The 57,671-nt window shown below is 50.1% G+C and carries 54 protein-coding genes, 3 tRNA genes, 2 rRNA genes and 1 other annotated feature (2 of these 60 only partly in view); of the genes, 1 reads left to right on the top strand and 58 read right to left on the bottom strand.

Going from position 1 to position 57,671, the window contains the following annotated elements:
• The 47 genes from lysS to NYR52_RS00605 form a co-directional block, all read right to left on the bottom strand.
• Positions 1 to 92, bottom strand: partial view of a lysine--tRNA ligase gene (lysS, locus tag NYR52_RS00835; protein WP_259436115.1) — the 5' portion only. It extends 1,396 nt beyond the left edge of the window; the window shows 92 of its 1,488 coding nt (coding positions 1-92); its start codon is at positions 90 to 92; its stop codon lies beyond the left edge, outside the window.
• 50 nt (positions 93 to 142) lie between these two features.
• Complete coding sequence (dusB, locus tag NYR52_RS00830; protein WP_132223103.1) at positions 143 to 1,159, bottom strand: tRNA dihydrouridine synthase DusB; 1,017 nt, start codon at positions 1,157 to 1,159, stop codon at positions 143 to 145.
• Between the two features lie 107 nt (positions 1,160 to 1,266).
• Positions 1,267 to 1,785 (bottom strand): 2-amino-4-hydroxy-6-hydroxymethyldihydropteridine diphosphokinase, encoded by a 519-nt coding sequence (folK, locus tag NYR52_RS00825; RefSeq protein WP_035952921.1) that lies wholly within the window; start codon positions 1,783 to 1,785, stop codon positions 1,267 to 1,269.
• An 8-nt stretch (positions 1,786 to 1,793) separates the two neighbouring features.
• Positions 1,794 to 2,153, bottom strand: coding sequence for a dihydroneopterin aldolase (gene folB, locus NYR52_RS00820; protein WP_132223101.1), 360 nt, complete (start codon positions 2,151 to 2,153; stop codon positions 1,794 to 1,796).
• Positions 2,153 to 2,995 carry a dihydropteroate synthase gene (gene folP / locus NYR52_RS00815; RefSeq protein WP_132223099.1) on the bottom strand — a complete coding sequence of 281 codons (843 nt, stop codon included), beginning with the start codon at positions 2,993 to 2,995 and terminating at the stop codon, positions 2,153 to 2,155. The genes folB and folP overlap by 1 nt, the downstream gene beginning before the upstream one ends.
• 5 nt (positions 2,996 to 3,000) lie before the next feature.
• Complete coding sequence (locus NYR52_RS00810) at positions 3,001 to 3,867, bottom strand: aminotransferase class IV (RefSeq protein WP_246026963.1); 867 nt, start codon at positions 3,865 to 3,867, stop codon at positions 3,001 to 3,003.
• Positions 3,868 to 3,891: 24 nt separating this feature from the next.
• The gene (locus NYR52_RS00805; protein WP_259436114.1) at positions 3,892 to 4,476 is read right to left on the bottom strand and encodes an anthranilate synthase component II; all 585 of its coding nucleotides are present in this window, start codon (positions 4,474 to 4,476) and stop codon (positions 3,892 to 3,894) included.
• A gap of 163 nt (positions 4,477 to 4,639) precedes the next feature.
• Positions 4,640 to 5,563 carry a cysteine synthase A gene (cysK, locus tag NYR52_RS00800; protein ID WP_102991269.1) on the bottom strand — a complete coding sequence of 308 codons (924 nt, stop codon included), beginning with the start codon at positions 5,561 to 5,563 and terminating at the stop codon, positions 4,640 to 4,642.
• A 73-nt stretch (positions 5,564 to 5,636) separates the two neighbouring features.
• The gene (hslO, locus tag NYR52_RS00795; RefSeq protein ID WP_310795326.1) at positions 5,637 to 6,518 is read right to left on the bottom strand and encodes an Hsp33 family molecular chaperone HslO; all 882 of its coding nucleotides are present in this window, start codon (positions 6,516 to 6,518) and stop codon (positions 5,637 to 5,639) included.
• A gap of 185 nt (positions 6,519 to 6,703) precedes the next feature.
• Positions 6,704 to 7,492 carry a type III pantothenate kinase gene (locus NYR52_RS00790; RefSeq protein ID WP_132223093.1) on the bottom strand — a complete coding sequence of 263 codons (789 nt, stop codon included), beginning with the start codon at positions 7,490 to 7,492 and terminating at the stop codon, positions 6,704 to 6,706.
• A gap of 92 nt (positions 7,493 to 7,584) precedes the next feature.
• Entirely contained in the window at positions 7,585 to 9,603 is a 2,019-nt protein-coding gene (gene ftsH / locus NYR52_RS00785; RefSeq protein ID WP_132223091.1) for an ATP-dependent zinc metalloprotease FtsH, read from the bottom strand.
• Between the two features lie 76 nt (positions 9,604 to 9,679).
• On the bottom strand, positions 9,680 to 10,216 hold the full coding sequence (gene hpt / locus NYR52_RS00780; protein ID WP_022738755.1) for a hypoxanthine phosphoribosyltransferase: 537 nt from the start codon (positions 10,214 to 10,216) through the stop codon (positions 9,680 to 9,682).
• Between the two features lie 28 nt (positions 10,217 to 10,244).
• Positions 10,245 to 11,648 carry a tRNA lysidine(34) synthetase TilS gene (gene tilS / locus NYR52_RS00775; RefSeq protein ID WP_259436113.1) on the bottom strand — a complete coding sequence of 468 codons (1,404 nt, stop codon included), beginning with the start codon at positions 11,646 to 11,648 and terminating at the stop codon, positions 10,245 to 10,247.
• A 103-nt stretch (positions 11,649 to 11,751) separates the two neighbouring features.
• Entirely contained in the window at positions 11,752 to 14,214 is a 2,463-nt protein-coding gene (gene spoIIE / locus NYR52_RS00770; protein ID WP_259436112.1) for a stage II sporulation protein E, read from the bottom strand.
• Positions 14,215 to 14,508: 294 nt separating this feature from the next.
• Entirely contained in the window at positions 14,509 to 14,994 is a 486-nt protein-coding gene (locus NYR52_RS00765; RefSeq protein ID WP_054095522.1) for a ribonuclease FAU-1 family protein, read from the bottom strand.
• A gap of 102 nt (positions 14,995 to 15,096) precedes the next feature.
• Positions 15,097 to 15,173: transfer RNA gene (locus NYR52_RS00760), tRNA-Met, on the bottom strand.
• 7 nt (positions 15,174 to 15,180) lie between these two features.
• A tRNA-Met gene (locus tag NYR52_RS00755) sits at positions 15,181 to 15,257 on the bottom strand.
• An 89-nt stretch (positions 15,258 to 15,346) separates the two neighbouring features.
• Positions 15,347 to 16,636, bottom strand: coding sequence for an exo-beta-N-acetylmuramidase NamZ family protein (locus tag NYR52_RS00750; protein WP_375163188.1), 1,290 nt, complete (start codon positions 16,634 to 16,636; stop codon positions 15,347 to 15,349).
• A gap of 235 nt (positions 16,637 to 16,871) precedes the next feature.
• On the bottom strand, positions 16,872 to 17,243 hold the full coding sequence (locus NYR52_RS00745; protein ID WP_132223081.1) for an FtsB family cell division protein: 372 nt from the start codon (positions 17,241 to 17,243) through the stop codon (positions 16,872 to 16,874).
• A 1-nt stretch (position 17,244) separates the two neighbouring features.
• Positions 17,245 to 17,820 (bottom strand): spore cortex biosynthesis protein YabQ, encoded by a 576-nt coding sequence (yabQ, locus tag NYR52_RS00740; protein ID WP_259436111.1) that lies wholly within the window; start codon positions 17,818 to 17,820, stop codon positions 17,245 to 17,247.
• The gene (gene yabP, locus NYR52_RS00735) at positions 17,817 to 18,107 is read right to left on the bottom strand and encodes a sporulation protein YabP (RefSeq protein ID WP_022738746.1); all 291 of its coding nucleotides are present in this window, start codon (positions 18,105 to 18,107) and stop codon (positions 17,817 to 17,819) included. Before yabP ends, yabQ begins: the two co-directional genes overlap by 4 nt.
• 48 nt (positions 18,108 to 18,155) lie before the next feature.
• Positions 18,156 to 18,437, bottom strand: coding sequence for an RNA-binding S4 domain-containing protein (locus NYR52_RS00730; protein ID WP_022738745.1), 282 nt, complete (start codon positions 18,435 to 18,437; stop codon positions 18,156 to 18,158).
• 82 nt (positions 18,438 to 18,519) lie between these two features.
• Positions 18,520 to 19,992 carry a bifunctional methyltransferase/pyrophosphohydrolase YabN gene (gene yabN / locus NYR52_RS00725; RefSeq protein WP_259436110.1) on the bottom strand — a complete coding sequence of 491 codons (1,473 nt, stop codon included), beginning with the start codon at positions 19,990 to 19,992 and terminating at the stop codon, positions 18,520 to 18,522.
• 48 nt (positions 19,993 to 20,040) lie between these two features.
• Positions 20,041 to 21,663, bottom strand: a complete 1,623-nt coding sequence (locus NYR52_RS00720) for a putative polysaccharide biosynthesis protein (protein ID WP_259436109.1) — start codon at positions 21,661 to 21,663, stop codon at positions 20,041 to 20,043.
• A 101-nt stretch (positions 21,664 to 21,764) separates the two neighbouring features.
• Entirely contained in the window at positions 21,765 to 22,307 is a 543-nt protein-coding gene (gene spoVT, locus NYR52_RS00715; RefSeq protein ID WP_022738741.1) for a stage V sporulation protein T, read from the bottom strand.
• Positions 22,308 to 22,719: 412 nt separating this feature from the next.
• Entirely contained in the window at positions 22,720 to 23,715 is a 996-nt protein-coding gene (locus NYR52_RS00710; RefSeq protein WP_132223073.1) for a peptidylprolyl isomerase, read from the bottom strand.
• Positions 23,705 to 27,244: a transcription-repair coupling factor gene (mfd, locus tag NYR52_RS00705; RefSeq protein ID WP_259436108.1), complete on the bottom strand. Its 3,540-nt coding sequence runs from the start codon at positions 27,242 to 27,244 to the stop codon at positions 23,705 to 23,707. The genes NYR52_RS00710 and mfd overlap by 11 nt, the downstream gene beginning before the upstream one ends.
• 128 nt (positions 27,245 to 27,372) lie before the next feature.
• The gene (locus NYR52_RS00700) at positions 27,373 to 27,603 is read right to left on the bottom strand and encodes an anti-sigma-F factor Fin (protein WP_132223069.1); all 231 of its coding nucleotides are present in this window, start codon (positions 27,601 to 27,603) and stop codon (positions 27,373 to 27,375) included.
• Positions 27,604 to 27,712: 109 nt separating this feature from the next.
• Positions 27,713 to 28,285 (bottom strand): aminoacyl-tRNA hydrolase, encoded by a 573-nt coding sequence (pth, locus tag NYR52_RS00695; protein WP_132223068.1) that lies wholly within the window; start codon positions 28,283 to 28,285, stop codon positions 27,713 to 27,715.
• A 77-nt stretch (positions 28,286 to 28,362) separates the two neighbouring features.
• Entirely contained in the window at positions 28,363 to 28,947 is a 585-nt protein-coding gene (locus NYR52_RS00690; RefSeq protein ID WP_029072133.1) for a 50S ribosomal protein L25, read from the bottom strand.
• Positions 28,948 to 29,083: 136 nt separating this feature from the next.
• Entirely contained in the window at positions 29,084 to 30,031 is a 948-nt protein-coding gene (locus tag NYR52_RS00685; protein ID WP_022738733.1) for a ribose-phosphate diphosphokinase, read from the bottom strand.
• Positions 30,032 to 30,049: 18 nt separating this feature from the next.
• Positions 30,050 to 31,435, bottom strand: a complete 1,386-nt coding sequence (glmU, locus tag NYR52_RS00680; RefSeq protein WP_022738732.1) for a bifunctional UDP-N-acetylglucosamine diphosphorylase/glucosamine-1-phosphate N-acetyltransferase GlmU — start codon at positions 31,433 to 31,435, stop codon at positions 30,050 to 30,052.
• Between the two features lie 197 nt (positions 31,436 to 31,632).
• The gene (spoVG, locus tag NYR52_RS00675) at positions 31,633 to 31,938 is read right to left on the bottom strand and encodes a septation regulator SpoVG (RefSeq protein WP_022738731.1); all 306 of its coding nucleotides are present in this window, start codon (positions 31,936 to 31,938) and stop codon (positions 31,633 to 31,635) included.
• A gap of 99 nt (positions 31,939 to 32,037) precedes the next feature.
• On the bottom strand, positions 32,038 to 32,415 hold the full coding sequence (locus NYR52_RS00670) for a RidA family protein (protein ID WP_132223060.1): 378 nt from the start codon (positions 32,413 to 32,415) through the stop codon (positions 32,038 to 32,040).
• A gap of 16 nt (positions 32,416 to 32,431) precedes the next feature.
• On the bottom strand, positions 32,432 to 33,247 hold the full coding sequence (purR, locus tag NYR52_RS00665; RefSeq protein WP_132223058.1) for a pur operon repressor: 816 nt from the start codon (positions 33,245 to 33,247) through the stop codon (positions 32,432 to 32,434).
• A 39-nt stretch (positions 33,248 to 33,286) separates the two neighbouring features.
• Positions 33,287 to 34,177, bottom strand: a complete 891-nt coding sequence (gene ispE / locus NYR52_RS00660; RefSeq protein WP_132223056.1) for a 4-(cytidine 5'-diphospho)-2-C-methyl-D-erythritol kinase — start codon at positions 34,175 to 34,177, stop codon at positions 33,287 to 33,289.
• Between the two features lie 176 nt (positions 34,178 to 34,353).
• Positions 34,354 to 34,533, bottom strand: coding sequence for a small, acid-soluble spore protein, alpha/beta type (locus NYR52_RS00655; protein ID WP_022738725.1), 180 nt, complete (start codon positions 34,531 to 34,533; stop codon positions 34,354 to 34,356).
• A gap of 124 nt (positions 34,534 to 34,657) precedes the next feature.
• Complete coding sequence (locus tag NYR52_RS00650) at positions 34,658 to 34,939, bottom strand: Veg family protein (RefSeq protein WP_022738724.1); 282 nt, start codon at positions 34,937 to 34,939, stop codon at positions 34,658 to 34,660.
• A gap of 120 nt (positions 34,940 to 35,059) precedes the next feature.
• Positions 35,060 to 35,533, bottom strand: coding sequence for a ribonuclease H-like YkuK family protein (locus NYR52_RS00645; RefSeq protein ID WP_022738723.1), 474 nt, complete (start codon positions 35,531 to 35,533; stop codon positions 35,060 to 35,062).
• Positions 35,534 to 35,575: 42 nt separating this feature from the next.
• Positions 35,576 to 36,466: a 16S rRNA (adenine(1518)-N(6)/adenine(1519)-N(6))-dimethyltransferase RsmA gene (gene rsmA, locus NYR52_RS00640; RefSeq protein ID WP_132223054.1), complete on the bottom strand. Its 891-nt coding sequence runs from the start codon at positions 36,464 to 36,466 to the stop codon at positions 35,576 to 35,578.
• Positions 36,447 to 37,019: a ribonuclease M5 gene (gene rnmV, locus NYR52_RS00635; protein WP_211341938.1), complete on the bottom strand. Its 573-nt coding sequence runs from the start codon at positions 37,017 to 37,019 to the stop codon at positions 36,447 to 36,449. Before rnmV ends, rsmA begins: the two co-directional genes overlap by 20 nt.
• Positions 37,020 to 37,036: 17 nt before the next feature.
• Positions 37,037 to 37,810: a TatD family hydrolase gene (locus NYR52_RS00630; protein WP_132223052.1), complete on the bottom strand. Its 774-nt coding sequence runs from the start codon at positions 37,808 to 37,810 to the stop codon at positions 37,037 to 37,039.
• 167 nt (positions 37,811 to 37,977) lie between these two features.
• Positions 37,978 to 38,568 (bottom strand): signal peptidase I, encoded by a 591-nt coding sequence (gene lepB / locus NYR52_RS00625; protein WP_022738718.1) that lies wholly within the window; start codon positions 38,566 to 38,568, stop codon positions 37,978 to 37,980.
• Between the two features lie 50 nt (positions 38,569 to 38,618).
• Entirely contained in the window at positions 38,619 to 39,170 is a 552-nt protein-coding gene (gene lepB / locus NYR52_RS00620) for a signal peptidase I (protein ID WP_132223051.1), read from the bottom strand.
• A 181-nt stretch (positions 39,171 to 39,351) separates the two neighbouring features.
• Positions 39,352 to 41,331, bottom strand: coding sequence for a methionine--tRNA ligase (gene metG, locus NYR52_RS00615; protein WP_259436107.1), 1,980 nt, complete (start codon positions 41,329 to 41,331; stop codon positions 39,352 to 39,354).
• Positions 41,332 to 41,377: 46 nt separating this feature from the next.
• Positions 41,378 to 41,613 (bottom strand) — a binding site (T-box leader).
• Positions 41,614 to 41,758: 145 nt separating this feature from the next.
• Positions 41,759 to 43,597 (bottom strand): ATP-binding protein, encoded by a 1,839-nt coding sequence (locus NYR52_RS00610; protein WP_259436106.1) that lies wholly within the window; start codon positions 43,595 to 43,597, stop codon positions 41,759 to 41,761.
• Between the two features lie 18 nt (positions 43,598 to 43,615).
• Positions 43,616 to 44,566 carry a DNA double-strand break repair nuclease NurA gene (locus tag NYR52_RS00605; RefSeq protein ID WP_259436105.1) on the bottom strand — a complete coding sequence of 317 codons (951 nt, stop codon included), beginning with the start codon at positions 44,564 to 44,566 and terminating at the stop codon, positions 43,616 to 43,618.
• 320 nt (positions 44,567 to 44,886) lie between these two features.
• On the opposite strand from NYR52_RS00605, the gene NYR52_RS00600 reads away from it, so the two are divergent.
• Entirely contained in the window at positions 44,887 to 45,159 is a 273-nt protein-coding gene (locus tag NYR52_RS00600; RefSeq protein ID WP_022738711.1) for an AbrB/MazE/SpoVT family DNA-binding domain-containing protein, read from the top strand.
• A gap of 340 nt (positions 45,160 to 45,499) precedes the next feature.
• Here the strand turns inward: NYR52_RS00600 and nagE are convergent, their stop codons facing one another.
• From nagE to NYR52_RS00550, 11 genes are all read right to left on the bottom strand, one after another.
• Positions 45,500 to 46,954, bottom strand: a complete 1,455-nt coding sequence (gene nagE, locus NYR52_RS00595; RefSeq protein WP_259436104.1) for an N-acetylglucosamine-specific PTS transporter subunit IIBC — start codon at positions 46,952 to 46,954, stop codon at positions 45,500 to 45,502.
• Between the two features lie 398 nt (positions 46,955 to 47,352).
• Positions 47,353 to 48,228 carry a 16S rRNA (cytidine(1402)-2'-O)-methyltransferase gene (gene rsmI, locus NYR52_RS00590; protein WP_259436103.1) on the bottom strand — a complete coding sequence of 292 codons (876 nt, stop codon included), beginning with the start codon at positions 48,226 to 48,228 and terminating at the stop codon, positions 47,353 to 47,355.
• A gap of 47 nt (positions 48,229 to 48,275) precedes the next feature.
• Positions 48,276 to 48,557, bottom strand: coding sequence for a GIY-YIG nuclease family protein (locus tag NYR52_RS00585; RefSeq protein WP_132223041.1), 282 nt, complete (start codon positions 48,555 to 48,557; stop codon positions 48,276 to 48,278).
• 136 nt (positions 48,558 to 48,693) lie between these two features.
• Positions 48,694 to 49,068, bottom strand: coding sequence for an initiation-control protein YabA (locus NYR52_RS00580; RefSeq protein WP_132223039.1), 375 nt, complete (start codon positions 49,066 to 49,068; stop codon positions 48,694 to 48,696).
• Positions 49,069 to 49,121: 53 nt separating this feature from the next.
• Entirely contained in the window at positions 49,122 to 49,946 is an 825-nt protein-coding gene (locus NYR52_RS00575) for a PSP1 domain-containing protein (protein ID WP_022738705.1), read from the bottom strand.
• Between the two features lie 326 nt (positions 49,947 to 50,272).
• On the bottom strand, positions 50,273 to 50,908 hold the full coding sequence (tmk, locus tag NYR52_RS00570) for a dTMP kinase (RefSeq protein WP_022738702.1): 636 nt from the start codon (positions 50,906 to 50,908) through the stop codon (positions 50,273 to 50,275).
• Between the two features lie 22 nt (positions 50,909 to 50,930).
• Complete coding sequence (locus NYR52_RS00565; RefSeq protein ID WP_259436102.1) at positions 50,931 to 52,367, bottom strand: aminotransferase class I/II-fold pyridoxal phosphate-dependent enzyme; 1,437 nt, start codon at positions 52,365 to 52,367, stop codon at positions 50,931 to 50,933.
• Between the two features lie 178 nt (positions 52,368 to 52,545).
• The gene (locus NYR52_RS16680) at positions 52,546 to 52,728 is read right to left on the bottom strand and encodes a sigma factor G inhibitor Gin (RefSeq protein ID WP_211341936.1); all 183 of its coding nucleotides are present in this window, start codon (positions 52,726 to 52,728) and stop codon (positions 52,546 to 52,548) included.
• Positions 52,729 to 54,379: 1,651 nt separating this feature from the next.
• Positions 54,380 to 54,494: ribosomal RNA gene (gene rrf / locus NYR52_RS00560) — 5S ribosomal RNA — on the bottom strand.
• Between the two features lie 82 nt (positions 54,495 to 54,576).
• Positions 54,577 to 57,509: ribosomal RNA gene (locus NYR52_RS00555) — 23S ribosomal RNA — on the bottom strand.
• A 148-nt stretch (positions 57,510 to 57,657) separates the two neighbouring features.
• Positions 57,658 to 57,671 (bottom strand) — tRNA-Ala (locus tag NYR52_RS00550) (it continues 62 nt past the right edge of the window).

Here is a 57,671-nt window from a genome sequence, read left to right as displayed (position 1 = left end):
TTGGCTCCGAACGGGTCGATCCCTTGTTCGCGCAAAGTTTCCAATTTGTCGCGGCGCACCTGAAACAGATCGCTGTGCTCTTCATGTGTCATCCCAATGCACTCCTTCATTCATAGGTAAATATAATCTCAATCCGCTGGTGTCATGCGGTCTCCTGTTTTAAATTGGCTTGTTCGGCCGCTTGCTCCCGCTCCAATTCGCGGACAAATGTTAGCAGCACGTCTGCCATCCCTTCACGCGTTTCTTGTTGCGTGACCACATCTTTGATCTTGGATGCTCCAGGCAATCCTTTCAAATACCATGTAGCATGTTTGCGCATTTCACGCACCGCAATCCGTTCGCCGCGCAGGTTGATCAAGCGATCCATGTGCAACAAGGCGATACGGATCTTTTCAGACGGCGACGGTTCCGGCAAAAGCTCACCATGTTCCAGGTAATGAACGGTACGATATAGCATCCATGGATTCCCCAAAGCAGCACGCCCGATCATCACCCCGTCGCAACCGGTCGTCTCCAGCATGCGCTTGGCGTCTTCTGGGGTGAACACATCTCCGTTACCGATAACCGGGATGGATACCGCTTGCTTAGCCAAGCGGATGTACTCCCAATTTGCATGGCCGCGGTACATCTGTTGCCGCGTGCGACCGTGTACGGCAACGGCCTTCCCACCCGCACTTTCCACAGCTTTGGCATTATCCTCCACATAGATATGGTCTTCATCCCAACCGATCCGCATCTTCACGGTAACCGGCTTTTTGACCACTTTGACTACGGCGGAAACCATCTCTTCAATTTTTTTCGGCTCCAACAGCCAGCGGGCGCCCGCATCACACTTCACTACTTTCGGCACCGGGCACCCCATATTGATATCGATAATGTCAGCGTTGGTCTGTTCGTCCACCACTCTGGCCGCTTCTACCAACGTTTCCTTGTCGCCGCCGAAAATCTGCAAGCTGAGCGGCTTCTCCCGTTCATCAACATATAGCATTTCTTGCGTACGTTTATTTCCATGCAGGATCGCTTTATCGCTGACCATCTCTGCGCAAACCAAACCCACGCCGAACTCCTTGGCGATCAATCGGAATGCTGGGTTGCACACACCGGCCATCGGTGCCAACACAACCCGGTTTTTCATTTCTATGTCTCCAATTTTAAGCAATGGTTTTCCCTCCTTCCACTCATTCCACTCACTCATTTTATTCATTTAACGAAACAGGGCTTCCTTGGTATGTCGTAGCGGATTCCTACCGTCCCACACCAAAAACATCAACTTCCGTTTCTTTCCAATACCGAGAAAAGCTCATCGTCAAGCTTGGTTATCTCTTGTTCGGCGGGCAATTGGGCGATATATTGACTTAGCCTAGTACCCGTCCCTGGAATGGCAATATCCCCCGCGATCTCCATAAGCGGTACCAACACAAAAGCACGCTCATGCATTCGTGGATGCGGGATTTCCAATTCCTCGCGTTGAATTATCCGATCATCGTATAACAAAAGATCAATATCAATAGTTCGCGGGCCCCACCGCTTGTGGCGGACACGGTGTAATTTCTTCTCGATGGCCAGTGCAACCCGCAACAGCTCAGCAGGAGTCAGAGTGGTTTGAATCTCCACCACCAAATTGTAGAAGTGCGGTTGCTCCAACAGGCCCACTGGAGCTGTTTCATATATGGAGGAGATGCGGTTGACCGAGATGCCCTGGGTCAAATCCAAAAGCTTAACTGCTTGGCTCAACAAAGACAGGCGGTCGCCCATGTTGCCGCCAAGCCCCAGATAAGCTCTCATCTTACGGCTCATGATCGCTTGCGCACAATCTCCACGCCCACCGACTCATAATGGCCTGGAATCGGCGGATTGGGTTTGGTCACACGCAACCGCACTTCTGCAACCGGAAACTCACGAAGAATCCGTCCCGCGATCCGTTCCGCCAATGTCTCCAACAACTTCACTTTGGTTTGGGTCATCTCCTGCTCAATCAGTTCATACACCTGTCCATAATTGACCGTCAAAGATAAATCATCGGCCAAGGCCGCCGGTTGGAGATTTAATGTCATTTCCAAGTCCACATAAAAATGTTGCCCTAACCGGTTTTCCTCCGGATAGGCACCATGATAGGCGTAAAAACACATGCGGTTGAGGAAAATTTTATCCATCATCTCTCCTCCCCCACTGTCCGGCCGTAAACCAATGCATCCATCATGCGGGACACCCGGACCATCTCCTTCACATCATGCACACGCATGAGTTGGCATCCTTTGGTGATGCCATAGGCCACAGTGGCTGCCGTCCCTTCTACCCGTTCATTCGGGGGCAAGTCTAACGTCTTGCCGATAAAAGATTTACGCGAGGTTCCCAACAATACAGGATAACCGAGCGCCACAATCCGGTCCAGATGGCGCATCACTTCAAAGTTGTCTTCAACTGTTTTGGCAAAGCCGATGCCTGGGTCTAAGATAATGTTCTCTTCCCGCACACCCGCCTGTCTAACCAAGTCAACCGAAGCGAGCAAGTCAGCACAAACATCATCGATCAAGGAATCATACCGGGCTTCTTCCCGGTTGTGCATCAGGATGATCGGCACATCTAGCTCTGCCGCCACTTCGGCCATCCGCGGGTCTCGCTTCGCTCCCCAGATATCGTTGATGATGTGAGCACCCGCCAACACCGCCTGCTTGGCCACTTCCGCCTTATAGGTGTCAACCGAAATAGGACAATCCAATTCTTTGGCCAACAATTGGACTGCGGGAATCACCCGAGCCAGTTCCTCCTCAAGCGAAACAGGCTCAGCCCCAGGACGGGTCGATTCCCCACCGATATCGATGATGTCAGCCCCGTCTTCCACCAATTGCTTGGCATGTTCCAACGCAAGCTGGGCGGAGGCATACTTGCCCCCGTCGGAAAAAGAATCAGGCGTGACATTGACAATCCCCATCACCAGTGTTCGGTTGCCATATGATAACGAATAAGGACCCGCTTTTATACTGTGTGATTTCATGCGTGCTACATCCTCCTGCTTAACTCTCCAGCGCTGGTTAATAAGGTTGTCCATGAGCGATACGCCCCATACAATGCATCGGTGATTGGGTGTTCCTCGAGGTGCCGCCCCCGCCAAATGCGAATGGGAACCAGCTCCTGAATGGAGTTGGTGATAAAAATCTCTTCGGCTTCATCCAACGCAGCAAGCGGATACTTCCCTTCTTGCACCTCGATTCCCAGCGATTGCGCCAGCGCGATCACCCACTTGCGGGTCACCCCGTCCAAAATACCCAAATCCAATGACGGCGTGTATAATTTGCCGTCACGCACAAAGAAAATATTGCTCACGATCCCTTCTGCTAAGAATCCGTCCAGCGTCAACATCAACCCTTCGACTTCTGGAAAGCGCTGAACTTGTTGGCGCGCCAACACGCTGTTAAGGTAGTTATTGCTCTTGATGTCGGCCGCTCCGCCAGGTGATTGCCGCGGAATGGAAACTACCTCCAACTCCTTTCCTTTGGCAAACCATTCTCCGTCATCAAAGGGAAGCGGTCGAATAAACATCAAGGTGTGGGGCTGTTGATACTCGCTCGCACTTAGCCCCAAGCCCTCTTCACCACCCGTCACCATGATGCGCAAAGATGCGTTCTGCAACCCTGAAAGCCGCAACAACTCCTCAATTTGCGCCAGCCATTCCTCTCGCTGCCAGGGAAAGCGAATGCGCTGCCGGGACAAGCCCCGCTCCAACCGCGCAAGATGATCATCTATGAGAAAAGGAAATCCTTGGTATATTCTTATCGTTTCAAAAGCCCCGACGCCATATAGCAAACCATGATCCATGATGGGCAGCTTTGCTGAGGCCTCTTCCGTCGGCTGTCCATCCAACATCATCCAAGCCACGTATCAATCCCCCTGTCACCGGGAATCCCATTTTCCATAAAAGCAAATGAAATTGGCCAACAGCGCCTTGCCATTCTCGCTCAAAATCGATTCAGGATGAAATTGCACACCTTCAATCGGCAAAGAACGGTGGCGCAAAGCCATGATCTCCCCTTCATCGGTTTCGGCACTGATGACTAGCTCAGCGGGCAACGTCTCCCGGTCTACCAACAAAGAATGGTAGCGCGTCACCGTTAAAGGCGTGGGCATCCCCATAAAAATTGTCTGTCCATCATGATTGATTGGCGATGTTTTTCCATGCATGAGGCGCTTTGCACAGATCACATTCCCACCAAACGCCTGGGCGATCGTCTGGTGCCCAAGACAAACGCCCAAGATGGGAATCTGTCCGGCATAACGCCGCACAACTTCTAGACAAATCCCCGCATCTTCCGGGCGGCCTGGCCCAGGCGACAAAACGATCACTTCCGGATTCCGCTTCTTTATCTCGTCAACATCTATTTCATCATTGCGGACAACTTCAAGTTCCTTCCCCAATTCACCCAAATACTGAACGAGGTTATAAGTAAAGGAATCATAGTTGTCAATCATTAAAATCATCAGCTATTCTCCCCTCATCTCTTCTAAGCTCTTCTAATCAACTTATTTTAACACATGCCGATCAATTCTTCATCTTAAATTCCAACTGGGCGCGCCACACAAGCCAAGAAGAGCATACAAAAAGGCTATCCCATGTTCACAGGATAGCCAAAGTTGATTTGCATCAATCAAATTGGAATAACGGCGTGGTCAAATATCTTTCACCGTTACTTGGAGCGACAGCCACAACTTTTTTGCCGAGTCCCAGGCGGCGAGCCACTTTAATGGCCGCTGCCGTCGCCGCGCCGGAGGAAATCCCAACCAAGAGGCCTTCTTCACGAGCCAGACGCCGCGCCCACTCAAACGCTTCTTCATTTTCGATTTGAATGACTTCATCATACACATTGGTGTCCAAGATGTCAGGGATAAATCCGGCACCAATGCCTTGGATTTTATGAAGTCCAGGGCTTCCGCCGGACAACACCGGAGAAGTCGTCGGCTCCACCGCGATGACGCGCACGTGCGGGAATTTCTCTTTCAACACGCGACCCACACCCGTGATGGTGCCTCCTGTGCCCACACCGGCTACAAAAGCATCAATGTCGCCACCGGTTTGTTCAACGATTTCCAAAGCCGTTGTTTCCAAGTGGATTTTCACATTGTCTGGGTTGCTGAACTGTTGCGGCATAAAGTAATCCGGATGTTCCGCTTTGATCGCTTCCGCCTTGTTAATGGCGCCGCGCATCCCTTCCGGTCCGGGGGTCAGCACCAATTCCGCACCGTAGGCTTTAAGCAGATTGCGCCGTTCCAAACTCATTGTTTCGGGCATGACCAGAATAGCGCGGTATCCTTTTGCCGCAGCGACCATGGCCAAACCGATGCCAGTGTTCCCGCTGGTCGGCTCCACAATCGTCGATCCCGGTTTCAGCTCACCACGCTTTTCCGCCTCTTCGATCATGCTGAGGGCGATACGGTCTTTCACACTGCCACCAGGGTTAAAAAACTCCAACTTTAAAAATATATCGGCATCTGACTTGCCAACGATTCGATTCAATTTCACCAAAGGGGTCTGGCCGATCAATTCCAACACATTGTTCGCTACGCGCATAGGGCAAGCCTCCTATTCCGATTAAACTGATAGGAATTGTTACACCTATCATATCACCCAATAAAATAATTTGTCAATTCACTTCTTCTTTTATTATACGTTCCAGTTCTTCCCCACTGAACATATACTTCTCATTACAGAAATGACAAACGACCTCTGCCTGGCCCAGTTCATTCAGGAGGCTTTTCAGTTCTTCTTTCCCCAAAGACTTGAGCATAGCTCGGCTTTTTTCGCGGGAACAATGGCATGCGAAAGAAACCGGTTGCTTGTGAAGAATCTCCGTCCCTTCCCCCATTAAACGCACCAACAACTCTTCTGCGGTGACTCCTTGATGGAGCAACTCAGAAATAGAGGTCAGCTTGTTCAGTTCCTCAATAGCCGTCTCCAAACGGGTGATTACCTCATCGGAGGCGCCCGGCATCACTTGAATCATATATCCCCCGGCAACGAGAATTTGCTCCCCTTTGACCAGCACGCCCAGACCCACTGAAGAGGGAGTCTGTTCGGAAACCGCAAAGTAGTAGGTAAAATCTTCAGCCAGCTCGCCAGAGATAATCGGCGACGCACCGCGGTACGGTTCTTTTAAGCCCAGATCTTTCGTCACATAGATGCTCCCCTGGCCCACGGCTGCTCCCACATTTAACTTGTAATCATCATTATGCTCCACGTACGGATTGTCGACCGAGCCGCGAACATGTCCTTCTCCATCAGCATCCACTATGATTCGGCCAATCGGACCATCTCCCGCCACCTGAATGGTCACTTTGTGGCGCTCCTCTTTCAAGGTGAGCCCAATCAACGCCCCCATGGTTGCCGTTCTTCCCAACGCTGCACTAACCACCGGATAGGTACCATGCCGCTTCTGCAACTCCTGCACCAAGTTTGTAGTAATTGCGGCAAAGCCGCGCACTTTCCCATCCTTCGTGATGGCACGAATCGCATAATCTGTCATCATCAGTCACTCCCATATATGAATTGATCAAGCAAAGCATGAAGCGCTTTCGTTTTTCTGCTCCACATCCACATGTGGTCTAAACGCATATGCTTAGAAAGCTCGTCTGATTGAAAAGAGGCATCCACCCGTACCAGATGGGCCCGCATGCCCAATCCACTTAGGGTGATGCCCACGTGATTCCACAATCAAACAGGCTTTCGGTTTCTTTCCCAAATCAGCTTCAACCCCACGAGTGTCAACAATGGGTTGATTTCGTCAATCGTTTTGGTGTCGTTGCAAATCAATTTGGCCAGGCCGCCCGTGGCTACGACATACGGGCGCTTGGTCAACACCTGTTTCATGCGTGTGACAATCTCGTCCACGACACCTACATACCCATAATATATGCCCGCTTGCACGGCTTGAACCGTATTACGTCCCACCACGGAATCCGGCTTCACAATTTCCACCCGGGTCAATTTCGCAGCACGTTGGTACAGCGCTTCTGCTGAGATATTAACCCCTGGTGTAATCGCTCCACCGATATAGTTCCCTTCTTCATCGATAAAACAAAACGTGGTTGCCGTACCAAAATCGACAATGATCGCCGGGGCGCCATACAACTCCAACGCCGCCACGGCATTGGCAATGCGGTCTGCCCCCACCTCGCGCGGATTATCGTATTTGATGTTCAACCCGGTTTTAACTCCCGGCCCCAAAACAAGCGGTTTTTGTTTTAGATACTTCTCCGTCATGCGTTCCAGCACCACTGTCAACGGCGGAACCACCGATGACAGAACCACGCCTTCGATCATATCAAAGTCGATGCCTACATAATCAAACAGGCTTCTCAACATTACACCAAATTCATCTTCGGTGGCATTGCGATCCGTTTGTAAGCGCCAATGATGAAGCAGTTCATCTTGCCGATACACACCCAGCACCACATTGGTATTACCCACATCTATTAGCAATAAAAGTTTTTCTTTTAGCATTATGCCCACCCATTCACTTGTTGATTTGGGATTTGCCTGTACTTTTGGCCATAAGAAAAAGAGGCGCCATCCCGCCTCTTTTTCGCAAAGGATTAGAGTGGCTTTTTATCGTCTTTGTCAGACGCGTTTTCCTCACCACTCGTGGAATCGACATTGCGCCGGATTCCATATTTATCGGAAGAGAAGTCCTTAGCCGAAGCGAGGTTCGCATCTTGTTTCTTCTCTTCGTTTCCGCTTTCATCCGTCCCATGGTCGTCTTTGGTCTGGATGTTTACTTTCACATCGCTGTCATCATCCAGCTTTCCAGTCTCCAACAGCTGTTTGATTTGCTCTTCATCCAGCGTTTCCCGTACCAGCAGGGTTTGAGCCATGAGTTCCAATTGATCGCGGCGTTCGATGAGCAGGTTTTTGGCGCGGTTGTAACATTTGCGCACCATCTCTTGCATCTCGATGTCGATTTCGTATGCCACTTTGTCACTGTAGTTTTGCTCTTGGCTCAAATCGCGGCCCAAGAACACTTGCCCTTGCGAACGGCCAAAAGTCATCGTAGCCAGCTTGTCGCTCATCCCGTATTCGGTGATCATAGCGCGCACGATGGCTGTCGCCTTTTCAAAGTCATTACTCGCACCGGTGCTGATTTCGCCAAAGATAATTTCCTCAGCCACACGTCCACCTAGGAGACCCGTCACCCGATCAAGCAGTTCGCTTTTGGTTGCCAAATAACGGTCTTCCTTAGGCAACATCATCGCATATCCACCTGCTTGCCCACGGGGGACAATCGTCACCTTATGGACAATGTCCGCATTTTCCAGATAATATCCGCAAAGCACGTGCCCTGCTTCGTGATAAGCGACGATCTTGCGTTCTTTTTCGCTGATGACGCGGCTTTTCTTCTGCGGACCCGCAATCACCCGGTCGATCGCTTCATCCACTTCTTCCATGGTGATCTTCTTCTTATTGCTACGCGCCGCCAGCAATGCCGCTTCATTCAACAGGTTCTCCAAATCCGCGCCAGAGAACCCGGTGGTGCGTTGCGCGATCACATTCAACTTCACATCATCAGCAATCGGCTTATTGCGTGCGTGTACTTTCAACACGGCTTCGCGCCCTTTTACGTCGGGGCGATTAACCAAGATCTGTCTGTCAAAACGTCCAGGACGAAGCAACGCCGGATCCAAAATGTCGGGACGGTTCGTTGCAGCCATGATGATGATGCCCGCATTGACATCAAAACCGTCCATCTCCACCAACAATTGGTTCAAGGTTTGCTCGCGTTCGTCGTGGCCGCCGCCAAGACCCGCACCGCGCTGACGCCCTACCGCGTCGATCTCATCGATGAAAATGATACACGGAGCATTTTTCTTGGCCTGTTCAAACAAGTCACGAACCCGTGAAGCACCAACACCGACGAACATCTCTACAAAGTCGGAACCGCTGATGGAGAAGAACGGCACTTTCGCTTCACCCGCAACTGCGCGAGCTAACAGCGTTTTACCCGTACCTGGAGGCCCAACCAATAGTACCCCTTTGGGGATGCGAGCACCCATCGCCGCATACCGCCGATTGTCTTTCAGGAAATCGACGATCTCAACTAACTCCGCTTTTTCTTCATCCGCTCCTGCCACATCATCAAATGTAACCCGTCTTTTCTCTTCATTGTATAACTTCGCTTTGCTCTTGCCGAAATTCATCACGCGACTTCCGCCGCCTTGAGCTTGGTTAAACAAGAAGAAGAAAATAAGTAAGATGATGACAAAAGGAATGACTGAGGTAAAGAACGTGAGCCAAACTGAGTCCCCTTTTGTTTTCTCGATGTTCACTTTCACTCCGGCGGTTTGGATATCTTCGATCACGGAGCTTCCGTAGCCAGCTGGGGCAATGGTGAAGAAGCTTTTAGCCGTGCCTTTGATCTTGCCTTCGATATTGTAAACACCGTTATCGTATTGGACCGTAATATCATCTAACTGTTTTTGCAGCAGCTTTGTTCTAAATTCATCATATCTAAAGTTTTGTTTGTCCACTCCAGGGTTGGCGATCATGTTGACAACCCCGATTGTGATAAGGATGAGGATTAAGTATAATACTCCGTTCCTGAGGAAGAAGTGTTTCATCCCTGGCCTCCTCTCAGTCCACTTGTATCATTTTATCACAGTCGACTTCCCATACTCAATAGACCGCTCTGGCGCATCACTGGTACACTTCTTCTTTCAGCACACCGATATAAGGCAAGTTGCGATACTTCTCGGCAAAGTCAAGCCCGTATCCGATCACAAACGCATCCGGAATGGTGAAACCACAGTAATCCGGGCTCAAATCCACCTTGCGGCGGTCTGGTTTATCGAGAAGAGTGACGATTTTGACTGAAGCGGCATTCCGGCCTTTCAGCATCTCAACCAAGTAACTCAACGTCAAGCCCGAATCGATAATATCTTCGACAATCAAAACATGACGTCCTTCGATGGATGCGTCCAAATCTTTGAGGATGCGCACAACACCCGAGGAAGTGGTCGAATTGCCATAGCTGGATACAGCCATGAAATCCATTTCCATCTTAATCGGCATCTCCCGGATCAAATCCGCCATAAATGGCACTGCACCCTTTAACACGCAGACACATAGCGGGTTCAAGTCTTTGTACTCCTCTGACAGGCGTTGACCCAATTCCCGCACTTTCTCTTTGATTTGCTCTTCGGAAATAAGAACTTCCTTGATATCTTGATGCATGTCTTTCCTCCTACCACACACAAGCAATTTACTCTTCCCAGATTAGATACAAAAACCGAGTGGTCTTCGGGGTGACGGGAGCGACACCCGACCGCTTCACCCCTGGAACCCAGATAATCTCATCTCCCGCGGTCACAACCGGAACTCGGTCACGTTGGCGCTTGGGAACTTTTGCTTCCATCAGCACTTTTTTCAACTTTTTTCTTCCGTCCATCCCCAAGCATGTCATACGATCCCCGCTTTGGCGGGCTCTTACGCAGAGGGGAAACGGCAAATGATCTCGGTCGAAGACGACAGCATTCCGACCAAGATCCACGTTATGTAATGCCACATCCGATTCCAATACTTCTATTTTACCCAAAAACCCGGGCAAACACGTCGTACCAGGAACAGATAACTCAATTTCCCCTGATTGAGTGGCATGTTCTGCGCCGCACTCTGCCTTGCGCATATGTACTTTTTCATATTCCCGCTCCGCTACGATGCCGCCGGGGAGATGAAACATACTGGATGAAGATCCGTCCGCAACGAGTTTTCTCATCTTTTCAACCGCGTCAAGACTGACTCCAAACGTATCATCTTGCGAAAGATAACTTAATATTAGTTTAACTACCCTTCTTTGTAAAGCGATTGGAAGGTGAAGAAAACTTGAAACATCAAGGGTGAAGCTGGCATCACCCCGCTCGAGAAGCACCTTGCCCAAAGCGTCCTCCACCCATTCGGACCACACTTTTTCTTCTTCCCGAACCAAGTCACTCAAAGTACAAACCGCTTTTTGTACATGGGGGTTGAACGCTTCCAACAATGGAACCACTTCCATCCGCAGGCGGTTGCGAGTGTAGTCGGGAAGCAAGTTACTGGAATCCAAACGCGTGGGCAATCCCGCATCCTGGCAGTAACGCTCTACCTCCTGTTTGGTGAACGTCAACAGCGGCCGGATCAATTGGAAACCGCGCCAAGCACGGATCGGCTCGATACCCGCCAGCCCTGCTACCCCCGTTCCCCTGACCACCCGCATCAACACCGTTTCCAGCTGGTCATCGGCATGATGAGCAGTAGCGACAGCATCCATCCGCCATGCCCGCGCCGTTTTCTCAAAGGCGTCATAACGGAGTTCACGCGCGACTGCCTGTTTGTTCCCGCCTTTTTGTTCTAACAAACTTCCAACATTTACCCTGACCGTCCGGCAAGGTATTTTCCATTCCTCGCAAAACGCCTTGACATGTTGCTCGTCGGCTTCGCTTTCTTCCCCTCTGAGCTGATGGTTGACATGAACAGCGGCGACAAAAATATCTACCTCTTGTTCTATTTTTTTCAGAGCATGTACCAAGGCGATGGAATCGGCCCCACCCGAGACGCCTACCAACACCCTGGCCCGCCGCCCCGCCAAGCCCATTCGGTTCAGCTCTTCTCTCAATTGAGCAAGAAACACCTGAATCGTCTCCTTGGCGCGTCAAACCCGGGGGAACTCCCCCGAGCAAACGCCACTCATCCTTCTCTTTTCATCATATCCTGTTTCGCACCGGGAAGCAAATTTAAACCACCAAATGTGAGCGCTTGAGTGGTTTCACACCAGGCAATCGGATGGTTGACCATTCCGGTGCATACCGCTCCACTTTGGCTACAACCACCGTCATGTCATCACTGATACGCCCACCATGGTAGCGAACCACCTTCTCCAGCAAACAATCCGCAAAGTCTTGCGGATCCTTGGTGTCGATCTCCGAAATTAACCGGGTCATCACCGCATCCTTGTTCACCGCCCGCCGCGGCGCATCGTAGACGCCATCAGTCATCAATATGACCAAATCCCCCGGTTGCAGTTGCATCTCAATCGGCTCGATCTCAATCTCACTCAGGATGCCAATCGGGGGGTTGGCGGCCGAGAGGGTCATCACCTGTTTGCCCCGTTTAACAAATCCCGGAGTGGAACCGATCTTCATAAACCGCCCCTTTGCTGTATTCAAGTCGACGATAGCCAAATCGACCGTGGCGAACATCTCATCAGCCGACCGCAGACTCAAGATGGAGTTCACCGTGTCAACCGCCCTCTCTTCACACATCCCCGACTGAAGCAAGCGGCGCAACAATTTAAGCGCGGCACTGCTCTCTTCTTGGGCGCGCTGTCCATTCCCCATGCCGTCAGATAACGCCACCGCGCATTTGCCCGTGCCCAAACTCATATAACAATAGCTGTCTCCAGAAATAAGCCCGCCCCCTTTCGCCGCATTGGCTGCCCCTGTTTTCAACTCAAACCGTTGCGCTGAGCCCAAGGTGATAACTGCCCCATGCGAACCGTCTTTGATCACTTTCCGGTACACCGAGATGGGTTCCCCCAACACCTCTGTCAGCAAAGGCGCCACCAGCTTTTTGCATTCATCCAACCCTTCCCGTTCCGGCATCACCACTTCAATCTCCACTTTGCCTTCCTCGAGATTGATAATATCCACCCGCTGTATGGACAAGCCCAACTCCTCTAAGGCCTCATGAATTTGCTCTTCGTGCGCCGCCATCACTTGTGTCTCATGGCGGATCTCCTTAGCCAGCTTCTCCATCACTTCGGCCATACCCGCCAATTGGTCCGATACCAACCGGCGCGATTCCTGCATTTTTTCCTTCCAGTAAATGTTTTGCTCATAGCGGGCGTACTGTTTTTGAATCGAACCCATCACCCGTTCGCCGCGCATACAATGCTGCTCCCAAAATGGGGGCACCGCGATCTCATCGGTGACACCGTTCGTTTCCACCATGGCCATCAATTCAGTCATGCCTTGATACGTTTTCATGACTTGCTTGTCCCAACAATCCGCATAGCGTGGGCATCCCCCGCACGCGTCATGCATTACTTCCGACAGAAAAAAATTAACCTGATCCTCATGTTCTTTGCGATGCTTGGTGGCGTCCTCTCTAAAGCTGAAACTAAGTTCCTGAAACAATTCCGTAAACTGCTCTACCTTGGCTGCGGTCACATCGCGCAACCGTTTGATATATTCTAAATGTGCCGACTGATTCTCCGTTGTCCCCGGCACAAAACGGGACAACGATTGGATCAAGCGGTTGGGCGTCAGCATAAACAGGACGACGGCGCAAGCCGACTCCTTGAGTGACATCCACATTACTTCGGCACCACCATCGTACAAGGTCAGGATGGCTGAACCGAGCATGAAGCCGATGGCCACCCCCCACCGCTTACCTTCTTTAAACAGGCCGGCCAACAATCCCGCGAAGGCCAGCAAACTGATCTGCATCACCGCTTTGGTGTCGGACAGACTCAATATCACTCCCGTCACTACGCCGATCGATGAACCGAGCAACCCACCGCCGATCAGCGCAAACAATAATATCGCGTAGCGGGACACCATGTTGACCACCGACAGATCAGCCACAAACCAATCCATCATGCCCGTCATGACAGAACCGAGTAAAATTACCAGGCATACAATCTCCTCATGCCGCAAAGCAATCCGTTTTTTCTTTACTGTAAACAACGGCAAGGAGTGTACAAAGATGAATGTCAGGATGAAACTCAGCAAAACTTCGGCGGCAGCCATCAAGCCTTTGTACGAGCTCCAGCCTCCGATCATCCCTTCCGCCAGGTGGGCCGCGGCGCCGCATGCCCCCACAACAAAAGGGACATAATTGATCTGCCCTTTCCCTAACCAGTCCCATCCTTTTTGCAACAACAACCAAATTGCCAACACGCCGGCCGTCTCCACCGCCTTGAGTGGACCCAAAGTGGCTGCCCCCAGTATCAGTGACAAAAGCACCACCGGCCATTGTTTGCGAGCAAGATGGTAGATCACTGCCACATACGCCACCGCAAATGGAGAGAATGTGTCAAGAATGGTAGCTCTACCCAGGAGAAAACCCATCACCAACACTGGCACATTCCACATGGTGGATAATCGGTATATAGCTCTTCTCTGCCTGCTTTGATCCACTCCAAACCAACTAACTGGACGAATGAAAAAATTTTTGATATAAGTACCCATTTGCATGACCCATCACCCCAATCACTTTGTGCCACCCATTATAGCGATGGGACGGAAGAAAAGTTTGTCAAACAGTCTGAATGAAAAGAAAATTTTTGCGACAAATTTTGTCCTCTGGGTAATCCAGCGCCTTGATTGGCTTTCTCCACTCCGCCGGCAAACAAAAACCCCTCCGCGGTACAGCGGGGGGCTTGTCTAAACACCATCCCTTGGTGTCGTTTTGCATCACTTTCAGCACAGGAGCGACAAAACTTCTAATATTCTACTGTGTCCATCGTTTCGCCATGTCGAAATAACCCATCAAAGCCGGCGCGCAAACGTGTTCAAGGGGTACATCTGGGCTTCATGTACAAACGACGGGATCAACTTCCGCTCCGTCTGCAAACGAATCATTTGGTCTAACGTCCGGAGCGCATGGACTTGTTGCCGCCGCTTCAATTGTCCCCGTTCCACCGAGTCGGCAAACTCATCCACGTCAATCAGGTGATAGGTGCCATCCGGATAAACGATCAGATCAAACAACAAGTCCACCATGACATAACGCATTCGGCCCACTTGGTGCATTTGCATCACGTCGCAATAGTAGTAGAGGAATTCCCCTGATCGGTTAAACACCTTTGAGATGGTATACCCCTTGCGCACAAAATAGTAAGTGAGGAAAATCCGCTTGCCGTCCGGATTGGCATATTGCGTAGAGAAGCAATGGCGCCCCCGCCAATCCCGCACCTTTTCCGTATATGTTTTATTTATCGTGGTAAATTTGACTTTCTTGATAACGACATTCACACAACCACTCCCATGCTTATCATGCATCCCAATAAAATGACACAAAAAAAAGGCGATGCACCACCCACGATAGGGTTTCCTCGCCTTCTCCTCTCTTGCACTTGGTAGCGGCGGAGGGCCTCGAACCCCCGACCTCACGGGTATGAACCGTACGCTCTAGCCAGCTGAGCTACGCCGCCATATATTTGGTTGCGGGGACAGGATTTGAACCTGCGACCTTCGGGTTATGAGCCCGACGAGCTACCAGACTGCTCCACCCCGCGACATTCTAAAAGGATTTGAGTTCATCACTGCGAACAATGATTATTATATAATGCGTCCGCAGTGATGTCAACAAAAAAATGGCATATTTTTAGTGCGGGATTCCCCGTGCTGGATAGAGAAGGTACTTTCCTCGTAGTTTTTTGAAATTATTCAGTTCTGCCGCCCAGGAACGTACGATTTCCCTAGCGGATTTCCCTTGGTCGATTTGCTGGCGAACTTTTTCCGTGCCGGTCATTTTATCCATCCAATAGGGTTCCCCCGATTCGCGCCATGCAAACTGGCTTGGATACAATTTTTTTACCTTTTCAATGATAGCCAGTCCCGTCAGGATAGGATCAAACGTTGCGGGATCTTCCACATGCACTTGTACACCACCCACTGTTTTCCCTTGATGTTTGGAAAAAGTAGGGGTGAAGTACGCTTCGCGAAACTTGACTCCCGGCAATCGTTCCCGATTTAGTTCCTCTGCCAACTTCCATCCTTCCACATAAGGGGCGCCGATCAGTTCAAACGGTCGCGTCGTTCCCCTTCCTTCGGAGAGATTGGTCGCTTCGATCAGTCCAGTTCCCGGATACACTTGTGCTGTCGTGACCGTCGGCATATTCGGCGACGGCATCACCCAAGGGAGTCCCGTCTGCCCGTAGGTTTCCTGCCGGCTCCAACCCTTCATTTTCACGACATGGAGTTCGACCTTCTTTTTGCCGCTTTTTGGGAAAAACCACTCATTGAATAAGGTCGCCAGCTCACCAACCGTCATGCCGTGCCGCAGGGCGATAGGGAACAGGCCGATGAAGGAGCTGTGTTTTTCCTCCAACACAGGGCCTTCTACCCGGACTCCCCCCAACGGATTGGGACGATCCAGCACATACAGCGGCTTATCGGCAATGGCTGCCGCCTCCATCACATATGCCATGGTGGAGATGTAAGTGTAGAAACGGGTTCCGACATCTTGGATGTCAAACACAAGGACATCCACATCTGCGAACATAGGAACCATGTCCACCGGATTTTTCCCATACAGGTTGGAAAGCGGAAGCCCCGTTTTCGGGTCGATCAGCTCACCCGGCGTCTCGCCCGCCTGTTCTGTTCCGCGTACCCCATGTTCCGGACCGTACACTTCCGTCACGCGGATGCCCTTGCGCAACATGGCATCCAAACTATGTTCGTAATCGGCGGTAATGCCTGTCGGATTGGTTATCAGCCCCACTCGCTTCCCAGTGAACATCTTCGGATTGGCCAACACGACATCTAAGCCTGTCAGTACCTTTCCCCTGCGCCCTTGTGCCGTTTCTCCCCCTTCATCCTTCCAAACCAGTCCAAGCGTAGCGAAAATGAGGACAAAGACAAGGGCGAGTCCCCACCAGCTGGCGCGATTGATATGGAGCACCCTTATACCCCCTTCATCGGGAGATTCTCACTGCTGATGCCAACTAACCGATCTCATACAGAATATTCATACGAACGCTTCTAGCCTAAGTTTTCTACTTAAGCACTTTTGATTCCTGCCAAAATAAAATAACCCCTTGTCTTCTCGCACAAGAGGTCACCCCCGCCACGCATAAAGAGCGCGGCAGAAGCACATCGGGCGAATGAAAGCGGATAAAGCGGCCCGATCACCGCTTGTCCGGCAACGAATATATTTGTTCACCCGGTTTGCTATATCCCATTTTGTGAGCCAATTCCAACAAATAATCCTTGCGGTGTAACTTTTTAATCTCCGCATTGATGTGGGCCGTTTTCCTTTTCGCTTCCGCCAACTCCTGCCGTTTGGCCGCCAATGCCTCTTCTTTGTCCCAAATACGGTTTTGCTGGATAATCAACTCCACCACACACCAACAGAAGATCGTGACCATGACGCCAAGCCAGATCATCCGCCGGCGCCGAACGGCGGGATGAAGCGGTTGTTTCCGTTCCTCATGTCCTTTCTCTTTTGCCACTTTCCGTTTAAATGTCAAGATATTATCGCGCGAACGCTGAAAAGGCATATTATCCACCTTTTTCTCTTTTCTTTTTCCACCACGCCCCAAACCGGCGAAGGAAGGAGCGCACTTGATCCACGTGCGGCCGCATCCTCCTCCACATCGGACGGACAAGCGGGCCCAAGAGCCAAGCTAGCGGAAGGCAAATCCATCTAATCAAGGTCCAAGCCCCCCGTGCTACCGCCCGCGCACAGATCCAGAGGCATCGCGCCATAAATGATAATGGAACATACACCATCGTGTAAACGGCTTGCCCAAGAAAATGAATCATCCATTCCACCAATTGAAACAGCACACGGATGAAACGGATGACCAACTGTGAAAACCACCTGAAGTAGAGCAAAAACCCGAGGCAGATTGCGATGAACAAATAAAAGCGCAGTTCACCCCAATTGCTCCACAACAACAAGCCAAACACAAGCAGACTGGAAATCATCCAATACAGGAGATCGATCAGGGAGACGATCCACCGTTTAAGCCGAAAGCGTTGGGTAACCACACGGTAAAAATCGAGAATGACGCCAATGAGGATACCGGAACCCAGCATCAGGCCCATCGTGGTCCATTGCGTAGCCAGAGTCACTTGAAAATCCGCCCCAGCAGCCCTTTCGCCTTCTCGCTAGCAGGCAGATGGACATCTAAATAGCTCATGTCCATGATCTGCCCCTCTATCGCGACCCTTCCCTGATCGAGATCCAAATTCTTTATGTGGAGGTCTTGTCCACGGATGCCGAGATAGCCGCAGTCGGTTTGCAATAAGAACTCCTCGCTGTCAAAGCTCTCAACGCGAACAACACCGCTAACTTCCATCACATTGCGATTGGTCAGCACGATTTCATGCCTAGGCTGGCCATGCAAATCCTCCGTCATATCAGGTACCCCCTTCCCATGGTACATGATATGGACAAAGGTCAGAAATTAGAACTCAAGCGGCGCTTCTTCCGCTTTCAAAGGTTCTTCGCGCACAATGGTGAACATATTGCCTGCATCCTCTTTTTTGGCGTTCTCCTGCAACTTTTCCACTCTCGCCGTTACCCGCTTGTTGCCGAAACGGATGCTGATCTCATCGCCGACCGCGACCGTAGTACCCGCTTTGGCCGGTTTGCCGTTCACCTCGGCCCGGCCCTGGTCGCACACCTCTTTGGCCAGCGTCCGTCTTTTCACCAATCGGGACACTTTAAGAAACTTATCTAATCGCATCTGTCGTCACCTCAGTTGTCACAAACTCGCCTTATTCATTTGTCCATGTTATGAACAATTCGTCGGACGGAAGGAAAACCCTTCATCCTTTCCGAGGATTCCCCTTTTCTTCCCGTTTGGCCTCATTCCACCACGCGTCCATTTCCGCGAGTGTCACATCCGGCCACGCACGATTTTGGCTACGCACCCGCTCTTCAATGTGCCGAAAGCGGCGTGCAAACTTCTGGCATGATTTGATCAGAGCTAACTCCGGGTCTACTTTAAGGAAGCGGGACAAATTGACGAGAGCGAACAGCAAATCCCCCAACTCTTCTTCGCGCTCCGCTGCCGTTTCGGCGCGACCCAACTCATCCAGTTCTTCTCGCACCTTGTCAAATACCTCATCCATCTGCTCCCAGTCAAAGCCTACTTTAGCCGCTTTTTTCTGTTGTTGGTAAGCCAACAGCAACGCAGGAAGCGCCTCATTTACCTGACCGAGTACCGAAGGGGGTTCGGCTTCTCCTGACCGCTCTTTCGCTTTAATCTGTTCCCAATTCGCCTTCACTTCTTCCGCGGTATCCGCTTGCGCTTCGCCAAAAACATGGGGATGGCGCCGAACCATTTTGTCATTGAGGCGACGGATCACTTCAAAAATGTCAAACGTTCCCTCTTCACTGGCGATTTGCGCATGCAACATCACTTGAAGAAAAATGTCTCCCAGCTCATCCGCCATCGCCTCTTCATCCCCGTCATGAACTGCCTCCAAAAACTCATACGCTTCCTCAATGAGATACCGGCGCAAGCTCTCATGGGTTTGTTTGCGATCCCATGGGCATCCTTCCGGGCTTCGGAGCGTCGCAATTACATCCACTAAGGTGGAAAATTGGCGATAGAGCACCCGTTCCTCAGTGACAGGCGGTACATACACGGAAGTCAGATCTGTAAACCACTCACCATGATCCAGCTCATACAATGGAAGGGTAGTCAGCTTCTCCAAGCCGGGAACACCGCATGCAGTGGCGATAGTCACGGGATGTTCATCCGGATACACATCCATTAACGTCAACTTGACATCTGAGGCAACCAAACGGTCATACACTTGCCCAATCAATACGTGAGTGCGCGGATCCAACCGGGAAGCGCTGAGGTCATTGCCATCCAATAATTGAAACCCTTCAATGGGGTCCAGCTTCAAGCTGGCGAACATCGCATCCAAAAAACTGGTTCCCCCGTGAACTTCCACCGCGATCCCTTCTGCATCCAGAAGCAATTGCACCGTCCGTTCAGCCACCATAGGATGCCCCGGCACGGCATAAACGACTGTGCCGCCCTCCCCTGCATAGGTCAGCAAACGTTCCGCTATTTCTTCATACACCGTTTCAAACCGGGCATGCTTCTCATACACGTCATCGAAACTAACATATTGGATTCCCCGTTCGCGCAACCACGAAACAACCGGATGTTGTTCTGTACGCAAGAATACTCGGTCAGCGCGTTCCAGCTCGGTCAGCGTCCCCAGCGTCAATCCATTCTCATCGCCAAAGCCCAGTCCGACAACCACGATTTTCCCGTTCATGATTCCCCTCCTGCCCGTTTTATTCAATCAACAACCCTTCAGAATTCCTCATATACGCAACCAATGCAACCGATCTAACAGCGGAAGCAGCTTGGCTTTCAACTTCGGCACCTTCTCCAGATCCTCCCGCGTCAACACCCCAAAGCGAAATGCAGCCCAGAGATAGGCCAGCATACCTACCATGACAGAAACCAGCGCGGTGACAGCCATAGCCAACCGATACTCTAACACAGGCACCAACACCGTCTCCAATCCGATTCTAACACCGCCCACAGCGACAGCCATCCACAAAGCCGCCCACAAACTACGGCCGAGGCGGAAATGCTCCCAAAGCGCCCCTCGCAAGTGCCGTCTCAACGCCCAAAGGTTGAGTCCGGCAACGAGCGCATAAGCAACCGTAGTGGCCAAAGCAGCACCGCGAATGTCCCACAGCGGCACCAACCACAAGTTGCCTGCCAATTTAACACCCACTCCCAACAACAAATGGAGTGCAGGCAAGGCAACCTGGTCAAATCCTTGCAAAACACCCGCCGACGTGAGGCTGAGCGTTGAAAACAGAATGGTGAAAGCCAAAATAGCTAACGCATCCGAGCCGGCACCGTCTTTGAACAGCATCACATTGGTGGGTAGAGCGATCACAGCCAAACCGACTGATGCTGGCAAACCAAACAGCCAAGTCAGGCGCAAAGCCAAAGATGCGCGCATGCTGGCTTCCTCCATATGTCCTGCCGTCTTGGCTTGAGCAATCGCCGGCACAATCGATAAGGCGATCGCAGTAGCGAAAAAGGAACCAAATTGAATTAAGGGTTGCCCCCGGTCAAATACCCCTTTTTCTGTAATTACCTGATCCATTGCCCAACCGGATTCAGCCAACAGATTACCGACCGTGAAAGAATCCACCAGAGAATACAACGGCAAGACCAACGCCCCGATGCCGATGGGAATCGATAAAACCAAGATGCGCACCACCAGCTGTTTGGTGGATGGGTTCGCGGCTGTCATGGCCGCCGGTTCCGGCCGTACGGGGGTGGCATATCGCTTCCAATACACCATCAGGATGAGCAAAGCGGCGACCGCTCCGGTTGTCGCACCAAACACCGCACCAGCCCCGGCATAAACGTAACCAAATCCCGCCTCCATAAAATACCAAGCAGCGACCAAAATCGTCACTACCCGTACCAATTGCTCCATCACTTGCGAAACAGCGGTCGGCAACATATTTTGCTGACCTTGAAAATACCCCCGGATCGCTGATAAAAAGGGCACGATAATCAGCGCAAATGATACAGACCGTATCGGCATGGTCAACAACTGGCGGCTTCCCATCCAGCCGGCAATGGTTTCCGCCCCCACGAATAGAATGACAAAAAAGAGACAACCAATCAAAAGCAAGGTGACGGAAGCCACGCGAAAAATTCGGCGGGCCATATATGGATTTCCCTCAGCCAAGCGCTCTGACACCAGCTTGGAAATCGCCGTGGGAAACCCCGCCGTCGCAAGGATCAACAAAACGCTGTACAGCGGATACACTTGTTGATACACATACATGCCTTCATCGCCAGTTATATTTTGATAGGGAACGCGGTAGACGGCCCCCAAGATTTTGCTGATCAACGCTGCCAAACCCAAAATGGCCGCGCCGCGGACAAAAGATCGCTCCGCCTTGGACATCTTGCCTCCCCCTTCACGTCACATTGCTATTCATTATACAAGAGCGCAAAAGGTTGGCAAAGAAAAAGCAGGTTTATTCACCTGCCAGTCAAAAGTAGAAGCTATTGTTCCATCTGCTTTCCAAGGAAGGAAGCCGCGGTGCTGGCCAACTTCACTTCCAGCTCTCCCAAGCGTTCCCCTTCTTTCTTGGTAAAAATAATTACCGCGCCGATGGGGTCCCCGCCAGCATTGATTGGAACCACCACATAGGATTGGTATTCTTCAGTCAAGCCTTTGAACAATTCCACAGTCAACGGATTGCTTTCAAGATGCGTGCGCCGTTGCTCCATGCACGCTTCCACGGTATCCCCTATCGGCTTCTCCAAATATTCCCTTTTGGAAGCACCCGCTACGGCAATCACGCTGTCCCGGTCACAAATTACGGTAGCGTATTGAATATTTTCATAAAGGGATTCAGCGTATTCTTGGGCAAAATCCCCCAATTCACCAATGGGTGAATACTTTTTCAGAATCACTTCACCGTCGCGGTCAACAAAAATCTCAAGCGGATCCCCCTCCCGAATCCGAAGCGTCCGACGAATTTCCTTGGGTATCACCACACGGCCGAGATCATCGATCCGACGCACGATGCCGGTTGCTTTCATAGGAAACGTCCTCTCTTTCATCTGATGTTATGCAAAACTCCAGCACTTCACTTATGATTCCTTTATTGGAGATAGGAAGTGTCACCTAATTTGGTTGAATTTGTCCTACCGCCCATAGTATTGTTCTGCTTCCAAAAGTTTATACGACAATAACATACATAAAAAAAACGGCTCCCCATCTGAAATGAGGGCCGTTCATAAAGAAAAAACAGGAAGTTTCCTCCCTTTGAACTTGCTGGCAAAAGGAGCCTGGCGTCAATGTTTGCGTTTTTGTACAATGGCCTTTGCGCAAAAAAGCGAGGTGGCTGATTCAACACGCTTCAGCCACCCCGCTCTTCCCCGCAGGGTTATTCACCGCTTGCACAGCAAACGTCACCCTGCATGTCGCTGCCAGTCGTCCTGGCAACTTCCTTTATTTCAACAGGGACTTAAATCCGATCTCTTTAACCACCGCTTCGTACACTTCTTGTTTCTTCGGCTGTTTCACTTGGTCGTCAGCTGTCGCCAGCGGTTCTTTTTTACGCTCCAACACCTTCAACACATGATAGCCGTAGCTGGTTTTGATCGGATCACTGATCTCATTTAACGGCATTTCTTTAGAAGCCTTTGCGAATTCCGGCACGAATTGGTCAGCCGAACCTTCAATCATCCCCGCACTGTTTTTGGAACCGGGGTCGTCAGAGTATTCCTTGGCCAATTTGGCGAAGTCGCCGCCTTTTTCCAGCTTCTGTTTCACTTCTTCAGCGCGTTTCTTCGCTTCGGCGTCGGTTCGTTTTGTGCCTTGTTGCCCGTCTTGTCCATCACCTACAGAAACCAGGATGTGTTGCACTTTCACCCAATCATATTTCTCATCTTTCAACTGTTCGTTGTAATATGCATCCACTCTGTGAAAATTATAGAAGAAGTCTTTCAGCTCGTCTTTGGTAAATCCTTTGCCATTAATCGCTTCATCCAGGCTTTTCGGTTGTTTTTGCCCGTCTTGTTGCGATTGGGGTTGGTTTTTGAAGGAGCCTTCGATTTCTTTCATGGTCTCTTCGGTCTTTTTCTGATAGGAATCATCATCTTTGACCAATCCAGCCATGTATTTCCGTGCAGCCACTTCTTTGGACAATTCAGTTTTGATCTTCTTCTCTTGATCTTTCATCGATCCCATCATCATCGCAAGTTGAGGATCCAAAAAGGCCACAATATTGATGTAACGGTGGAGTTCGGCTTCTGTGACCTTCCCTCCCTTATACTCTGCCACCACTTTATCGCTGTTCGTTGGCAAGGGTTTAAATTCAGCTGGGGCTTGGCTTGTGTTGTTCTTGTCATCTTGCTTTTCTTCTTTGGCCCCGCCGCAACCGGTCAATACCAGCGCACTCGCCAATAAGATGGTTGCCGTTCGTTTGACCCATTTATTCAACATTTGCCTTGGCTCCTTTCGATTTGGGGACGTCTTTATATTTTATCAAAAATTGTTCAATCATTTCTAATGCCATTTTGGCAGACATCCCTTTGATTTTAAATATAATCCCCATTCGTTGCCCTGTGGAGAAGCGAATTTTACCTGGGAAGTCCTGCGAAATCATGAACAGTTTTTGCCCATCGATCTGATTCGTTTGTTCAGGCTCCAATTTAAGCGCAATCTCTCCGTCTTTTTGTTCGATGGCATCAATCCCGTAGAGAATGGCATAAGCCTTGATTTTGGCTACTTTGAGCAACATCTGTACCGGCTCCGGCAAGTCGCCAAACCGGTCTTCAATCTCTTCTTCCAAGTCATTCACTTCATTTAAGTTGGTCACGCCACGAATCTTTTTGTACAATTCGATTTTCTGTTTCTCATCGCGAATATACTCGGAAGGCAGATAAGCGTCAACATTGAGATCGATCGTCGGCTCTTTCGGTTCGGCCTCCGTCTGCTTACCTTGCAACTCAGCGACCGCCTCTTTCAACATCTGGCTGTACAATTCAAATCCGACTGTCGCAATATGCCCGTGCTGTTCGGCCCCCAGCAAGTTCCCTGCTCCGCGAATGGACAAGTCCCGCATGGCGATCTTAAAGCCAGAACCCAATTCGGTAAACTCTTTGATCGCTTGCAGGCGTTTCTCTGCGGTTTCGGACAACACTTTGTCACGCTGGTACGTGAAATAGGCATAAGCAATCCGATTGGAACGGCCCACTCGCCCGCGCAACTGATACAATTGAGACAAACCCATTTTGTCGGCGTCATAGATAATCAAGGTGTTTACATTGGGAATGTCCACACCCGTTTCGATAATGGTGGTGCTGACCAACACGTCATATTCGCCGTCAAGGAAGTCTAACATCACTTTCTCCAATTCATTTTCCTGCATCTGCCCATGTGCTACCGCCACGCGCGCTTCAGGAACCAGCATCCGAATCTGCTCAGCCATCTGGTCGATATTCTGGACTTGGTTATAAAGAAAATAGACTTGCCCTCCGCGAGCCAACTCCCGTTCGATCGCTTCTCGCACCAAGGCACCCGAATACTCCAGCACATAGGTTTGCACCGGAAAACGATTTTCTGGTGGCGTCTCGATCACCGACAAATCGCGCACCCCCATCATCGCCATATGCAGGGTTCGCGGAATCGGCGTAGCTGACAACGTAAGTACGTCAATGTTGTGTTTCAGCGTTTTGATTTTTTCCTTGTGCTTCACGCCAAAACGCTGCTCTTCGTCGATGATCAGCAAGCCGAGGTCTTTATAAGCCACTTCTTTGGACAACAACCGGTGCGTTCCGATGACAATGTCTACCGTGCCATTCTTCAGCCCTTCCAATGTTTCTTTTTGTTGTTTACGCGTGCGGAAGCGGCTCAGCACGTGAATTTGCACTGGGAAGTCAGCAAAACGCTCGCGAAAAGTCTCATAGTGCTGTTGCGCCAAAATCGTCGTCGGCACCAACACCGCCACTTGTTTCCCTTCCATGGTCGCTTTGAACGCGGCCCGAATGGCCACCTCCGTTTTTCCGTATCCCACATCTCCGCACAACAGGCGATCCATCGGTTGCTCGCTTTCCATGTCCTTTTTAATCTCTTCAATAGAACGCAGCTGGTCTGGGGTCTCTTCATAAGGAAACATCGCTTCAAACTCTTTTTGGTACGGCGTATCCTTGCTAAATGCATACCCTTTGGCCTGTTGGCGTTTGGCGTACAACTCAATCAGATCTTGGGCGATATCCTGCACCGAAGAGCGGACTTTGTTTTTCACCTTGCTCCATTCACTGCCGCCCAAACTGTACACCTTGGGTGTTTTCTCTTCGCTGCCGATGTATTTCTGCACCTGGTCAATCTGCTCGACCGGAACATAAAGTTTATCGTTGCCTGCGTATTGGATGTGCATGTAATCCTTGTGCATGCCGGCCACTTCCAGCGTTTCTATGCCGATGTAACGCCCAATCCCATGGCTGACATGGACAACATAATCCCCAGGTTTTAATTCCTGGTAATCTTTGATTTTTTCAGCATGATCCAATTTGGTGCTGCGACGGGTGCGACGTTGCTTCTGGGTGAACACTTCCCCCTCCGTCACCACGATGAGGCGGATTCCCCCCATTTCAAAGCCGGCTTGCAATGCACCGATCGTCACTGTTGGTTTGCCCGGCAACAACTGATGCAAAGCCACATCGCGGTTTACTTCCATTCCGTAGTCAGCCAACACCCGTTCCAACCGCTCCATCCGTTCTTCGCTGCTTGCCAAGAATAAGACACGGTAGTTTGCTTTGACCCACCGATCCCACTCCGCCTTGAGCACATGCATCTGACCGTGAAATTGTTGCATGCTACGGCACATCATCTGAATGATGTTTTGCGGTTGGATGCCTGGAAGTTGCCGCATAAACAAGGACAAGTAAACCCGTTGGTGCGTCACCTTCGCGAGCAAATCATCCAATTTGAACGATATTTTCAACTGGGGCAAAAACTCCCCTTGCGACAGAAGGGCTGTTTGCCATTCCCCTTCCTCTCGCTCCATTTGGCGACCGTTTTCCATGATCCGAGACGGTTCATCCATCACGACAACCGCGTCTTTTGGCATGTACTGCAACAAATTCTCACACTCGGGATAAATTTGCTCCACATATTTGTAAATCCCGGTGAAATACATTCCCGATTTCAGCTGTTCAATATCATAACCGATCGATTCGGTCAGCTTTTGCTTCAAGCTTTCGTCTTTCACCTCAGAAAGCCTTGCTGATAAAAGCGTTTCCACACGCATGCCGGCTTGTCGGAGCCGCTCAGAATCTGCGAACAATTCCCTGGCTGGAGGAATCACTGCCTCCGTCCATTTATCGATGGAGCGTTGGTCAGCAACCGAAAACGGCCGGATCGAATCCACCTCATCATCAAACCATTCTATACGGAGCGGCTGGGCAGCATTGACCGGATAGACGTCAACGATCCCACCCCGCACACTACATTCTCCCGGTTTCTCAACCATGTCCACGCGCTGGTAACCGATTTTCACCAACTGCTCCACGAAGGAGTCAATTTCTTGCACAGTTCCTACTTTTAGAGAAATATGGTTTTGCGCAAATATGCTGTGTGGTGGAAAACATTTTCTCAGACCTGCAAAAGGCACAATGAGCACGCCAGTAAAACCTTGGGCCAAACGGGATAAGACATCAACTCTTTCACCCAAAGTTTCATGACCTGCCATCGCGATTTCCGTGGTAATCAATTCATTCGCCGGATATAAAAGCACTTCTTCCTTGGGAATCAGTTCCTGCAAATCTTCCGCGGCTTTTTGTGCTTGGTTCAAATTATGCGTAACCAAGAGCACTGGCCGCTTCAACTCGTGATAAAGGGCAGCCACATAAATCATCCTTGCCGTCCCTGTCAACCCCGCCACCAACTGTTCCCTTAACCCGCCTTGAATCCCAGTCACCGTCGACTGAAAATCATGATCTTGTCTAAATATATGAATCAACGGTATCAACAAACGTTCCTCCTCTGATATATTCAATACAAAAGAAGCCTCAGCTAGCAACAGCCAAGGCCGTTCTTTTTCTAATTTATCAGAAAAAAATCAAGTATCTAATCATGCGCGTGTCAACGATTGTTAAGTTAATGATAGAGAGAAGGATACAATAGACGCTCCGGGTGTGATTCCAACACTTGTTGGCACGACTCACAGGTGATATTCACCACCTGATTTCCGGCTGCATCATTGGTTATTATATCTTTCCGCTCTTCCGGGGTCAACTGATCGAAGCCCAATTGTGATTCTGTGGCTTGTCCGTCCGCGATATGACCCAGCGGCAGGCGGCAATGACGACATACATAATAAATGGCCATGGCAATGCCTCCTAGACAACCATCCTTTGCCCTTAGTATTGCCCCCCGCTGGGGAGTTATACTTGTGAAGCGCGCCATGGCTTTGGCAAATTTTCGCCCATCATCAATATTATTCACCGGGCTTGGTGTTGTATCGGTTCATCGCTTCTAAAAACGTCTTATCCAACCAACAGTTGATCGCTGATGCTGAACGCTCCACTGCATCGGCCATCAACTCCAACTCCGATTTGTGGAAAGGGGATAACACATAATCAGGAACCGTCATTCTTCCCTGCGGTCGGCCAATGCCGATTTTGATGCGTTTAAATTGATCCGTCCCTAAATGTTGGATCAATGATTTCATCCCGTTGTGTCCGCCCGAACTGCCTTTTAAACGCAACCGAATTTGTCCAGGGGGCAAATCAAGGTCATCATACACCACAACCAACTCGTCCAAGTCGGCTTTCAGCCAATCCATGGCCGGGCGAACCGCTTCACCCGACAAATTCATATAAGTGAGGGGCTTCATCAAAATCACTTTTTCCCCCCGGACCAACCCTTCGCCCACTTCAGCTTTCCACTTTTCTTTATTAACCGCAATTCCCCACTCTTCACTCAAGCGGTCAATCACCCAAAACCCGATGTTATGGCGAGTCTGGGCATACTTGATACCGGGGTTACCCAGCCCGACGATCAGTTTCATCTTCTTTTCCCTCCGTTGGCAATCCGTTAAAAAAGACGCAACAACATCCGTTGCGTCTTTATATGCAAGCGGAACCGCTATTCGCTCTGCTCCGGTTCCGGTGTTTCTTCTGTCTCTTCCCCTCTGACCGGGGCAAGAATGGAGGCCACAGGGGTCTCCCTATCTGTCAACAACTCCACTCCAGCCGGCAAAACCACATCCGTCAACGTGATGGAATCGCCGATGTCCAACTGGCTGACATCCAGTGTCACTTCTGATGGCAACCGGTCAGGAAGGGCCCGCACTTCAACCATGCGCAGGGATTGGTCCAACATGCCCCCGTTTTTAACGCCAGTCGCATCCCCACTCAACACAAGTGGGATCTCCGTCGTAATCGGTTCGTTCATCGTCACACGTTGCAAATCGACATGAAGCAATCGAAGCTTAATCGGATCCACTTGGACATCGCGCACCATCACCTGATACTGTTCGCCATCCAGGCTGGCTTGGAACAACCCTTTGGTTTCCGCCGCTTTCCGAAGCTCGCCTTCATCCGCGCTGAACAGCACGGGTTCCATGCCGCGTCCGTACAACACGCCTGGCACTCTGCCACTTTTGCGCAATGCGTTTAAAGCGCCTCGTGTGTTGGTTTCCCGTTTGTTCAATGGTATGGACAATGACATATCCATCCAACCCCTTTCTTTGAAAGGATGATTTCCCTTCACTAGAGGTTTTAAACATGGATGGTGCAAATCCTTCGCGAGAAAGCGATTTCTTTGGGCAACTCAAACCATCGCGACGCGAGGTCACCCTTGCTGCTTAATCAAACAGGGTGCTCACCGATTGCTCTTTGTGAACGCGCATGATCGCTTCACCCATCAGGTTGGCCACAGACAACACTTTGATTTTATCCAATTGCTTGCTTTCCGACAGCGGAATGGTATCGGTGACCACCATTTCAGTGATATTGGATTCGCGGATCCGGTCGATGGCTGGGCCGGAGAATACGGGATGCGTACAACAGGTATAAACTGCTTTCGCACCGTATTCCAATAGGGCATTGGCCGCCAAGGTGATCGTTCCGGCCGTGTCGATGATGTCATCGATGATGATCGCGGTTTTTCCTTTAACATCCCCCACGATATTCATCACTTCTGCCACGTTTGGCTCGGGACGGCGCTTATCGATGATGGCGATAGGCGCTTCCAGACGCTCTGCCAACCGCCGCGCGCGGATTACGCCACCATGGTCAGGGGAGACGACAACGACATCCGTCAACCCTTTGCCTTTGAAATAATCGGCCAAAATCGGAACACCCACCAAATGATCGACTGGGATGTTGAAGAATCCTTGGATTTGGGTTGCGTGCAAATCCATCGTAATGACCCGGTCGGCACCAGCTGTTTCGATCAGGTTGGCCACCAGTTTGGCGGTAATCGGATCACGGGCCCGTGCTTTGCGATCTTGGCGCGCATAGCCGTAATAAGGAATCACGACATTGATCGTGCCGGCGGAAGCACGACGCAAGGCATCCACCATAACCAAGAGTTCCATCAGGTGTTGGTTAACCGGGTCGCATGTCGATTGGATCACATAGACGTCGGAACCGCGCACGCTGTCATCCAACTTAACATGAATCTCCCCGTCGCTAAATTTGCCGACATGGGCATTTCCCAACGGAATCCCGATATGATTGCAGATCGCCTGCGCCAAAACCGGATTCGAATTGCAACTAAACACTTGTAAGCGAGATGTTCTCTCTGACATAACGAACCGTTCCTCCATCTATTCGTTCTTAGAAAGCTTGTTTTTCAGTCTAGTAGCGTAGTTTTCTTTGTTAGTCTGACGTTCTCGTGCAATCGCCAGCGCTTCTTCCGGCACATCTTGGGTAATCGTGGAGCCTGCCGCCACATAAGCGCCTTTTTCAACCCGAACGGGAGCGACCAAGTTGACGTTGCATCCGATAAACGCCCCATCTTCGATCACTGTTTTATGTTTGCGGACCCCGTCGTAGTTGACCGTCACTACGCCGCATCCAACATTCACGCCTTCTCCGACTTCGGCGTCACCCACATAAGCCAGATGAGAAACTTTCGAGCCACGGCCCAACTTCACTTTTTTCAAGTCGACAAAACAACCCACTTTGGTTTGTTCGCCCAGCTCGGTACCCGGACGGGCATAAACGTATGGTCCCACCGTCGCATCTTCGGCAACGTGGCTTGCATCCATCACCGTGTAGCGAATGCGTACGCCATCTTCGACAACGACGTCGGTCAAATCAGCGTTAGGCCCAATGTGGCATCCTTCCCCGATGACCGTCCGCCCCCGCAAAAAGGTCCCCGGCTCAATCACGGTGTCGGCGCCAATGACAACATCAGACTCAATGTAGGTGTTGTCCGGATCAATAATGGTAACGCCGTTTTTCATATGTTCGCGGAGTATGCGTGCCTGCATGAACTTCGCCGCCTGTGCCAACTGAATACGATCATTGACACCCATGGCTTCATCAGCGTCGCCAATCACTTGAGCACCAATCGTATGACCTTGTTCGCGTAAAATGGAAATCACATCAGGAAGGTAGTATTCACCTTGTGCATTATTATTATTGACTAATGAAAGAGTGGAAAACAGTTGTTGATTATCGAAACAATAAGTCCCTGTGTTGATCTCGTTAATCAACCGCTCTTCTTCTGTTGCGTCTTTGTGCTCCACAATCCGGTCAACCTGTCCGTCTTCCCGACGCACAATGCGGCCGTATCCCGTCGGATCGTCTAACTTCGCCGTGAGGATGCTCGCCGCCGCTCCAGACGCGCGGTGCGTTTCAATGAGTTGATTCAAAGTCTTGGCGGTGAAAAGTGGATGATCCCCGTTGAGGACGAGTGTGATGCCTTCTTTCCCCTTCAACAGCGATTCGGTCTGCATGACAGCGTGTGCGGTGCCCAACTGCTCTTTCTGCTCAACAAACTGCACTTGTTCACCCAGATGCGCCTCTAAGCTTTCTTTTAAATGCCCCACAACCATAATGGTCTTCTTCGCGTCCAACTGAGACAATTCTGCCAAAATGTGGTCAATCATCGGTTTGCCGCAGATGGAGTGAAGAACTTTATGTTTTTTGGACTTCATACGAGTTCCCTTGCCCGCAGCCAAAATCACAGCATAAATATGTTGCATGACAAAAAGCGCCCCCGTTTCTCAAAACTTCCTCCCTGAATATATCCCAAATACTTGGCCTTTGCAACCAACCCAACCACGAACATATTTAAAATATAAAAAGAACCATTATATAAAGGATGAGAAACGACTGCGATGCAATCAAAAAGCACTCAACCTGCAAGAGGATGAGTGCTTTCCTGCAATCTTGTTTATTCTCAGGCATCCATGTGTACATGATGATCCAATGATCCGTTCTCTGCTTCCAATTCTCCAGCACGATGATATTCAGCCAACACAGCCGCCTCGATTTTTTCCCGGCTGAGTGGGGAGATTGGATGCGCAATATCGCGAAACTCCCCGTCTGGCGTGCGCTTGGACGGCATAGCGACAAACATGCCGTTATTGCCATCAATCACACGGATATCATGCACTACAAATTCACTATCAATCGTAATGGAGGCAATTGCACGCATACGACCTTCGCGATTTACTCTACGCAAACGAACATCAGTAATTTCCACCTGGTTCCACCACCTATTTCCAATGATGACTCAAAATACCTATTCTAGATGGAAGAACCATTTCCTTCTATCGACAGTATTTTTATGGAATTTTTTTACTTATCGTTTGCGGGCGATCACTTCCATTTCAATCAGCACATCTTTGGGCAAGCGCGCCACTTCCACGCAAGAACGGGCTGGTTTGTGCTCATTGAAATATTCGGCGTAAATGCGATTGATGATTTGAAATTGGTTCATATCCTTGATAAACAGGGTCGTCTTGATCACATGGTTCAAATCACTGCCGGCAGCCGACAAGACAGCTTGGATGTTTTTCAGGACTTGGTGCGTCTGTTCTTCAATTCCTTCGCCCACCAATTCACCAGCTGGTGTCAGCGGGATTTGACCCGATGTGAAGATCAGATCCCCCATCTCCATCGCTTGCACATACGGACCAATCGCTTGTGGCGCATTGCTCGTTTCTACTTTTACCAACATATTCACACGCTCCTTATCAATGAAATGCGTTGCCTGTTTCCACACGAACCATTCTCTCTTTCACGTCGATGGCTGCCACTTGGGCCAGTGAGACATAATCTTCAACCAACCGCTCCTCCGCTGGCGCCTCCAACATTACCCCGACGCCAACCACTTCCGCCTTAAATTCCGTCAGCAAATCCATCATGCCCCGTACCGTGCCGCCCGCTTTCATAAAGTCATCGATGATCAGCACGCGGGAACCTTCAGGCAAGCTGCGTTTGGACAATGACAACTGTTGCATGCGTCTGCTGGACCCGGAAACGGTGTTCACCGTTACCACCGATCCTTCTGTCACCCGGTAATCATACCGAGCGATTACTACAGGAGCACGCAAATACGAAGCCGTGGCGTAAGCGATGGGAATTCCTTTCGTTTCCACAGTCATCACCACATCAACCGGCTTTTCTGCAAACACTTTGGCAAAAATGCGGCCGATGTCATCAAGTAGCGTAGGATCGCCCAAGAGATCCGACATATAGAGGAATCCCCCCGGCAAAATACGATCTGGATTAGACAATTTCTCGCATAATCGGCCAATCACCTGAAGCGCGTTATCGTTGCTTATGCTCGGTATGTAGCGCACACCACCCGCCGCACCCGCAACCGTCTCCAGTTTTCCGTTCCCTTCTGCTTCCAACACCTCGTGAATGATATCCAAATCCTCGCTGATGGAAGACTTGGCCGCTTGGTATTGCTCAGCGAAGGTGGTAAGCGGAATCAAGCGGTACGGTTGCGTAAGCAAGTGCCGGGTGATGTCAACCAATCTGGCACTTCGTTTCCACTTTTCCATGCCCAACCTCCGAAGCCTAATATTCTTGATCGAAATATATCATTTTGTTCGGACATCATCAAGCACACTTTCGCGGCGGACACCCAACATCCTGACGGCAAACACTTGCTGGCAAAAACCCCTCAAACTGTTTACCATTCTAACAGCGCGCGATTCTTGCTTCACCAGCGCAAACACCGTGGGGCCACTGCCTGACATCAACACCCCATCTGCCCCGAACCGCAGCATTCTTTCCTTTAATTGTCGCACGTCCTCATGCATGTCCATCGTCACCGGTTCCAACACATTTCCCAAGTGACGAATAATCCCGTCATAATCCCGCTTCTTCACCGCTTCGATCATGCGGCTCGTCTGCGGATGGTCAGTGATTTCATGAACCCGTAACTTCCCGAACACATCTGCCGTGGACACCCCATGATTGGGTTTAGCAAGAACAACCCAACATGTCGGCGGAGCAGGCAAAGCAGTCAACACCTCTCCTCGCCCCTGGGCCAACGCCGTGTTGGAATAAATGCAGAATGGCACGTCTGAGCCAATCTCCGCACCGATCTCAGCCAACTCCGCATCACTCAGACCCAATCCCCACAGCCGGTTACATCCGCGCAAAGTGGCCGCCGCGTCACTGCTTCCACCTGCCAAACCAGCCGCCACTGGAATCCGTTTATCTATATAAATATGTACCCCTTTATCGCATCCGGTCTTTTCTTTTAATAACGCCGCCGCTCGGAAAGCCAGATTGCGTTCATCTTGGGGGACCAAACCAGAACTCGATTCCAATGTGATCGACTTGTTTGTTTGATATAAGTCGATACGATCAAATAAATCGACCGTGGTCATAACCATCTCCAATTCATGGTAACCATCCGGCCTTTTGAAGAGCGCATCCAGTGTTAAATTGATTTTTGCTGGTGCCTTCTCGGATACAAACAAACTCGTTCCCCCTATTCTCTCCTGCTATGTATTCTTCATTGTGACGTGAACCGCGGCAAATTTGCAATATGTACTTAAAGATTTTCCTTATTTTATCATGAACCGATTTTTCCTTAAGCAAACTCGGTCTAAAATAAAAAGCCCAAGAGGCATCCCTCTTGGGCTTCAAACCCTTCCTATCTTGAATCTTTGTTCACCAGCTGTGCTTCAGCCAGTTGGATCGCCCGTTTAACCATGTTGCCGGCGTCACGCGCCTTGATTCCTCCCCAACCTTCACGTTGAACGACATCATAAAAACCAAGTTCTTTCGCCAACTCCACTTTCAACTCTTCCGACATGACACCTCGACGAGCCATGTGACGATCCCTCCTTGTGGATTCAAGAATCCGGCTAGGGTAGAGGTAGTATATCCAACAAATGGCTCTTTATGTAAACGCTTTCAGCCTACGGTAAAAAAAGAACACATCAACTGTGTTCCATTTATTGCGTTGCTTTCACATATTTTACTTGAATCTGTTCACTCTCCGCCGGATAGACGGTCAGCTCCACAGACTCAGTCAAAATATCAGCGTAACTATAAGAAACACGGCTAAAAGCATGGTCTTCGTCTAATTTGACAACGAACACGGATGGATAAGTCTCTTCCAAAATCCCTGTCCGTTCTACAGTCTTGCGACGCCCACTATTGGCGCGCAGACGAATTTTCTCCCCAATGTAGCCATCCAGAGTGCATTTAATCTCTGTAAGCGCGTTTTTGCCCATTGGTCGACCACCTCACTTATAGAAGATTATACTACAAGCAGGTCGCAAAGTCAAATTAGGTATTATAGCAGGGAGACAAACAATCTGTCAACGGGTACCTTGTACATTTTTTGACCCTTTTTACTTCGTGAAGCGGTCGGCCACCGCACTGGCGGCAAAAGATTCCGGCTTGATTTTTGCCGTATACCCAACAGCGGTCACCCAGCCCACCACTTCTTGAATCAGCTTTCTCGTCTCACCTTGCTGCCCCACATCCAGGTGAATTTCCATCGGAATGTTCACGCCGAAGCCGAAAAAGCCCTTTTCCTTCAACAACTCGACAAACTCCAGACTGTACTCGGTCTCACGGTAGATCCGATAGCGCAATTCCCGCATCGCTTTGTGACGCTTCTTCGTATAATAAAAGACCGCACCCTTTCCAATCCGCTGTACGATGATGGCCGTCACAAAGATCGTTTCTTTTTCCCGCGTTTGCGAATCGGTTCCGATAACGATTTTGTAATTTGCCGTTGGCTCTTCATGGATATACGCTTGAATATCAGATATCATCTGTGCCAAGCTACGCCGTCCATGACGGGGATGGAAAAAGTTCACGGAATACCCTCCATCGGATCAGATTTTGATCCGAGAGGCGTGTCACGATAGAGTTGTCAGTTTTTGGTCGATTACATCAACGAGTGTAGCGAATTCTTCTAGATTCAGTGTTTCTCCGCGCCGCTTCGGATCAATGCCGGCTTCGTTCAACCACGCTTCCACCTGTTGCTTGTTCACTCGCGCAAACAGGGTGGCATGTAGCGTGTTTAATAACGTTTTGCGCCGTTGTGCAAATGAAGCCCTTACGATTTTGAAGAACAATTCCTCATTCTTCACCTCGACCGCTGGACGCTCACGCAATGTCAAACGCGCCACAGCGGAATCAACCTGGGGTCGGGGGACAAACACATGGCTGGGCACTTTGGCCACTTCCTCCGCTTCAGCAAAATATTGAACCAACACCGACAGCGAGCTGTAATCCTTGGTGCCCGGCTTGGCCGCCAGCCGATCGGCCACTTCTTTCTGGATCATGATGACGATATTGGTCAGCGGGTACCGCTCCGTCAGTAACCGGATCAAAATGGGGGAAGTGACATAATAAGGGAGGTTGGCAACTACATGGAGCGTCTTCATATCCCGCATATGCTCTTGAATCACCGCTCCCAAATCGACTTCCAACGCATCCCCATGAATTATTTCCACGTGAGGTTGATGTTGAAACAACTCTTTCAACACCGGTACCAAACGCTGGTCCAATTCCACTGCCACCACTTTGCCAGCCTGCTCGGCCAGCCGCTCGGTCAGAGCACCGATCCCCGGACCGATCTCGATCACTCCAGAATCCTTATTAAGCTCAGCCGCGCGTATAATTTTGTTCAATACATGGGAATCCGTGAGGAAGTTTTGGCCCAAGCTCTTTTTCAATTTCAAGCCATAGGCGTTCAACAGCTCCCTTGTTCTGGCAGATATCGGTTTATGATTCATCGACTGCATCCTTTCCCACACGTTCCAATGCTTGGAATATCTCTTCTCTGGTAATGCACAGCACTTGTAAACGGCGATAAAATTGCTTGGCATTGCCATACCCGATGCCGAGCAACTCTGCGACCTCCCGCCTTAGCTCACTGGAAGCAGGCTGTCCCACAAACCCCAGCTCAATGTATTCTTCCCAAGTAAGGGGAGGTTCATCACGCGGGTCCGTCCATTCGGTGCGAACAGACCTTAGCGCTGCCCTGATGGCATCTGGGCTGGCATGCTCCACCCCGACCTTTCGTTTGCCGCGAGCCTCGTGCTGGGCCAAGAAAGCGTGCTTGACCCCTTCTATTTCCCGAGAAATAATGCGGCGAATCCGCTCACCCGCATGATCGGGGTCAGTAAACACAATCACGCCTCGACTCGCCTGAGCCCGCTTGATCTGCGCCAAGACTTCCTCTCCAATCGCCGATCCCCGCGTCTCAATGGTATCTGCATCCAGCGCACGCTTGATCGCCAAGGTGTCGTTTCGCCCTTCAACAACAATAACTTCTTTCAATTTCGCACTGGTCAATGACTGTACCTCTTTCTTTACGGCAACCTAAACAACCGTTTTGCATTCTCCTGTGTGGCTTGAGCCAGCTCCTCAAACGTTATGCCCCGAAGCTCCGCAATCGTCTCAGCCACCAATCGTACATACCCGGTTTCGTTCCGTTTGCCCCGGTAAGGGTGTGGCGCAAGATATGGGCAATCCGTTTCCAACAACAGTCGATCCAAGGGGACGTTCCGGGCAATTTCTTTAGGTAAGGTGGCGCGGTTTTTGAATGTAACAGGACCTCCCAATCCGATCATGAAGTTAAGCCGCAAGCATTCCTCCATGATCGCCAAATCTCCACCAAAACAGTGCATGACCCCACCTACCTCGTCTGCTCCCTCTTCCTTGAGGATTCTCACTACATCTTCGTGGGCATCGCGATCGTGAATGATGATGGGATAGCCCGTTTCACGGGCGATGGCAATTTGTTTGCGGAACACTTCCGCCTGCACATCGCGCGGCGAGTTGTCCCAATAATAATCCAATCCCATTTCCCCCAACGCCACCACTTTGGGATGCTCGGTCAATTCTCGAATCCAAGCTAAATCTTCCTCTGTGCAATCTTTGGCATCATGTGGATGCCAACCCACTGCCGCGTAAATGAAATCATACGTTTCCGCCAATTCCAAAGTCGTGCGGATCGTTTCACGGTTATAACCGACATTGACAATCGTCTGAACACCGAATTCTTCACGCGCCCGTCGGATCACTTGGTCGCGATCGTCCGCAAACTTCGGATCGTTAAGATGAGCATGGGTGTCAAACAACATAACTGCATTAAACCTCCTTATTGAATCAATTTCTTTATAGAAAACCAGTCAGCAGACCTTAGTTAACGGGGGCAAACAGCGGGAACGGGTCTTGCCAGGCACAATCGATGTCATGCCAGGCAAGACCCGCCTTCTCAGTTTTGCACCGCGATGGCCACGAGCCGGCGTCAATGCGCCAAACTTGTCGTCGCTGGCGCCTTAGGGTCCGCGGTTGACACCGGGTCCCCCGGCAAAAGGCGCATCCGCTTCACCGGCAAAACCACGACATCAGCGCGGCCCACGATCTCCTTCAGTGATACCGGCCCGATCATGCGGCTGTCTTTGCTGTTGTTGCGATTGTCTCCCATCACATACAAAGAATTGGCGGGAACGGTGGTGGGTTTATAGTTCGTTCCTTCGTTCATCGGCCCGTTAATGTAAGGCTCGTTCAACGCGATACCATTACGGTAAACCTTGCCGTCTTTAATCTCGATCCGGTCCCCCGGCAATCCGATCACCCGCTTGATGAAATCCCGTTCCTCCGCAGTGTGGAAGACAACGATATCACCATACTCCGGCGTGCTGACCCGATAAATCCATTTGTTTACAATCAGCAACTCTTCCCCATCCAGGGTCGGTTCCATCGAAGCCCCATGCACTTCATACGGGGCAAATAAAAACGTGCGGATAACCACGGCGATGACGACGGCCACCAAGATGGCAGCAATCCATTCCAATACGGTCATCCAAGAATTGGACGAGCTTTTGGTCTCTGACATTCATAGCCCTCCTGTAACCAGTTCTGGCGCATGTTCGTTCTGGTTTGCGGTCAGCGGGAGCCGACGGGCTCTTGACCCGTGAGTACCTTGGTATGTTTGATTGGCAACACAACCACATCGGCGCGGCCCACCACTCGCGACAGCGGAATAGCTCCCAGATCACGACTGTCCCTGCTGTTTTCACGATTATCACCCAACACGTACAGCGAACCCTTCGGAACCACGATCGTCCGGGCATCGTCCCGGGTGTAAGTCATCCCTTGGATATAAGGCTCGTTCAGCATCTTTCCGTTTCGATACACCTTGCCATTCTTGATCTCAATCCGGTCACCCGGCAAACCGATCACTCGCTTGATGAAGTCGCGCCCTTCTTCGGCATGAAACACGACAATATCCCCATAAACTGGTTCATGCATGCGATATGACCATTTGTTCACGATGATTTTCTCGTCATTCATCAATGTGGGTTCCATCGATGCGCCGTGCACATCATAAGGACTAAACAGGAAAACCCGAATAATCCCGGCGATCACCAGCGATACGGCAATGGTGCCCACCCACTCGAAGGTGGATCGAACCGCAGATGAGCTTTTCTTTATCATTGTAACCTCCTTATCCAAGCGAAAATCTTGCAAGGGCATATAGGCTGATCGGTGGAAGCCGCCCTCTTTCCCTAATGGGACGATGAACGAGCAAATGAAGGGGGGCACCGGTATTCGGCACGGGAACCAGACGGTGTCTGATTGCACCACCAAAACGATGATTCCCCCCGCTAGAATCGGTCTACTTCACTTTGGAACCGTTAGGAATATCGCCCGACACAGTCGCCAGCACCAAACGATCTCCTTGAGAAGCCGCCAAGATCATCCCTTGGGACAGTTCACCACGCAATTTGACAGGCTTCAAATTGGTTACGCAAATCACCTTTTGTCCCACTAATTCTTCTGGACTGTAATGCTCGGCAATGCCCGAAACCACTTGCCGTTTCTCTTCTCCCAAATCGAGTTGCAACTTCAACAGGCGATCCGCTTTAGGTACGCGATCCGCTGCGACAACTTCCGCCACCCGTAAATCTACTTTGCCAAAATCTTCGATGCCAATGATTCCTTCCATCTCTTTTTGTTCCTCCCGTTTTGCCTCTTTTTGCTTTGTGTTTTGCTCCTCCGCGGCTGGAGTTGCTGAAGTGGTCATCCGATAAATGGCTTCAATCTCTTCTTTTGCATCCAAGCGTGGGAAGATCGGATTACCTTTTTTCGTTTGGGTTCCCGGACGCAATCCACCAAATGCGGCCAAGCTTTCCCATGAGGTCTGTGGGCCTTCTTCCAAGCCCAATTGTGCCCACATCTTAGACGGGGTTTGCGTCATAAACGGCTGGATCATGATGCTGACCATTCTCAGCACTTCAAGCAGATGATATAGCACCGAACCGAGGAGATGGTGCTTGCCTGGATCTTTGGCCAAGTTCCACGGCTGAGTTTGCTCAATATACCGATTCCCTGCCCGTACCAACTCCCAGATGGCGGTAGCGGCAACAGAGAATTGGAATTTGTCCATCTCTGTTTCCACGCGCTTGACCGTATTCAGCGCCAACTCCCGGAACGCCTCGTCGTATTCCGTAGCACCTTCGACCATCTCCGGCACAACCCCTTGATGGTACTTTTCAACCATGGTTAAGGTGCGGTGCAACAGATTGCCCAAATCATTGGCCAAATCGGCATTCAGCCGTTCAACAAACGCTTCTGGGGTAAAAACGCCATCTGATCCAAACGGCACTTCTCTCATCAGGAAATAACGCATTGCATCCAAACCAAACCGCTCAATCAACGGAACGGGGTCAATCACGTTTCCTTTGGATTTAGACATTTTCTCCCCTTGCACCAAGATCCACCCATGGGCGAACACTTTCTTCGGCAACGGCAGACCGAGCGCCATCAAAAAGATGGGCCAATAAATGGTGTGAAAGCGAACAATCTCTTTTCCAACCAAATGCACATCCGCTGGCCAATATTTCTTATACTTAGCGTCATCGCCAACGCCGTATCCCAGCGCAGAAATATAGTTTGTCAACGCATCCAACCACACGTAAACGACATGCTCAGGATCATCAGGCACTTTGATGCCCCAATCAAACGTGGTGCGAGAGATGCTCAAATCTTCCAAACCGGGTTTGATAAAGTTTTGAATCATCTCGTTTTTACGGGATTCCGGCTCAATGAAACCGGGATTCTCCTCATAGAAACGCAACAGGCGGTCGGCGTATTTGCTCATGCGGAAGAAATAACTCTTCTCTTTGATTTTGCTAATGGGGCGGCCGCAGTCAGGACAAAGCCCATCCTGGACTTGGCGGTCGGTGAAAAACGCTTCATCGTCCACACAATACCAGCCTTCATACTCGCCGAGGTAGATATCCCCTTGCTCCAATAATTGCTTAAAGATTTTTTGTACGACTCGCTTATGGCGCTCATCGGTGGTGCGAATGAAATCGTCATAAGAGATGTCGAGTTTTTTCCACAACTCTTTAATACCCGCAACGATCTCATCAACAAACGCTTTCGGTGTTTTGCCTTCTGCTTGCGCCTTTTTCTGGATTTTCTGACCATGTTCATCCGTGCCGGTCAAGTACATCACATCGAAACCCCGAAGTCGTTTGTACCTAGCGATCACATCACCAGCTACAGTTGTGTAAGCATGACCGATATGTAGTTTGGCACTTGGGTAATAGATGGGTGTCGTAAGATAAAAGGTTTGTTTCTGTTCACTCACTTTTCCCCGCTCCTTTCAAATACAATATAAAAAATCCCGCCCACACAGTTGGGGCGAGATTGTTTCACGCGGTACCACCCAATTTCAGCATCGCCTAACAAGCATGGCGATGCCCTCATTCAAAACCCCTAACGCGGGTTCACGTTCTTTCCTACTCAGATCAGCATTTCAGAAAGAATTCTCCAGGGCCATGTTCATTAGCTTCGGCTATGCTGGCTTTCACCTGATCCAGCTCTCTGGCGATAGCACCCACTAACTACTCTTCCCCTTCACAGAAGCTCATAGGTATACGAACTTTCTCACTTCATCATTATACATCATTCTATTTCGGCCGCTCAAGCATCGACACAATTAGTTTAACCGTTCTGTTGGTTTTTTATGACATTTTTCTGCAACCTGCTGCCTGACTCCTTCCTCCGCTGCTTCCCTAACGGCGGTCGTAACGTACCGCAAACGGAGTTTCATGCTTTTTCAGTTTGCCGTCCCGTGCCAGCCGCTCCAATTCTTGTTTTAATCGCGTCACATCCCAGGATAGACCACACTCCCGGTTTACAAGGGTCACAGTAGACACCAAATCCGTCTCAAACACAGGCAAGGCTTCCAGCAGGCAGGAAATCACTTTGTCATCTTGGGCTTCAGCGAATTGCCTCAGTTCATCAAACGGATTGGACAAGTGTGGACTACGGGTGTAAGCGCAACGCACACGGATGAAAATGGTACGCCCAAACACCGCCGAAGAGACAAAGGTGTCTCCAGAACGGAGGTATGGAAGCCGTTTGCCTTCCTCCGGGGTCAAATCGGTCTCTTCCCGCAACGTGGCGATATCGGTCCCCCTGACCGTCCGGAAGACAAACTTGGTGTTGAGCTGGGCTGTGATCGTCTCATCCAACAGCGTGGGCCTTTGCGTGGCCAACACAAGAAACACTCCGTATTTTCTTCCTTCCTGTGCGATTTCCTTTAAAATGGATTTGGCCGGAGAATCGAGCGCTTTGGGAGCGAAGTTGTGCGCTTCGTCAGTCACCACCACAAACGGGGGAAAGAAACGCCCCTCTTCCCCATTCATTCTGGCGTCTTTATATTCACGCCGTTTGCGGTAGAGGGAACCGATCACATACGTGGCAAACACTTGCAACACCCATGTGCTACCTTGCACCACCACCAGCTTCCCTTGCTCCAAGCCCCGTTCGATCGCTCGGATATCTTGTTGGAACAATCCCGCCTTTTCCAAGCGTTGCAAACGCCAATGAACCCCTTTGACAGAGGATGGCGGCAAGGTGCCATACTGGTTTAACAACTTTTTGAGGTCATGAATCCGCTGGACATCGGTAGGGGTGAGTTCGGGATTCTGCAACTGGCGGTCAAGCCCCTGTTTACCCTCTTCCAACGCCTGTACCAAGTTGCTAACGCGGTCGCTAAACGAGATAAAAGAATCGCGTTTGCGGTGTAACATCTGAATGACATTGACCATGGCGTCTGACAATTGGCTTCCAGCAGCCCCCAACAATTCCGTCACATCACGGGTCGACAGATCCGAGAAAGAGATCCCGACATCGCGCCCAATTTGCACCGCAGTATAGCAATCGGTAAATTGAATCCCTTTGCCTTCCATTCCTGGGGTGCGCTCACTGAAATCCATTTCAAAATGGGGATCGAACACCATCGTGGGAATCCGTAGTTTCATCAGCTCCTCCAACATCACCCGTAACCCAAACGACTTGCCCGATCCTGATCCGCCAAACACTCCGATATGTGGATATTGCTGCATGGTCTTAATGTCGAAAATAAAAGGGACACCCCATTGTGGACGAAGTTGCCCTTGTTCCATAATCATTACCTGGTCTTTCAAATCCGGAGAGATGGTTGCCCCCATCGACTCTGTTCCCCGAATCTCGCCTAACAGCATCCCTTCTTCCGGGGAAGATTTCACCAAAAGGCTCCGCACCTCTTCAAACTTGGGCAATCGAACCGCACAACCCGTCCGCACCGGATGAGGGGCTTCCTCGTATAACCGCAATTTCGCCAGATTGATTTCATCCGACTCGATGTCATATCCGATTTGTTCCAACGTTTGGATCACTTGAGCATCGACCAAAGACTTGTCCAAGCCCATGGGAATCAAGCGGTTGTAAGACATCGATTCGACCACTTCGCCCCGCGGATAATCCAACTGCGCATCTTCAACGACCAAAATCTCATTGATGCGAAACTTGCGCTCCCGCGATACGATATAAACTTCTTGTTGTGTGGTTACGCCTACAACTTGCATCGACTTCTCCCTCTCCTTCTAAATCATGCGGTCACTTCGCTTCATTGACAACAAACGGTGCCGCAAATCAGCATCAATATATTGTTCCACCATCGTCTCCACCAAAGGATTGGTCACCCGCACCTGATTGTCCACAATATCCAACCAAAACGGGATGCCGCGTCCCTGTTCCGGTGTCAAGCTATAAATCAACCTGACCAGAGCCAGCCGCTCCTTCCCTTGCGACATTAAACCGTCCAGTCCGATCGGTTGCGGACTCCGGGATGAGCGAAACGCCATTTTCCACATCTGGCTCCCCGCCGGGCTCCACCCTTCCCACTCAAACGCTTCACCCGGTTTCAGTACACCGTACAGCAAATCGCGGTCCGACCAAGCAGAATACTCCGGAAACAACTCGCGTACCAATCCCCTTGTGCCAATCTCTTCCGATATCCCGATCATGAGCGTGCCCTTTTCCTCAGCCAACCGGGCCAAGCGTTCCCAACTCTCAGCGTCATCGATCCAGAAATGGAGAAGCGACCCATCCATTAACACCACACGCGGTTCCCATTCTAATACAGCCTCCCGCGCCACTTTTAATTCCAATTGCGACAAAAGCGTCCCCCGCTTTTTAGCTTCTCTGGCCGCTTGTCCATCCCCGGCTTCTTCTTCCAACAGCGGCGTGTATACGTCAGCAGCCCACTTTTCTTCCCCTCGCGTACCCTTGGCCAAAGCTTGAAAAACAGACAGAGTTCGCATTTGTGAACCTTTGATGGAGTTGACTGAACCATCTACTCCGATCAAGGCTCCCCCTTGCAAAAAATCGCGCAACTCCCCGTCAGGCCATTTATCAATCTGGTGGAATGTGCCCACTTTTTGTAATCGTTCCCTAATTTTGCGCTCATCAAATGCCTCTTCAGGATAAAGGGCCCGTAGCGATTGGTTCAATTTCTTCAATTTTTCTTTCAGTTCTTCTGAGACCGGCAACATTCCGCATCCCTCCTATCCTCTATTGTTGAGCATGATTCCTGCGAAGGCAACCGATTTTTCCCATCAACGATCTGTCTCCACCACGTAAAATACAACCATTTATATTGTCAATACATTTCATACCATTGTAAAACTTTTTCGCTGTCAAATGTAACATATCAATTAACATGATTAAGGAATTTTCTATAAAAATCCTCTTATTATATTGACTGTTATGGGAATGGTTGGTATGATGAACTTAGCGTCAATGTCGAAATTTGACGTCAATTTACAGATAAAAAAACCAAAACCAAACACCAAAGCTGAGAGGGGATTCAAACATGTTGAAATCCACAGGCATCGTACGCAAGGTTGACGAATTGGGTCGCGTGGTGATTCCGATCGAATTGCGTCGAACCTTAGGAATCGGTGAAAAAGACGCCTTAGAAATCTATGTTGACGGTGAAAGAATCGTTCTTAAAAAATATGAACCGGCTTGCATTTTCTCCGGTGAAGTCGATGAAACCATCCGCTACAAAAACAAAGTCGTCAGCAAGAAATGTGTAGAAGAGATGTATATGATGATTAAAGGTGAAAAAGTGACGGTTGAATAATCTTATCTCTTAAACAAATTATTTCTCCATTCTCTCATGCATTTCATGTTGATACAAGCTACACAACCTTATACATAACAGACATCCCGCATGGGAAATGGCTTAGTTCATACTAAGACGAAATTCTAAATATTAAACCAATTTATGTCGCATTGACATAGCGGGTTCAACGGCATACAAGGCGAGATCGCTTGGGAAAGGGCGGTCTCGCTTTTGTTTTCTTTTCCTAATAAACGTTTCGTGGCGTGTGAAAGGAGTGGAAAACAGACTTGATCCCAAGCCTTCAACAAGCGACAGGGGCCCCTCCCCACTAGGAAAAGAGCCCCTGCCCGGTAATAGATTACCCTTGTTCGATGATTTTTTTGATTTGGTCCTTCAACAGCTCCGATTTTGTGCCAAACACTGCTTGGAAGTTTCCTTTGCCGACTTGCACGACACCTGCTGCCCCAAGCTTTTTCAGCTGATCCTGATCCAATTTGCTTTCATCTTTCACTGTCATGCGCAAACGGGTGGTGCAGGCATCCAACTTCTCAATGTTTTCCTTCCCGCCGATCGCTTGCAACACGTTTTGCGCCAACTCATCATCACCAGCCGGTGCGGAAGCTGGACGCGCTTCATCCTCTTGTGCCTCTTGTTCTTCACGCCCTGGGGTTCTCAAATTGAACACACGAATCAGCACCCGGAACAGCACATAATAGATCACAGCATACACCAAGCCTACGCCAAACAGCAACCATGGCTTGGTGGCCAGATTCATATTCAGGAAGAAGTCGATAGCCCCTGCCGAGAAGGTGAACCCGTGCTTAATACCCAAGGTGGTTACAACAGCCATCGACACCCCGGTCAAAATGGCGTGCACCACATACAACAACGGTGCCACAAACATGAATGAGAATTCAATCGGTTCGGTGATCCCCGTCAGAAATGCCGTCAACGCTGCACTGATCAAAACACCAGACGCCAGTTTACGTTGCGATTTTTTCGCTTCGTGAATCATTGCCAAACATGCCGCAGGCAGACCAAACATCAGCACCGGATAGAACCCTGTCATAAAGAGACCTGCTGTTTTGTCCCCTGCGAAGAAGCGGGTCAAGTCCCCCGTCACCGTTTTGCCGGCTTCAGTTACAAACTCACCGATGTTGAACCACACCAAAGAGTTTAAGATATGGTGCAAACCAAACAGAATCAAAAGCCGGTTTAGTAAACCATACACAAACGACCCAATGGAACCCTGTGCGATCATCCAATTGCCGACCGCGCTGATTACCCCTTGCACAGCGGGCCAAATAAATAAGAACAAAATCCCAATAGCCACCATCGCAAATGAGGTGACAATCGGTACAAAGCGTTTACCTCCAAAAAATTGGAGCCAATCAGGTAGTTTGATATCATGATAACGGTTATAAAGGCCTGCAGAAACCAATCCTGTGATAATGCCGCCCAACACACCCGTGTCCAGTTTCAACTCTTCCGTGTTGCCGAGATCGACGATCTGCTTCATCACAAAATATCCCACTACTGCCGCCAATGCCGCGGCACCTGCACTTTCCGTCAATCCCAAAGCAACCCCTACCGCAAACAAGATCGGCAGGTTGTCAAAAATCGCTCCGCCACCTTTGGCCATAATTTCACCAATACGGAAAATCATGGTTCCTTTGGCGAAATAAGCCGGATCACTTAGCAACGCGCCAAAGCGGAGCAACAAACCAGCTGCCGGCAATACAGCAATAGGCAACATCAATGACCGACCGATGCGTTGCAAGAATCCCAATACACTTCCACTGTTCTTGCTCAATCCAAACACCTCCAATAAGGAATGATTACAACAAAATTGGTATAGACAATATACCTTTGAATTAATCATATCGCATTTTGCGAAAATGTAAACCTTTTCACCCTAACCATTTCTTTGCATGTGATATGGATAAAGGTTAAAGAGGTATATGATCTATTCCTTTTCTGTTTATCGGTTTCCTCTTTATATTTTGCTTGATTTTACTTAAACCTGTTATAATCCCCCTTAAAACTCCTTTCTCCAAAGTATGTCCGTTTGCAACTGTCACACATGCACCAGTCCTGAACCAGACCTTAAAACGCAACCTGACGTAAAACAGGCGGGAACGAATATTATACCGCAACCCGCCTTAAGTCTGAATATGAAATTATGATTTATCGGCATAATCATTGGCTGAATTACTCAGATCCCTTATGATACATGTTGTAAATTTCTCTTTTGGGCACACCCCGATCTTGGGCCGCTTGCAAAATGGCTTCTTTCTTGCTACTCCCTTTCTCAATGATCGCCTCAACATGATCGATCACGGACAGCCCTTCCCACCAAGGGGATTGCTCTTCCTCTCGCACCTTCCCTGCCCCTTCAACGACAATGACATACTCCCCCCGCGGACCTTGTTCTTTGATATAAGCCAAACAGTCGGCCAAATTGCCGCGTAGCCACTCTTCATGTTTTTTCGTTAATTCGCGAGGTATGGCCACGCGGCGGTTTCCTAACGTCTCCAACAGATCGGTCAACATCTCGGGCAAACGATGGGGAGCCTCATACAAAAGCAAGGTGGCGGGCGCACTTTTCCATTTGGCCAGTTCCTCTTTCCGCCCTTTACTCGATCGCGGCAAAAAACCGATAAACAAGAAGGGTTGCGTCGGCAAACCGGATGCCACCAATGCCGTCAATGCTGCATTGGGCCCTGGAATCGGCACAACAGTGATCCCTTCCGCCACCGCCTGGCGCACGACCTCTTCACCCGGATCAGATATGCCGGGTAACCCCGCATCACTGACCAGCGCAATTCGCATTCCTTCTTTTAATTTCCCAACCAATTCTGCTCCGCGCTTCTGCTCATTATGTTCATGATAACTCACCAACGGTGTCGACAGTCCCAAATGGTTTAGCAATTTGCGCGTGTGCCGGGTGTCTTCCGCAGCAATTAAATCCACTTCAGCTAATATGGCTTTCGCGCGATCACTCATGTCTTGCAAATTGCCGATCGGTGTCCCTACTATGTACAAAATGCCCTGATTCTCATCCGCAAAACTCTTTTGCCGTTCCATACTAACTCCCCTTTCTCGTTCACGTTGCCCTTTGGCGCATCCGTACCTCACAACTCCTCCAAATTATCAGGCAACAGCCCATGAGTACGGATCAACCGCCATTTTTGCTCCCTTGTCAATTGCTTGATTTCCCATTCCCGCCGTAGTGCCCAGCTACGATCTCCTCCCGTTTCCACATATCTCACTGACACGGGACGCCGGGTGCGTGTATACTTAGATGCCTTCCCCTGTGCATGCTGGCGAAGGCGGCGCTTTAAATCACAAGTGATTCCTGTATACAGGGTGCCATCACTGCATTCCAACATATACACCACATATGGTTTCCCCATCATTTTCCCACCTTGGAAACATTGCGGAGCCGGAATCTGCTTGTAGAAATCGACGATGGATTCGCCGGAAAAGCTCCGCCAGTAAAGAAAAAACGCCGGCGTCTGGGCAAGATTTACGCGCCCAGACCTCCCAGCGTTATTTTTCCTTTGATGATTTATTGAGAAAAGCGATACAGAATAGGCAATCTCCATCACCTCTAAGCCGTCCGTAATGGACATTGCATATGTGGAATCCTTCGTCATACAGATTCGACAGATGGTTGACGCCTTTGTGTGTGGACTCGTCCACCACTTCGGCTTTTTGGGAAGGGGGCAACTTTTCGGTTTGTTGTGGCAAAGAGGGTTCTTTGGCCACAAACAATTCTTTCAAACGCTGGTTCTCCATCACCAATCTGGTGTTCTCTTCAATCAATTCGACAATCTGTTCTTTTAAGCCACCCAACCCTTTGTACATCTCACCAATCTGTTGCTCCATTTGGGCAACCCGCTTAAAGATTTCTTCTTTGTCCAAGCCCCCCCACCTCGTTTAACACCCAAGTGGTTAGTTTCTTCACTTGCAACTGATTAGACTCTGCTGGCTTGCGGCGAACGTTTGCCTTTAACATTGTGAAGCAGATGTTCCACCACAGCCCCTGTCTCCCTTAATTCGACCTGCACCCTACGCTCAAGCAAATTGAGAGCCACTACCCGACCTTCGCCATCAGGTGTGGAAATACGCTCTCCAATATCCGGCAACAGTTGCTTGGCTTCTTCATAGATATCATTCTCATACTTCAAACAACACATCAACCGGCCGCACAAGCCTGAGATTTTGGTTGGATTTAACGAAAGGTTTTGGTCTTTCGCCATTTTGATTGAAACAGGCTCAAAATCACCCAAAAACGAAGAACAGCATAACACCCGGCCACACGGCCCGATGCCCCCAAGCATTTTGGCTTCATCTCGCACACCGATTTGGCGTAGCTCAATCCGTGTTCGGAACACTGCGGCCAAATCACGCACAAGCTCTCGAAAGTCAACTCGGCCATCCGCAGTGAAATAAAATATGATCTTATTGCGGTCAAACGTATACTCGGCATCAACCAATTTCATTTCCAACTCATGCTGGTTGATTTTCTCTTGGCACACTTTCAACGCCGCTTTGGCCGCCCGGCGGTTCTCTTCCATTTGCTCAGTATCTCCAACTGTCGCAATCCGTAACACTTTTTTGAGCGGCAACACCACTTCGTCTTCTCTGACATGGCGGATTCCCATCACGACACTGCCATATTCTATGCCTCGCACCGTTTCCACTATCACGCTGTCGCCTTGTTCGACTTTGTGATCAACAGGATCAAAATAGTATATCTTACCCGCTTGTCTAAAGCGAACCCCAATCACTCTTAACACGTAAGCAATCCCTCCTGCGTTGCCCTACCAGTCCCAGTACGGCCAGAGGTTGCGTCCGATTCCTCTACCCTGTCAACCGTTTCCTCCTGCAAAACCGTCATCTATTCATCAACGAATGGATTATTCTTTCTAGAAGGGGCAGAAAATTCCCCTTCTATCATTCTATCACCTGATAACAAAAATGGGCAAACGCTTCTTTTAATTTGCCATGGTGGTTTTCTGCCATTCTTTCCAATTGCCAACCATTTGTGCCCAGCAATAAGAAACGTCTTCTGACAGGGGGTGAAACAGGGGTAGTCATATGATCTCATGAGATGGCCGGTTCATCAGCTTTTGATTTGAGCCAATGAACAAAAATCCTGCATGATTTTCTCACTGATCTTCTCCACAGACATTCGCCCATCCAACACCACATACCGGTCCGGTTTCTCTTGGGCAAGGCTTAAATAGCCTGAACGCACACGCTCATGGAACATCTTCTCTTTCGATTCCATTCGATCCTTCTTAAGTCCGCGCTTTTGCATCCGTTCTTCGCCAAGCTCGACCGGAACATCTAACAAGTACGTTCGATCTGGCATCAGACCATTTGTGGCCCAGTGATTAATCCAGCGGATTTCATCCAAGCTCCAGCGCGCCCCATGCCCTTGATAAGCCAAACTGGAATCCACATACCTGTCACTTAGCACCACTTCTCCGCGTGCCAAGGCCGGTCGTATCACTTCTTCCACCAATTGCGCCCGGGACGCTGCATACAGCAGTGTTTCCGTGCGTTGTTTTATGTCACTGCATTCGGGGTTGTGAAGCACCATACTTCGAATTAAATCACCTATATATGTGCCGCCTGGTTCCCGCACTTGAACGCAAGGGATTCCCCGTTCTTTCAGGTTTTGGGCCAACCGGTTGATTTGCGTTGATTTTCCAGCACCTTCAGGTCCCTCAAATGTAATAAATAATCCTCTCACAACAAATCCTCCACCATTCCTATCATTCGATTGCTGTCAGGGTCGGGACTTCTCCTTCGTGTCTAATCCCTCTAACCCGCCCCCCCGCATGGATTACGTCTGTTATATAATCAATCCCGGCCTCCGTCAAACGCTCCCCAGGCAAAACAAGGGGGACTCCTGGCGGGTAAGGAACGATCATTTCCGCCGCGATCATGCCTACTGCTTGATGCAATGGCACCTTCCGTTTGGGCCGTCTTCTCAATTGCTCCCAGGACAGATCCGCTTTTCGCCATTGCGGCAGACTGGGCGGCTGGGCCGGTTTGGTTTTTGGCAACAGCGGTACCACTTGATCCAAGCGCCGCAATGCCTCGGTCAAGCGAACCAAATCCGTCGCCGTAGTTCCCATGGTAAATACAAACAGCACCGCTTCATGATCAGCCATCTCAGTGTAAACACCTTGAGAGGCCAGCCATTCGGACAGCTGATAACCTGTCACACCTTGACCAGCGGTTAAACTCAATTTTAGCGGATCCCGCAGTCCTGGGGGACGCCGTTCCGACAAATGACGCAAAGCTTTAATATTTCCCCGGAAATCTTGCAATCGACTTAACAATTCGACTAATGCTTCTTCCCCCATTGTCGCCATCATGCGCCTTGTTACATCAAGGGAAGCCATCAATGGATAGGAAGGACTGCTAGATTGAACCACCTTCAGCCAATGCGCCACCTCACCCGCATCAATTCGGCTTCCTTTTAGATGCATCATGGAAGACATCGTCATGGAGGAAAGCATCTTATGAGTGGACTGAATGGATACATCCACCCCACTGTCCATGGCTGACGGCGGCAATCCGGGAGCAAATCCCAAGTGCGCCCCATGGGCTTCATCCACAACCAATGGCACGCCATACCGATGACACACTTTCGCCAATTCCGCGACGGGCTGCACCAATCCCCGGTAAGTAGGGCTCGTCAATACCACCCCTTTTGCATCGGGGTGAAGACGAAGAACTTGTTCCAACACCTCCGGGTCAAAGGGACGCTCTTGTCCATCATCATCCACGCCCGCACTGAGATATACCGGAAGTGCGCCAGCTAACATGCAGGCATGAAACACGGATTGATGGCAGTTTCGCCCGACGATCAATGTTTCCCCAGGACGGCAAAGAGCAAGCACACTCGCCAAATTTCCCGCCGTCGTTCCTCCCACCAAAAAAAAGGTACGATCGGCGCGAAAAAGTTCAGCGGCCAATTGCTCAGCTTCCTGAATCACTCCCGTTGCATCGTGCAAATCATCCAGTTCTCCTACCTCTGTTAGATCCAACTCCAACAACGGGGAAAACCAAACCTTGCTTTTTTCATCAAAAGCGCTCCCTTGCTTATGTCCAGGCACATGAAAATTGGCGCATGAACGTTGACGGTGCGCTAACAACGCATCAAACAGTGGTGCCTTCTCCTGCTCTGGACTGTGCTTCAATTATTCTCTCCCCCTTTAAAAGAAAAAAGACTGGATTACGAATTCCAGTCTGATGCTTTACACTCCAAAAAGTTTTACTCTATCATGACCAGCCTAGGCCACATCGTAACTTTCTTCCAAAGGCAGTGCGGTACCCCAAAGCCCGCCGCACCAGTCCGATCGCACTGTCAATTTGAACTTAATGGGCCAGTAATCTCCTTAAACGCCAAACATAATAAAGATAAACAGGATCCTCTACTTTACTTTTTACCATTTCCGTTTCACATGTACAACAAATTTGTTTGCCCAAAATCTCCAAATTCTCATGTTGCTCTTGTCCGCAAATCACACAAATTTGGGGCCGCTGATTCCCTTCCACCATCGCCACCACCTTCATCTTTTATCTCCATTATTTGCAACTTCCGCAATCTTTAAACGGATTTGTGTGCATAAACAGCTAACCAAGTTTCTCTTAGCTCATCTCATCTATTTCAATCGTTCTTGATCAGTCCAAACAGCGCCAATCAAGAAGGGGCTATCGAACAGGCGGCCTCTCTTCAACATGGACCCATCTATAGGTGGCACATGTTGCGGTTAGTTAACATTTTATTCAACAGCCATGACAAATATTTTTTATAAGACGTTGGTTAAGATATAAGACAAAAAGGGGTTATCTTATGTTGCAGAGCAAACAGATATTGTTCTATATCCTTGGGTTGTTTATCCCGGTCAACCTGATGCTCCGTACTTTTTTATGGCATTTGCACCACCGGCAAACGAAGCACTTACGCTAAAATGCCCCCTTGGTGCCACACTGGCAGCAAGAAGTCCTGCGGAATCCCGTTTACAATCACATGTGCACAAAGATGGACGGGTTCATAACCCCCTGGGATGAAAGGCCATATCACACTGGTCGATATGCCTTTGTGAACAACATGTAATCATCCCGCATCGTCTACATAAACTAGCCTTTCATCCCTTTGGCAGTTGCAGTCAAATGGAAGACTTGATCTCCCGAGCCGCCTTGACTACCACACTTCAAGTAAACCAAAAAATTGCTCAGAAGAGAATATAACTTAAATGCAAATCACACCAAGACGCTGTGGCTGATACTTGTTTCAAGTGTGCAATATTTCTGCATGGCGTTGTTCAGGCTACTTCGCATAAAAAAACAGGTAACATCATCAATCATAAGTCCATTCGATATTTCCCACATCTGCTTCCATTCTTCTCTGCTATATGGTTAAAGCGTGTTTAGAGATTGTCTGATGAATGGGCCAGCGGATCTTATTCTGATTCACTTCACCTGCGCGTGCTACTCATTAGAAAACTCTTCCGACGCTTACTTGATTGCTAGTGGCAACCATTGTCTTATGCTCTTTAAGTGTGACAAAACTCACTTGGATAAGGGGATCCGCTACATCCCTAAGCTTGATTTGCCAGACCGTACTAGGCTATCTGATGAATAGGACAGATTCCAAAACCTTCTTCTCATTTGCTTCTCACTGGTGAGACTCACCTGAAAAAGGTTTTTCCACTGCTTCTTCTCCACCAACTTGATTTGTCAGACACTTTCTAGGGTGTGTCTGATGAATAGGACAGCGGCTCCAAAACTATTTTCTCATTCACTTCACGCGTAGCGAGATTTATCTGGAAGGGATTTTTTCGCTACTTCGATCCCACCAACTTGGTTAGAAACTCTGGTATTACTCGACATTCACATTTGACTGTCTGTTGCCGCTCATTCCGCCGATCGAATTCATAGGCAGCACCCTTGAGCGTTTTTCATGAAAAATACGTAATGGAACTTCTAAATAAGTAATCCCACTGACTATCATAGAAGAAGTAGGCACAAGAACATTTCTGGACTCACTTCACCCATGTGGCTGAAGCCCTTTCTGCTTCCTCGTCCCAAGCAAGAGTGAATTTCTTTCCGAACAACTCTATCCCCTGGCCACTGGCAATGCCACATGATGAAGCCACTTACCAACGCAAAACAAAAACCCCACTTCAGAGTGAAGTGGGGTTTGGTAGCCTGGCAACGACCTACTCTCCCAGGGCTTAAGCCCAAGTACCATCGGCGCTGGAGGGCTTAACTTCCGTGTTCGGTATGGGAACGGGTGGATCCCCTCCGCCATCATCACCAGACGTTATGTTGTTGTTTCAAGGTGTGAACCACACCCTGAAAATTAGATTGGAATAAAGCGCGTTGCAAGATGAAGAGATGAAGTAGGATAAGCCCTCGACCGATTCGTATCCGTCAGCTAAACGCATTGCTGCGCTTACACCCCGGACCGATCAACCTCGTCATCTACAAGGGGTCTTACTTCCACAGGGGAATGGGAAATCTCATCTTGAGGGGGGCTTCGCGCTTAGATGCTTTCAGCGCTTATCCCGTCCGCACTTGGCTACCCAGCGGTGCTCCTGGCGGAACAACTGGTACACCAGAGGTGCGTCCATCCCGGTCCTCTCGTACTAAGGACAGCTCCTCTCAAATTTCCTACGCCCACGACAGATAGGGACCGAACTGTCTCACGACGTTCTGAACCCAGCTCGCGTACCGCTTTAATGGGCGAACAGCCCAACCCTTGGGACCTACTACAGCCCCAGGATGCGATGAGCCGACATCGAGGTGCCAAACCTCCCCGTCGATGTGGACTCTTGGGGGAGATAAGCCTGTTATCCCCGGGGTAGCTTTTATCCGTTGAGCGATGGCCCTTCCACTCGGAACCACCGGATCACTAAGTCCGACTTTCGTCCCTGCTCGACTTGTAGGTCTCGCAGTCAAGCTCCCTTCTGCCTTTGCACTCTGGAGCGCGATTTCCGACCGCGCTGAGGGAACCTTAGAGCGCCTCCGTTACTTTTTAGGAGGCGACCGCCCCAGTCAAACTGCCCACCTGACACGGTCCTCCCGCCGGGTGACGGCGGCGAGTTAGAACCCCGATACGACCAGAGTGGTATCCCACCGGCGTCTCCACCGAAGCTGGCGCTCCGGCTTCTCAGACTCCCACCTATCCTGTACAAGTCGTACCTAGATTCAATATCAGGCTACAGTAAAGCTCCACGGGGTCTTTCCGTCTTGTCGCGGGTAGCCAGCATCTTCACTGGCAGTACAATTTCACCGGGTCTCTCGTTGAGACAGCGTCCAGATCGTTACGCCTTTCGTGCGGGTCGGAACTTACCCGACAAGGAATTTCGCTACCTTAGGACCGTTATAGTTACGGCCGCCGTTTACTGGGGCTTCGGTTCAGAGCTTCGCTTGCGCTAACCCTTCCCCTTAACCTTCCAGCACCGGGCAGGCGTCAGCCCCTATACATCGCCTTGCGGCTTAGCAGAGACCTGTGTTTTTGCTAAACAGTCGCCTGGACCTCTTCACTGCGGCCCCCTCGGGCTTTCACCCTACCGGGGCACCCCTTCTCCCGAAGTTACGGGGTCATTTTGCCGAGTTCCTTAACGAGAGTTTTCCCGAGCACCTTAGGATTCTCTCCTCGCCTACCTGTGTCGGTTTGCGGTACGGGCACCTATTTTCTCCTAGAGGCTTTTCTTGGCAGTGTGAGATCAGGAACTTCGGTACTGATAATTTCCCTCGCCATCACAGCCCAGCCTGTAGAAAGGACGGATTTGCCTATCCTTTCGGCCTCACTGCTTGGACGCGCACTTCCAGTCGCGCGATTCCCTACCCTCCTGCGTCCCCCCATCGTACAAACGAAAATAGGTGGTACAGGAATATCAACCTGTTGTCCATCGCCTACGCCTTTCGGCCTCAGCTTAGGTCCCGACTAACCCTGAGCGGACGAACCTTCCTCAGGAAACCTTAGGCTTACGGTGGAGGGGATTCTCACCCCTCTTTTCGCTACTCATACCGGCATTCTCACTTCCAAGCGCTCCACCACTTCTCACGAAGCAGCTTCGCTGCTGCTTGGAACGCTCCCCTACCATGTTCGAAGAACATCCACAGCTTCGGTGAATCGTTTAGCCCCGTTACATTTTCGGCGCAGAGTCACTTGACCAGTGAGCTATTACGCACTCTTTGAATGGTGGCTGCTTCTAAGCCAACATCCTGGTTGTCTGGGCAACTCCACATCCTTTGCCACTTAACGATTACTTGGGGACCTTAGCTGGTGGTCTGGGCTGTTTCCCTCTTGACTACGGATCTTAGCACTCGCAGTCTGACTCCCGGACATGAGTCGATGGCATTCGGAGTTTAACTGAGTTCGGTAACCCTGTGGGGGCCCCTAGCCCAATCAGTGCTCTACCTCCATGACTCTTGATCCGAGGCTAGCCCTAAAGCTATTTCGGGGAGAACCAGCTATCTCCGGGTTCGATTGGCATTTCACCCCTACCCACACCTCATCCTATGGTTTTTCAACACCAACAGGTTCGGACCTCCATTCCGTGTTACCGGAACTTCATCCTGGACATGGGTAGATCACCCGGTTTCGGGTCAACGACTACGTACTCAAGCGCCCTATTCAGACTCGCTTTCGCTGCGGCTCCAGCTTTTCACCTTAACCTTGCACGCAACCGTTACTCGCCGGTTCATTCTACAAAAGGCACGCCGTCATCCCTCAAGGGGACTCCGACTGGTTGTAAGCACACGGTTTCAGGTTCTCTTTCACTCCCCTCCCGGGGTGCTTTTCACCTTTCCCTCACGGTACTGGTTCACTATCGGTCGCTAGGGAGTATTTAGCCTTGGGAGGTGGTCCTCCCAGCTTCCCACGGGGTTTCACGTGTCCCGCGGTACTCAGGATCCGTCTCGGAGGGGAACAAATTTCGGTTACAGGGCTGTTACCTTATATTGCCGGCCTTTCCAGGACCAGTTCACCTATTCGCTCCCTTTGTGACTCCGTGTGAGACGTCCTACAACCCCGATGGCACAAGGCCATCGGTTTGGGCTGTTCCCGTTTCGCTCGCCGCTACTCAGGGAATCGCGTTTGCTTTCTCTTCCTCAGGGTACTTAGATGTTTCAGTTCCCCTGGTCTGCCTCCGACCACCCTATGGATTCAGGTGGCGGTACCAGCTCTTCAAGCTGGTGGGTTGCCCCATTCGGAAATCTCCGGATCAAAGCTTACTTACAGCTCCCCGAAGCTTATCGGAGTTCGTCCCGTCCTTCATCGGCTCCTAGCGCCAAGGCATCCACCGTGTGCCCTTAGTAGCTTAACCTACCAGGTTTATCCGGCATATTGCTATGCCGCTCGGTATCTCCTCGGTGATTTGCAACATCGACGGTCAAAGAAGGATCTCCTTCTTAACCTCGTTGCTTTATTCCATATCTAATTTTCAAGGTGCAGTCTTCCTCTAATGAGGAAAATGGTGGAGCTAAGC

The organism is Laceyella sacchari (assembly GCF_024927925.1).
Taxonomy (GTDB): Bacteria; Bacillota; Bacilli; order Thermoactinomycetales; family Thermoactinomycetaceae; genus Laceyella; species Laceyella sacchari.
The sequence above is the reverse complement of the archived record's forward strand: the minus strand, read 5'-3'. Positions and strand labels throughout refer to the sequence as shown.

Coding starts and splice junctions, on each gene's coding strand:
- folK (WP_035952921.1), bottom strand. CDS start 1,785: ATGAGAGCTTATCTGGGGCTTGGCGGCAACATGGGCGACCGCCTGTCT.
- folB (WP_132223101.1), bottom strand. CDS start 2,153: ATGGATAAAATTTTCCTCAACCGCATGTGTTTTTACGCCTATCATGGT.
- folP (WP_132223099.1), bottom strand. CDS start 2,995: ATGAAATCACACAGTATAAAAGCGGGTCCTTATTCGTTATCATATGGC.
- NYR52_RS00810 (WP_246026963.1), bottom strand. CDS start 3,867: ATGATGTTGGATGGACAGCCGACGGAAGAGGCCTCAGCAAAGCTGCCC.
- NYR52_RS00805 (WP_259436114.1), bottom strand. CDS start 4,476: ATGATTTTAATGATTGACAACTATGATTCCTTTACTTATAACCTCGTT.
- cysK (WP_102991269.1), bottom strand. CDS start 5,563: ATGCGCGTAGCGAACAATGTGTTGGAATTGATCGGCCAGACCCCTTTG.
- hslO (WP_310795326.1), bottom strand. CDS start 6,518: ATGATGACAGATTATGCGATTCGTGCCATCACGAAGGATGGGAAAGTG.
- NYR52_RS00790 (WP_132223093.1), bottom strand. CDS start 7,492: ATGCTAAAAGAAAAACTTTTATTGCTAATAGATGTGGGTAATACCAAT.
- ftsH (WP_132223091.1), bottom strand. CDS start 9,603: ATGAAACACTTCTTCCTCAGGAACGGAGTATTATACTTAATCCTCATC.
- hpt (WP_022738755.1), bottom strand. CDS start 10,216: ATGCATCAAGATATCAAGGAAGTTCTTATTTCCGAAGAGCAAATCAAA.
- spoIIE (WP_259436112.1), bottom strand. CDS start 14,214: ATGCAAATGGGTACTTATATCAAAAATTTTTTCATTCGTCCAGTTAGT.
- NYR52_RS00745 (WP_132223081.1), bottom strand. CDS start 17,243: ATGCCTTTTCAGCGTTCGCGCGATAATATCTTGACATTTAAACGGAAA.
- yabP (WP_022738746.1), bottom strand. CDS start 18,107: ATGACGGAGGATTTGCATGGCCAGCCTAGGCATGAAATCGTGCTGACC.
- NYR52_RS00730 (WP_022738745.1), bottom strand. CDS start 18,437: ATGCGATTAGATAAGTTTCTTAAAGTGTCCCGATTGGTGAAAAGACGG.
- yabN (WP_259436110.1), bottom strand. CDS start 19,992: ATGAACGGGAAAATCGTGGTTGTCGGACTGGGCTTTGGCGATGAGAAT.
- NYR52_RS00720 (WP_259436109.1), bottom strand. CDS start 21,663: ATGTCCAAGGCGGAGCGATCTTTTGTCCGCGGCGCGGCCATTTTGGGT.
- spoVT (WP_022738741.1), bottom strand. CDS start 22,307: ATGAAAGCAACCGGCATCGTGCGTCGGATCGATGATCTCGGCCGTGTG.
- NYR52_RS00710 (WP_132223073.1), bottom strand. CDS start 23,715: ATGTTGAATAAATGGGTCAAACGAACGGCAACCATCTTATTGGCGAGT.
- NYR52_RS00700 (WP_132223069.1), bottom strand. CDS start 27,603: ATGGCCATTTATTATGTATGTCGTCATTGCCGCCTGCCGCTGGGTCAT.
- pth (WP_132223068.1), bottom strand. CDS start 28,285: ATGAAACTGATCGTCGGGCTGGGTAACCCCGGTATCAAGTATGCCCAG.
- NYR52_RS00690 (WP_029072133.1), bottom strand. CDS start 28,947: ATGTCATTGTCCATACCATTGAACAAACGGGAAACCAACACACGAGGC.
- NYR52_RS00685 (WP_022738733.1), bottom strand. CDS start 30,031: ATGTCAGAGAGAACATCTCGCTTACAAGTGTTTAGTTGCAATTCGAAT.
- glmU (WP_022738732.1), bottom strand. CDS start 31,435: ATGCAACATATTTATGCTGTGATTTTGGCTGCGGGCAAGGGAACTCGT.
- NYR52_RS00670 (WP_132223060.1), bottom strand. CDS start 32,415: ATGTTGGTAAAAGTAGAAACGAGCAATGCGCCACAAGCGATTGGTCCG.
- purR (WP_132223058.1), bottom strand. CDS start 33,247: ATGGAAAAGTGGAAACGAAGTGCCAGATTGGTTGACATCACCCGGCAC.
- NYR52_RS00655 (WP_022738725.1), bottom strand. CDS start 34,533: ATGGCTCGTCGAGGTGTCATGTCGGAAGAGTTGAAAGTGGAGTTGGCG.
- NYR52_RS00650 (WP_022738724.1), bottom strand. CDS start 34,939: ATGGGCAAAAACGCGCTTACAGAGATTAAATGCACTCTGGATGGCTAC.
- rsmA (WP_132223054.1), bottom strand. CDS start 36,466: ATGCAGTCGATGAATCATAAACCGATATCTGCCAGAACAAGGGAGCTG.
- NYR52_RS00630 (WP_132223052.1), bottom strand. CDS start 37,810: ATGTTGTTTGACACCCATGCTCATCTTAACGATCCGAAGTTTGCGGAC.
- lepB (WP_022738718.1), bottom strand. CDS start 38,568: ATGTCAGAGACCAAAAGCTCGTCCAATTCTTGGATGACCGTATTGGAA.
- lepB (WP_132223051.1), bottom strand. CDS start 39,170: ATGATAAAGAAAAGCTCATCTGCGGTTCGATCCACCTTCGAGTGGGTG.
- NYR52_RS00610 (WP_259436106.1), bottom strand. CDS start 43,597: ATGCAAGTTGTAGGCGTAACCACACAACAAGAAGTTTATATCGTATCG.
- NYR52_RS00605 (WP_259436105.1), bottom strand. CDS start 44,566: ATGTTGCCGGTCTCAGAAGAACTGAAAGAAAAATTGAAGAAATTGAAC.
- NYR52_RS00600 (WP_022738711.1), top strand. CDS start 44,887: ATGTTGAAATCCACAGGCATCGTACGCAAGGTTGACGAATTGGGTCGC.
- rsmI (WP_259436103.1), bottom strand. CDS start 48,228: ATGGAACGGCAAAAGAGTTTTGCGGATGAGAATCAGGGCATTTTGTAC.
- NYR52_RS00585 (WP_132223041.1), bottom strand. CDS start 48,557: ATGGGGAAACCATATGTGGTGTATATGTTGGAATGCAGTGATGGCACC.
- NYR52_RS16680 (WP_211341936.1), bottom strand. CDS start 52,728: ATGGTGGAAGGGAATCAGCGGCCCCAAATTTGTGTGATTTGCGGACAA.